The organism is Halomonas citrativorans, assembly GCF_900163645.1.
Classification (GTDB): Bacteria; Pseudomonadota; Gammaproteobacteria; order Pseudomonadales; family Halomonadaceae; genus Vreelandella; species Vreelandella citrativorans.
In genome coordinates this window covers 115,344-172,322 of the sequence record NZ_FUKM01000017.1, presented here as the reverse complement: position 1 = coordinate 172,322, position 56,979 = coordinate 115,344, and the positions used below count along the sequence as shown (strand labels likewise).

General features: G+C 53.3%; 47 protein-coding genes and 7 tRNA genes (1 of these 54 cut by a window edge). 31 read left to right on the top strand and 23 right to left on the bottom strand.

The window, feature by feature from the left end:
- Positions 1–75: 75 nt before the first annotated feature.
- Together CZ787_RS05245 and CZ787_RS05240 are read left to right on the top strand one after the other, a co-directional pair.
- Positions 76–151: transfer RNA gene (locus CZ787_RS05245), tRNA-Glu, on the top strand.
- Between the two features lie 23 nt (positions 152–174).
- Positions 175–249, top strand: a tRNA-Gly gene (locus CZ787_RS05240).
- Positions 250–520: 271 nt separating this feature from the next.
- On the opposite strand, the gene CZ787_RS05235 is transcribed toward CZ787_RS05240, so the two are convergent.
- Positions 521–2,146, bottom strand: a complete 1,626-nt coding sequence (locus CZ787_RS05235) for a methyl-accepting chemotaxis protein (protein ID WP_087106876.1) — start codon at positions 2,144–2,146, stop codon at positions 521–523.
- A 281-nt stretch (positions 2,147–2,427) separates the two neighbouring features.
- On the opposite strand from CZ787_RS05235, the gene CZ787_RS05230 reads away from it, so the two are divergent.
- The 9 genes from CZ787_RS05230 to CZ787_RS05185 all read left to right on the top strand — a co-directional run bounded on the left by CZ787_RS05230 (position 2,428) and on the right by CZ787_RS05185 (position 10,707).
- Positions 2,428–3,396: an ABC transporter ATP-binding protein gene (locus CZ787_RS05230; RefSeq protein WP_087106874.1), complete on the top strand. Its 969-nt coding sequence runs from the start codon at positions 2,428–2,430 to the stop codon at positions 3,394–3,396.
- Complete coding sequence (locus CZ787_RS05225; protein WP_087106872.1) at positions 3,393–4,166, top strand: ABC transporter permease; 774 nt, start codon at positions 3,393–3,395, stop codon at positions 4,164–4,166. Before CZ787_RS05230 ends, CZ787_RS05225 begins: the two co-directional genes overlap by 4 nt.
- A gap of 35 nt (positions 4,167–4,201) precedes the next feature.
- On the top strand, positions 4,202–5,035 hold the full coding sequence (queF, locus tag CZ787_RS05220; RefSeq protein WP_087106870.1) for an NADPH-dependent 7-cyano-7-deazaguanine reductase QueF: 834 nt from the start codon (positions 4,202–4,204) through the stop codon (positions 5,033–5,035).
- Between the two features lie 47 nt (positions 5,036–5,082).
- Entirely contained in the window at positions 5,083–5,643 is a 561-nt protein-coding gene (locus tag CZ787_RS05215) for a nitroreductase family protein (protein ID WP_087106867.1), read from the top strand.
- A 14-nt stretch (positions 5,644–5,657) separates the two neighbouring features.
- Entirely contained in the window at positions 5,658–6,161 is a 504-nt protein-coding gene (locus tag CZ787_RS05210; RefSeq protein ID WP_087106865.1) for a YiiD C-terminal domain-containing protein, read from the top strand.
- Between the two features lie 107 nt (positions 6,162–6,268).
- Positions 6,269–6,356, top strand: a tRNA-Ser gene (locus CZ787_RS05205).
- 342 nt (positions 6,357–6,698) lie between these two features.
- Complete coding sequence (locus tag CZ787_RS05200; RefSeq protein ID WP_176372172.1) at positions 6,699–7,934, top strand: DUF4365 domain-containing protein; 1,236 nt, start codon at positions 6,699–6,701, stop codon at positions 7,932–7,934.
- Positions 7,935–8,698: 764 nt separating this feature from the next.
- Positions 8,699–9,694 carry a S1 family peptidase gene (locus CZ787_RS05190; protein WP_087106859.1) on the top strand — a complete coding sequence of 332 codons (996 nt, stop codon included), beginning with the start codon at positions 8,699–8,701 and terminating at the stop codon, positions 9,692–9,694.
- A 20-nt stretch (positions 9,695–9,714) separates the two neighbouring features.
- Positions 9,715–10,707 (top strand): SH3 domain-containing protein, encoded by a 993-nt coding sequence (locus tag CZ787_RS05185; protein ID WP_087106857.1) that lies wholly within the window; start codon positions 9,715–9,717, stop codon positions 10,705–10,707.
- A 281-nt stretch (positions 10,708–10,988) separates the two neighbouring features.
- Here the strand turns inward: CZ787_RS05185 and CZ787_RS05180 are convergent, their stop codons facing one another.
- Positions 10,989–12,356: a hypothetical protein gene (locus tag CZ787_RS05180; RefSeq protein ID WP_087106855.1), complete on the bottom strand. Its 1,368-nt coding sequence runs from the start codon at positions 12,354–12,356 to the stop codon at positions 10,989–10,991.
- A gap of 404 nt (positions 12,357–12,760) precedes the next feature.
- Between CZ787_RS05180 and CZ787_RS05175 the strand changes: the two genes are divergently transcribed.
- The gene (locus CZ787_RS05175; protein WP_087106853.1) at positions 12,761–14,383 is read left to right on the top strand and encodes a BCCT family transporter; all 1,623 of its coding nucleotides are present in this window, start codon (positions 12,761–12,763) and stop codon (positions 14,381–14,383) included.
- 138 nt (positions 14,384–14,521) lie between these two features.
- Here CZ787_RS05175 and CZ787_RS05170 read toward each other — a convergent pair whose 3' ends face one another.
- A complete protein-coding gene (locus CZ787_RS05170) occupies positions 14,522–14,824 on the bottom strand; it encodes an ArsR/SmtB family transcription factor (protein WP_087106894.1) in 303 nt (100 codons plus the stop codon).
- 85 nt (positions 14,825–14,909) lie between these two features.
- On the opposite strand from CZ787_RS05170, the gene CZ787_RS05165 reads away from it, so the two are divergent.
- Positions 14,910–16,001: an NADH:flavin oxidoreductase/NADH oxidase gene (locus CZ787_RS05165; protein ID WP_087106851.1), complete on the top strand. Its 1,092-nt coding sequence runs from the start codon at positions 14,910–14,912 to the stop codon at positions 15,999–16,001.
- A gap of 128 nt (positions 16,002–16,129) precedes the next feature.
- The gene (locus CZ787_RS05160) at positions 16,130–17,149 is read left to right on the top strand and encodes a zinc-binding alcohol dehydrogenase family protein (protein ID WP_087106849.1); all 1,020 of its coding nucleotides are present in this window, start codon (positions 16,130–16,132) and stop codon (positions 17,147–17,149) included.
- 546 nt (positions 17,150–17,695) lie between these two features.
- Here the strand turns inward: CZ787_RS05160 and CZ787_RS05155 are convergent.
- Positions 17,696–17,851 (bottom strand): metallothionein, encoded by a 156-nt coding sequence (locus CZ787_RS05155; RefSeq protein ID WP_087106847.1) that lies wholly within the window; start codon positions 17,849–17,851, stop codon positions 17,696–17,698.
- Between the two features lie 69 nt (positions 17,852–17,920).
- The gene (locus CZ787_RS19055) at positions 17,921–18,208 is read right to left on the bottom strand and encodes a LysR substrate-binding domain-containing protein (RefSeq protein ID WP_254908572.1); all 288 of its coding nucleotides are present in this window, start codon (positions 18,206–18,208) and stop codon (positions 17,921–17,923) included.
- A 214-nt stretch (positions 18,209–18,422) separates the two neighbouring features.
- On the opposite strand from CZ787_RS19055, the gene CZ787_RS05145 reads away from it, so the two are divergent.
- Complete coding sequence (locus CZ787_RS05145; protein WP_254908574.1) at positions 18,423–18,647, top strand: pirin-like C-terminal cupin domain-containing protein; 225 nt, start codon at positions 18,423–18,425, stop codon at positions 18,645–18,647.
- Positions 18,648–18,763: 116 nt separating this feature from the next.
- On the opposite strand, the gene CZ787_RS05140 is transcribed toward CZ787_RS05145, so the two are convergent.
- The 5 genes from CZ787_RS05140 to CZ787_RS05120 all read right to left on the bottom strand — a co-directional run bounded on the left by CZ787_RS05140 (position 18,764) and on the right by CZ787_RS05120 (position 27,197).
- Positions 18,764–20,095, bottom strand: coding sequence for a CitMHS family transporter (locus CZ787_RS05140; protein ID WP_087106845.1), 1,332 nt, complete (start codon positions 20,093–20,095; stop codon positions 18,764–18,766).
- Between the two features lie 218 nt (positions 20,096–20,313).
- Positions 20,314–21,093, bottom strand: a complete 780-nt coding sequence (locus tag CZ787_RS05135; protein ID WP_087106843.1) for a CLCA_X family protein — start codon at positions 21,091–21,093, stop codon at positions 20,314–20,316.
- 55 nt (positions 21,094–21,148) lie between these two features.
- A complete protein-coding gene (locus CZ787_RS05130; protein WP_087106842.1) occupies positions 21,149–22,825 on the bottom strand; it encodes an alpha/beta hydrolase in 1,677 nt (558 codons plus the stop codon).
- 1,064 nt (positions 22,826–23,889) lie between these two features.
- Complete coding sequence (locus CZ787_RS05125) at positions 23,890–25,338, bottom strand: SLC13 family permease (RefSeq protein ID WP_254908571.1); 1,449 nt, start codon at positions 25,336–25,338, stop codon at positions 23,890–23,892.
- A 605-nt stretch (positions 25,339–25,943) separates the two neighbouring features.
- Positions 25,944–27,197: a M20/M25/M40 family metallo-hydrolase gene (locus CZ787_RS05120; protein WP_087106838.1), complete on the bottom strand. Its 1,254-nt coding sequence runs from the start codon at positions 27,195–27,197 to the stop codon at positions 25,944–25,946.
- 152 nt (positions 27,198–27,349) lie between these two features.
- On the opposite strand from CZ787_RS05120, the gene CZ787_RS05115 reads away from it, so the two are divergent.
- Both CZ787_RS05115 and CZ787_RS05110 read left to right on the top strand, forming a co-directional pair.
- Complete coding sequence (locus CZ787_RS05115) at positions 27,350–28,576, top strand: YbfB/YjiJ family MFS transporter (RefSeq protein ID WP_087106836.1); 1,227 nt, start codon at positions 27,350–27,352, stop codon at positions 28,574–28,576.
- 147 nt (positions 28,577–28,723) lie between these two features.
- A complete protein-coding gene (locus CZ787_RS05110) occupies positions 28,724–30,187 on the top strand; it encodes a sodium-dependent transporter (RefSeq protein WP_087106834.1) in 1,464 nt (487 codons plus the stop codon).
- A 179-nt stretch (positions 30,188–30,366) separates the two neighbouring features.
- On the opposite strand, the gene CZ787_RS05100 is transcribed toward CZ787_RS05110, so the two are convergent.
- Together CZ787_RS05100 and CZ787_RS05095 are read right to left on the bottom strand one after the other, a co-directional pair.
- The gene (locus CZ787_RS05100; protein ID WP_087106830.1) at positions 30,367–31,668 is read right to left on the bottom strand and encodes a Y-family DNA polymerase; all 1,302 of its coding nucleotides are present in this window, start codon (positions 31,666–31,668) and stop codon (positions 30,367–30,369) included.
- Positions 31,665–32,108 (bottom strand): LexA family protein, encoded by a 444-nt coding sequence (locus tag CZ787_RS05095; RefSeq protein WP_087106828.1) that lies wholly within the window; start codon positions 32,106–32,108, stop codon positions 31,665–31,667. Before CZ787_RS05095 ends, CZ787_RS05100 begins: the two co-directional genes overlap by 4 nt.
- A 356-nt stretch (positions 32,109–32,464) precedes the next feature.
- Here CZ787_RS05095 and CZ787_RS05090 point away from each other — a divergent pair, with 356 nt between their 5' ends.
- Together CZ787_RS05090 and CZ787_RS05085 are read left to right on the top strand one after the other, a co-directional pair.
- Positions 32,465–33,364, top strand: a complete 900-nt coding sequence (locus CZ787_RS05090) for an alpha/beta fold hydrolase (protein WP_087106826.1) — start codon at positions 32,465–32,467, stop codon at positions 33,362–33,364.
- Between the two features lie 41 nt (positions 33,365–33,405).
- Positions 33,406–34,428, top strand: a complete 1,023-nt coding sequence (locus tag CZ787_RS05085; protein ID WP_087106824.1) for a patatin-like phospholipase family protein — start codon at positions 33,406–33,408, stop codon at positions 34,426–34,428.
- A 57-nt stretch (positions 34,429–34,485) separates the two neighbouring features.
- Here CZ787_RS05085 and CZ787_RS05080 read toward each other — a convergent pair whose 3' ends face one another.
- A complete protein-coding gene (locus CZ787_RS05080) occupies positions 34,486–35,052 on the bottom strand; it encodes a Smr/MutS family protein (RefSeq protein WP_087106822.1) in 567 nt (188 codons plus the stop codon).
- 195 nt (positions 35,053–35,247) lie between these two features.
- Between CZ787_RS05080 and prmB the strand changes: the two genes are divergently transcribed.
- The 8 genes from prmB to CZ787_RS05040 all read left to right on the top strand — a co-directional run bounded on the left by prmB (position 35,248) and on the right by CZ787_RS05040 (position 43,541).
- A complete protein-coding gene (gene prmB, locus CZ787_RS05075; protein ID WP_087106820.1) occupies positions 35,248–36,207 on the top strand; it encodes a 50S ribosomal protein L3 N(5)-glutamine methyltransferase in 960 nt (319 codons plus the stop codon).
- A 13-nt stretch (positions 36,208–36,220) separates the two neighbouring features.
- Positions 36,221–37,312: a chorismate synthase gene (gene aroC / locus CZ787_RS05070; protein WP_087106818.1), complete on the top strand. Its 1,092-nt coding sequence runs from the start codon at positions 36,221–36,223 to the stop codon at positions 37,310–37,312.
- A gap of 60 nt (positions 37,313–37,372) precedes the next feature.
- A complete protein-coding gene (locus CZ787_RS05065; protein ID WP_087106815.1) occupies positions 37,373–37,753 on the top strand; it encodes a hypothetical protein in 381 nt (126 codons plus the stop codon).
- Between the two features lie 201 nt (positions 37,754–37,954).
- Positions 37,955–38,374 carry a phasin family protein gene (locus CZ787_RS05060; RefSeq protein ID WP_087106813.1) on the top strand — a complete coding sequence of 140 codons (420 nt, stop codon included), beginning with the start codon at positions 37,955–37,957 and terminating at the stop codon, positions 38,372–38,374.
- A 109-nt stretch (positions 38,375–38,483) separates the two neighbouring features.
- Positions 38,484–40,340, top strand: a complete 1,857-nt coding sequence (phaC, locus tag CZ787_RS05055) for a class I poly(R)-hydroxyalkanoic acid synthase (protein WP_254908570.1) — start codon at positions 38,484–38,486, stop codon at positions 40,338–40,340.
- A gap of 157 nt (positions 40,341–40,497) precedes the next feature.
- On the top strand, positions 40,498–42,000 hold the full coding sequence (locus tag CZ787_RS05050) for a metal-dependent hydrolase family protein (RefSeq protein WP_087106811.1): 1,503 nt from the start codon (positions 40,498–40,500) through the stop codon (positions 41,998–42,000).
- A 466-nt stretch (positions 42,001–42,466) separates the two neighbouring features.
- A complete protein-coding gene (locus CZ787_RS05045) occupies positions 42,467–42,940 on the top strand; it encodes a copper chaperone PCu(A)C (protein WP_087106809.1) in 474 nt (157 codons plus the stop codon).
- A 22-nt stretch (positions 42,941–42,962) separates the two neighbouring features.
- Positions 42,963–43,541, top strand: a complete 579-nt coding sequence (locus CZ787_RS05040; RefSeq protein WP_087106807.1) for an SCO family protein — start codon at positions 42,963–42,965, stop codon at positions 43,539–43,541.
- Positions 43,542–43,683: 142 nt separating this feature from the next.
- Here the strand turns inward: CZ787_RS05040 and CZ787_RS05035 are convergent, their stop codons facing one another.
- The 6 genes from CZ787_RS05035 to miaB all read right to left on the bottom strand — a co-directional run bounded on the left by CZ787_RS05035 (position 43,684) and on the right by miaB (position 49,640).
- On the bottom strand, positions 43,684–44,022 hold the full coding sequence (locus tag CZ787_RS05035) for a hypothetical protein (RefSeq protein WP_087106805.1): 339 nt from the start codon (positions 44,020–44,022) through the stop codon (positions 43,684–43,686).
- 66 nt (positions 44,023–44,088) lie between these two features.
- The gene (gene lnt, locus CZ787_RS05030; protein WP_087106803.1) at positions 44,089–45,561 is read right to left on the bottom strand and encodes an apolipoprotein N-acyltransferase; all 1,473 of its coding nucleotides are present in this window, start codon (positions 45,559–45,561) and stop codon (positions 44,089–44,091) included.
- Between the two features lie 37 nt (positions 45,562–45,598).
- A complete protein-coding gene (locus CZ787_RS05025) occupies positions 45,599–46,486 on the bottom strand; it encodes an HlyC/CorC family transporter (RefSeq protein WP_087106801.1) in 888 nt (295 codons plus the stop codon).
- 170 nt (positions 46,487–46,656) lie between these two features.
- Entirely contained in the window at positions 46,657–47,121 is a 465-nt protein-coding gene (gene ybeY / locus CZ787_RS05020; RefSeq protein ID WP_087106799.1) for an rRNA maturation RNase YbeY, read from the bottom strand.
- The gene (locus CZ787_RS05015; RefSeq protein ID WP_087106797.1) at positions 47,118–48,209 is read right to left on the bottom strand and encodes a PhoH family protein; all 1,092 of its coding nucleotides are present in this window, start codon (positions 48,207–48,209) and stop codon (positions 47,118–47,120) included. The genes ybeY and CZ787_RS05015 overlap by 4 nt, the downstream gene beginning before the upstream one ends.
- 87 nt (positions 48,210–48,296) lie before the next feature.
- Positions 48,297–49,640: a tRNA (N6-isopentenyl adenosine(37)-C2)-methylthiotransferase MiaB gene (gene miaB / locus CZ787_RS05010; protein ID WP_087106795.1), complete on the bottom strand. Its 1,344-nt coding sequence runs from the start codon at positions 49,638–49,640 to the stop codon at positions 48,297–48,299.
- 183 nt (positions 49,641–49,823) lie between these two features.
- Between miaB and CZ787_RS05005 the strand changes: the two genes are divergently transcribed.
- The 3 genes from CZ787_RS05005 to CZ787_RS04995 all read left to right on the top strand — a co-directional run bounded on the left by CZ787_RS05005 (position 49,824) and on the right by CZ787_RS04995 (position 50,143).
- Positions 49,824–49,899 (top strand) — tRNA-Asn (locus tag CZ787_RS05005).
- 46 nt (positions 49,900–49,945) lie between these two features.
- Positions 49,946–50,021 (top strand) — tRNA-Asn (locus CZ787_RS05000).
- Positions 50,022–50,067: 46 nt separating this feature from the next.
- Positions 50,068–50,143: transfer RNA gene (locus tag CZ787_RS04995), tRNA-Asn, on the top strand.
- A gap of 276 nt (positions 50,144–50,419) precedes the next feature.
- Here the strand turns inward: CZ787_RS04995 and CZ787_RS04990 are convergent.
- The gene (locus tag CZ787_RS04990) at positions 50,420–52,507 is read right to left on the bottom strand and encodes a carboxy terminal-processing peptidase (RefSeq protein WP_087106793.1); all 2,088 of its coding nucleotides are present in this window, start codon (positions 52,505–52,507) and stop codon (positions 50,420–50,422) included.
- Positions 52,508–52,644: 137 nt separating this feature from the next.
- On the opposite strand from CZ787_RS04990, the gene CZ787_RS04985 reads away from it, so the two are divergent.
- Positions 52,645–53,949, top strand: a complete 1,305-nt coding sequence (locus CZ787_RS04985; RefSeq protein WP_087106791.1) for a M18 family aminopeptidase — start codon at positions 52,645–52,647, stop codon at positions 53,947–53,949.
- Positions 53,950–54,021: 72 nt separating this feature from the next.
- Here CZ787_RS04985 and CZ787_RS04980 read toward each other — a convergent pair.
- From CZ787_RS04980 to ychF, 3 genes are all read right to left on the bottom strand, one after another.
- Positions 54,022–54,098 (bottom strand) — tRNA-Met (locus CZ787_RS04980).
- Positions 54,099–54,173: 75 nt separating this feature from the next.
- Positions 54,174–56,363 carry a cation:proton antiporter gene (locus tag CZ787_RS04975; protein ID WP_087106789.1) on the bottom strand — a complete coding sequence of 730 codons (2,190 nt, stop codon included), beginning with the start codon at positions 56,361–56,363 and terminating at the stop codon, positions 54,174–54,176.
- Positions 56,364–56,548: 185 nt separating this feature from the next.
- Positions 56,549–56,979: the 3' portion of a redox-regulated ATPase YchF gene (gene ychF, locus CZ787_RS04970; protein ID WP_087106787.1), read on the bottom strand. Its footprint extends 661 nt past the window's final position; the window shows 431 of its 1,092 coding nt (coding positions 662–1,092); its start codon lies beyond the right edge, outside the window — the gene reads right to left on this strand; the stop codon is at positions 56,549–56,551.

Below are 56,979 nucleotides of genomic sequence, written 5' to 3'. Positions count from 1 at the left end.
AGTGCAGGTCGAGAGCTGGAACGCCAGCCCGGTCGAATCTCTTTTCCCGCTCCAATCAAAGATAGATGTTTATACGTCCCATTCGTCTAGTGGCCTAGGACACCGCCCTTTCACGGCGGTAACAGGGGTTCGAACCCCCTATGGGACGCCATCTAGCAAGTGCATGTTTACGTTGCGGGAATAGCTCAGTGGTAGAGCATCGCCTTGCCAAGGCGAGGGTCGAGAGTTCGAATCTCTTTTCCCGCTCCACGTAATCAGTCTTATCTAGCATGGCAAGGGTCGAGAGCTGGAACGCCAGCCCGGCTGATGGCAGCCCCGTCGAATCTCTTTTCCCGCTCCATGTAAACAGCCTCATTCGTTACCCTTCCTGTTTTACCTTTCCTTCTTGTTATGCATATCGCTATCTATCTACCGTCCTTGTTGGCGGCGTTTTGCTGTGCGTGTGTTTTAGAAGCGCGTTTTGAGTGGCGGCTTACGTCCAGGCAGTGCTGCCTGGACGTAAGCCGGTAATACCTTGCGCTTAACTAAGGGTGAAGTGATTTACAACGCTGCTGAGCGACTGCGAGCGCTGTTTCAGGTCGTGCGCGGAGTTAGCCGTTTGCTGAACCATAGTGGCGTTATCCTGAGTTGACTGGTCAAGCTGTGCGATGGCCACGTTGATCTGCTCAATCCCCTGGGTTTGCTCATGTGTCGCGGCTGTAATGTCGGCAAATAGGTCGTTGATGCGTTGGATCTGCTGGTCAATCTGCTGCATCCGCTCTTTAGCGGTAGTCACCAGTGAGGCGCCGTTATCCACCTGTGCATTGGAGGTGTTAATCAGCGTTTTAATCTCGTGAGCGGCGGTTGCCGAACGGTTAGCCAGCTGGCGCACTTCACCGGCTACCACGGCAAAACCTCGGCCATGCTCACCCGCGCGGGCAGCTTCAACCGACGCATTGAGGGCCAAAATGTTGGTCTGGAAAGCAATGCTGTCAATCAGGGTAACAATGTCGGAAATTCTGGCGGCTTCCGCGCTAATTTCCTGCATGGAAGTAACGGTCTTGCCAATCGCTTGCTGGCCAAACTGAGAGGTTTCGCCTGCGCTGCGCACAAGCTCCTTGGCTTGTTCCACGTTTTCGGCATTTTGGCGCACCGTCGCGGTCACTTCTTCCATGCTGGCAGAGGTTTGCTGAAGGGCGGCTGCCTGCTGCTCGGTGCGTGATGAAAGCTCCTGATTGCCTGCGGCAATATCGCCAGAGTTATGGTCTACCGCGGCGCTGGTGGCGTGAATTTCCTGCATCGTTGCGTGCAGCTTGTCACGCATTTGCTGAATATCGTAAAGCAGGCTGTTGGTATCGTTGGCACCCAGGTGAACCCTTGCCGTTAAGTCGCCTTGGGCAATACGTGCTACTACATCTGCCGCGTAGTCAGGCTCGCCACCCAAGCGGCGCAGAATCAACGAGATCATGCCCCAAAAGGCCAGCGTTACCAGTATGCCGCCCACCAGGCCGACCAAAATGGTTTTGGTCAATTGGGTCATAATGGTTTGGCTGATATCGCCCATAAAAATACCGCTGGCAACATAGACATCCCACGGGGCGTAGGCTTCGGTGTAGGTATGCACCAGGGGTAATTTGTCGTTGCCGCGGGCGAAGTTGGAGTAGTAGTCGGCAAAGCCGTGGCCTGACTCGCGGGCGCTTTCCCTGATCAATTGGAAGATCAGCGTGCCCTTGGGGTCAGTCACCTGGGATAAATCCTGCCCCGTCGGACGTTTGGGGTGGGCAAGCATCTTCAGGTCGCCGCTGAGTGCAAACAGGTAGTTATCATCGACGCCAAAGCGCACGTCACGAATGGCTTCAAACGCCTGGGTTTTGGCTTCATCAAGCGAGAGCTCACCCCGCTTGGCTCTTTCATCAAAATGCTCAAGGGTAGAAATGGCAATGTCTACGGCGGTAACCATGCGCTGCTCACGCTCATGATAGAGCAGCGTTCGGCTTTGTAGGGCATTCACCGTAATCATGATGGCGAGTATCAGCCATAAAACGGCTACGCCAATCAGCCGTTGGCGGCGCAGGGGAAGCGCTGCCAGGCCGCGGCGGGCGGTGGACGTTGAATGTTCGGTAGTAGAGCCTGGTTGGGCAAAGGTAGCAGGGGGCTGGGCGATCATGGTGCTCACTATGGCTTTTTCTCGTTTATAAAATACGTATTCCCTTGTATGCCGTGCTATTAATAGCGCAAGGGAATGCGGGTAATACTAAAGTATTAGCCTGCGGGTCATGCGCGACAAAACGCCGCGAATACTAATTAAAGTGGACGGGTTGGTTAGCGGTTTAACGAGATAGCCATAGGCGCCATGTTACGCTGGCTTGAAAAAACGACCGAATGCCCCGATATCGTTGCTTCTCACGTATTTTTTGTGCCCCTATTTTTTGCTGACAGGACATCTTTATGGCCGAACCGGCATTGTCTATCCGTGGCCTTACCAAGGTGTACGGCAACGGCTTTCACGCGTTAAAAGGGATTGATCTCGACGTCCAGCAGGGCGATTTTTTTGCCTTGTTGGGCCCCAATGGCGCGGGTAAATCCACCACCCTGGGCGTGGTGTGTTCACTGGTACAGAAGTCAGAAGGCAAGGTGTCGATTTTTGGTATCGACATCGACAAGGACTTCGCCAAGGCCAAGTACCAGCTGGGCGTGGTTCCTCAGGAATTCAACTTCAACCAGTTCGAGAAGGTGCTTGATATCGTGCTGGCGCAAGCCGGCTATTACGGCATGACGCGCCGTGAAGCGCTGCCGCGTGCCGAGCAGCTACTGCGCGACTTGGGCCTGTGGGACAAGCGCAATGGCAACGCTCGCATGCTTTCTGGTGGTATGAAGCGCCGCTTGATGATTGCCCGGGCGCTGATGCACCGGCCCAAGCTACTGATTCTGGATGAGCCCACCGCGGGTGTGGATATCGAACTGCGCCGCAGCATGTGGGAATACATGCGCCGCATTAATCAGGATGAAGGCACCACGATCATTCTGACCACCCACTATCTGGAAGAAGCCGAAAGCCTGTGCCGTAATATCGCCATCATCAATCACGGTGAAATTGTGCGTAACACCAGCGTACGCGAGCTATTGGCCGAGCTGAATACCGAAACCTTCCTGCTGGATCTCGCCGAGCCTGTCACGGCACCGCCGGTGATCGAAGGGTTTGAGATCAATCAGATCGAACCTACGCAACTCTCGTTGGTGATTCATCGCGGGCAGCAGTTAAACGATGTGTTCAGTGTGTTAAGCGAGCAGGGCATGCAGGTGGTTTCCATGCGCAACCGCGCTAACCGGTTGGAAGAGATGTTTGTGTCAATGGTAGAGGCGGGCAATAAAGCCATCGATCAGCGCGCCGAACCCAACAAGGAGACGCAGGCATGAATGCAACACAAACGTTCGTCGCGCTATGGACGCTAGTACTTAAAGAGATCAAACGCTTTACGCGTATCTGGCCGCAAACGCTGCTGCCGCCTTCGATCACCATGGCGATGTACTTCATCATCTTTGGCAACCTGATCGGCTCGCGCATAGGGGATATGGATGGCTTCTCCTACATGGACTTTATCGTCCCCGGCCTGATCATGATGTCGGTAATCACCAACAGCTACTCGAACGTGGCTTCCAGCTTCTTCTCGAACAAGTTTCAGCGTTCGGTAGAAGAGCTAATGGTATCGCCCATGCCCAACTGGGTAATTCTATCCGGGTTTATCCTCGGCGGCATGGCGCGCGGTTTGGGCGTGGGCCTGATCGTTACTATTGTGTCGTTATTTTTCACGCGCTTAACCATCGAGCACCCGCTTTTAACCATCTTGGTGGTGGTGCTAACCTCGGCGCTGTTCTCTATCGGCGGCTTTATCAATGCCCTGCTGGCCAACAAGTTTGACGATATCTCCATTGTGCCGACCTTTATTTTGACGCCGCTGACCTACCTGGGCGGGGTGTTTTACTCCATTTCCATGCTGCCCAATTTCTGGCAAGGCGTGTCGATGCTCAACCCGATTCTGTATATGGTGAACGTCTTCCGCTATGGGTTTTTGGGCGTGTCGGATATTCCCGTTGGCTGGGCGCTAGCGGCTATTTTTGGGTTTATCGTAGTGCTGTTTTTCGCGGCACTGGCCATGCTGGAGCGTGGCAAAGGCATTCGTAGTTAACCGCACGACCGTTTTTATCAAGAGAGCGTTACCCTATGGCACACCGCCCCGATACCTTAGAGCACGCGCCCCTGGGGCGCGAATCCGCCTACCCTGAGCAGTACGATGCCGGGCTGCTCTTCCCCATCCCTCGCGCCGCCAACCGCGCGCCGCTGGGGATTGAAGAGGGCAAGCTGCCCTTTGTGGGTGAAGATGAGTGGCACGCATTTGAGGTTTCCTGGCTGAATGCCCGTGGCAAGCCTATCGTGGCCGTAGCCCGTTTTCGGCTGCCTGCTGAGTCGCCCAGCCTGATCGAGTCTAAATCCTGGAAGCTCTACCTCAACAGCTTTAACCAGACCCGTATGGAAAGCCGCGAGGAAGTGATTGAAACGTTGAAGCGTGACCTAAGCGCGGTAGCCGGTGCACCGGTCTGTGTGGAGCTACTCGGTGTAGAAGATGCTGAGCTTGCCCCACAGCCGCTACCCGGCGACTGCCTGGACGACCTGGATATCGAAGTAAGTGATTACACGCCCAGCGCTGCCCATTTGACGGTAAGCGATGAGCGTGTAGAAGAGACGCTGCACTCGCATCTGCTTAAATCCAACTGCCCGGTGACCGGCCAGCCCGACTGGGGCAGCGTGATGATTCGCTACAAAGGCCCGAAACTGGATCGCGAAGGGTTACTGCGTTACCTGATCGGCTATCGTCAGCATGAGGATTTTCACGAGCACTGTGTCGAGCACATCTTCACCGACCTGATGCAGCACGCCAAGCCTACCGAGCTTCTGGTGCTGGCGCGCTACGTGCGCCGCGGCGGGTTGGATATCAGCCCTTGGCGCGCCACACCGGGCCTTGCACCGCCAAGCCCGCTGCGTCTGGCAAGACAGTAAGCGACTGCGCTACAGTAGTGCCTAACTGATTGATAGGATGAAACCAAATGGATGGACTCACGCTGCTTCACAGCCGTAGCTCAATGGGCAAGCTCACCGATCCTGCGCCTACTGCCGAGCAGATGGACGCCATTTACCAGGCGGCTCTGCGTGCCCCAGACCACAAAGAGCTGCGCCCCTGGCGGTTTATTGAGTTCACTGGGGAAGGGCGTACGCGCCTGGGTGAGCTGTTTGCCGAAGCCGAGTTCCAGGAAGACCCCAGTGCCGACGACGACACGCTGAACTCAGCGCGTAAAAAGCCGCTGCGCGCGCCGATGATTATCGCCGTGATCGCCAAGGTAACGCCGGACCTGCCCAAAGTGCCCAAAATGGAGCAGGTGATTTCCGCAGGCTGCGCCGCCCACGGCATTTTGCTGGCCGCCCACGCGCAAGGGCTAGGCGCCATGTGGCGTAGCGGCAAGTATGCTTTTGACCCCGTGGTACGCAAAGGGCTCTCTCTGGAAGAAGACGACGAAGTCGTCGCGTTTATCTATCTGGGCAACCTGGGCGGGCGCCACAAGCCTTTGCCTGCGCATAACGTGGCCAACTTCGTAGAGCGCTGGGCGTAAGGAGACCAACCACCATGCGCAAACCCGGTGTGCCTCACCCACGCTTGCCGCTGCCCGAAGGCCAGGAAGACCTGGCCGCCTTTCAAAAGTGGTTAAGCGATGCAATCCCCATGGTCGGCGCTCTGGGGATTGAAGAGATGTCGCTGCACAACCAATCGCTCACTTGGCGGCTCGCCTTGGCGCCCAACCTGAATGACAAAGGCACCGGCTTTGGTGGCGCCCTAAGTGCGCAAACCACACTGCAAGGCTGGTGCTGGGTAACGCTATGGCTACGCAAGCAGGGCATGGCACGCGATGTAGTGGTCGCTGAGGCCACGCAGCGCTTTCTGGCCCCGGTAACGGGTGATTACCGCCTGGTATGCACGCCAGCAAAGCCTGACGGTGTTGAGAAGCTCACCAAGAAGCTGGCCGAGCGAGGCAAAGGCCGCATTGCGCTTACCCAGCAGCTTTACTGTGGCGATGCGCTCTGCCTGGAAGCCCACGGCAGCTATGCGGTGTTATCGAGTAGCGATGCCTGATGGCAAGCCACTGATTCTCAAAAAGGCTTGCTATTTGGTCGCTTAAACCATAGTATATGCGCCGTTCTGTCGCGAAAGGTACAGCCTAAGTGATTGAACAAAAATGTGGAGAGGTGTCCGAGTGGTCGAAGGAGCACGCCTGGAAAGTGTGTAAGTCGTAAGGCTTCGAGGGTTCGAATCCCTCCCTCTCCGCCACAGAATATAGAAAAAGCCCGCTGAGCAATCAGCGGGCTTTTTTGTGTTTGGGATTTGGCAGCCCAGACTTTGGTCAGGTTTATCACCTTTGCCTACCTTGGTCTTGTTTTCGTCAAAACGAAGGTGACAAGGCTTACTGGTTTCGCTACTGTTATCTTAAGAATCATGAGCTATCGATATGAGTCTGATAACGACCCTGAGTGGCCCTTCCGGCGAAAGCGGCATGCTGATTCAGCCGTGTTATGCAGCCGACACGATAATCTATGTTCAGTGGATTCATATGCATCCGGCCATCCAGCAACTCGACAGGCTATGTTATCCACCTCGGCAGGAGTCATACCCGTGAGAGCGCAAGAATCTGATCGCACCGAACGTCAAGGGCTTGGCTGGGTCACAGTACGTGGCGAGACTGCAGGCTTTGCCGTGCGAGAGCAGACTAGCAGTGACTACGGAATCGATGCGATTGCGGAATTGGTTGACGATGAGACGGCCACTGGGCAGTTGGTCGCGATACAGATCAAGTCTGGCAGTAGCTACCTTGGGGAAACGAAGAATGGTTGCTACATCTACCGCCCGGATGCGCAACACGTCGACTACTGGCTAGGACACACACTCCCAGTCATCGTATGCCACTGCGATCCTGAGAACGAAATTGTATATTGGGAGCGGGTTGCCAATGACACCCTCGAATCGACAGGGAAGGGCTACAAGCTAGCCGTTCCCCGAGCGCGACAATTTGGCAAGGAGGCGCGCGAGGCTCTGAAGGATCTTGTGACTCCGCGCGTCGCGTCCAGCGACTACACGCTCGTTTCGACGGAGGACGTCAGCCATGGTATGGCCAAACGTTACTCAATTAAAGTTATCCTTAACCGTCCCATGACTAAACCGGAGCTGGCGGCGGTTATCAGGGATATGACGACCAAGACTGCAAAGCGCCGATACTCCAGGAACGCGATGGTCAAAGGCAGATGGGGCGAAGCTGACGCGCATGTCGTTTGGATCTTCATATATGCCAGTGCGGCTGACGAAAAGAAGGTCAACTACACGTGTCGAAGCCTCTGGATTGACCCAAGTCTTGATGGTAAGTACACGCCGAGTCCTCTGGGTGGAGAAGACGTGGGCGATGGCATCATTGTAGATTGGACGCAAAGCCCCATGGCTGGACTCAGCGTAAATGGTCATGACGATTTCGACAAAGAGCACTATTTGGACCTAATAGATCCAATTATCGCGCTTGTAATCGGGAGCTTGGCGGACATCGGGCAATCCCTTAAGAAGTGGCAGTCGGGCGCGAGCATCGAGGCCAACTTCCTGTCGGAAACTAAACCCGCACGCCAACAGATTTCCGATGCTTACGATGCCCACGTCAGCTCCCCGGAGCCACCATACGAATGCCATGATTTGGATGAGCCGGTCGGAAGCATGCTAGCGTACGCGCAAAATATTGTTATCTACCACAATGAACGTGGTATCGAACTTTGGGTCGCTCAAATCCGTCGCCAGATGACTGGCTCGGCCTTGGAGGACGCGAACGCTTGGCTCAAGCGCATTAAGTACGAACGCGAAAAGGTCTCGTAGAGAATCCACAGAACACGTCGCTCAAGCCGACCCGCCTTCGGCTGACAACTTAGCTCAACCGTTATATCAGAGACGACTAAAAGGCAGCTTTGACCGAGTAGGAACCTTCAAATGCTAATGGGGTGGTTAAGGCAGTTGATGACCCTAAGCGGACATGTCGACAAAAGCTGCAAGCTCGTTCAGCCGTGTTATGCAGATCGGGCAAAGCAATGTCTGGTATGCGGATAAGCCGGAAAGCGCCGCAGATGTTCTCAAATATATACAATCCGGGGTGCGTACGAGCAGACTGCCCGATGTTGATACTGAATCTATAGCTAATGAGGGTAGCCCTCGATTCGTGGCCTACCTCCGACGAGAGCGCAGTCCTTCGTTAGTGGACCACTACAGAAATCTGTTCTTGATGCTATGGACAAGCTCTGTTGTGAGGCTTGTGAGTTTGATTTTGAAGCGAAGTATGGGAAGAGCGGTTACGGCTTTTGCGAGGTTCATCGCTTGAAGTCAGCCAAATGGATAAAGGTGAGCTGACAACATTAGCTGATTTGGCTGTGGTTTGTTCAAACTGCCATCGGATTGACCCGATGCCGAGTATCGAGAAATTTCGGAAAATTATTGCCCAGAAAGCTGATGCCTAACAAGCGCAGGCACTGGGGAAATAGAGGATTAACTACATTTCTATTTGCCGGGCGAACATGCTGGCATGTTCACCCATCATAGGGTAGTAGTCTAAACCATTTAGGCACTTAAAATATTTTAAGAGGAATAAAATGAGTGACAGATATTCAGTATTATCAAATTTAACAATTGACGATCAAGCGCGGTTAATACTCAGTCTTTGTGAATTCTTCCATCCTGTCAATGAAGAGAAAATAAGAGAAGAACTACAGCTACCTAAAACCCCCGGTACCATACTACCCTTAGAGACAGGTGATTTCTTTCAATACATGAATAATAAAGGCCACGATCTATGGCCTAAAGCTCAGCGAATTCAGGAATTAATTGAATTAATGAAGCAGAGAGCTATTCTTAAAAGTTGTGGTGGAAGTAGTTTAAAAGAAACCCTTTTTTTTGCTAGAGAACTTACTAAGAGGGAAGCAAAAGGTAGGCTTTGGCTTGGTCGTGTTTTGGGCTGCTCATACATAGGCAATGAAATTCAAAAGGATATTGTTTATATAGAAGGTAAAACTACTGCGGGTGATATTTCGGTAGGAACTGGAACTTTAATTGAAAATGGTATAATTCTCACCTGTGCTCACGTAGTTGATGATATGAAAGTAGACCACGTCATTATTCGGGGTGAAAAAAAAGAAATTAAAGGTAGTGCCTCCCATAAGTCAGTCGATGTTGCTTTAATCCTTCTAAAAGATCGCATCGAAGTTCAGTCAAAAGATTTAGCATTTCGTGACTCTGCACTACTCGAACCAGTCGTTATAGCAGGCTACCCTACCGTACCTAGAAGTCTTGGTCCTTGCTATACATTGCAAAAAGGAGAGATATCAGGTCATCTTCAAGAAACAATGGATAGATATCCTATGGATTTATTTTCAGCCATAGCGAGGCCTGGAAATAGTGGAGGCCCTGTACTAGGTGAAGATGGCTGCATTGTCGGAATTGTTACTAGAAGTCTTGAAAGGCAACAAGAAGAAAGTGATGCAATGTCTGTATTTCCTTTTTTTGCTTCTGTTCCTTCTCAGGTAGTACATCGCTGTGTTCTTGAACTGTCGGAAGGTAGTATTGATATAAAATGGGAAAATTATGCTTAACAAGGCCATGAGTCGAAGCTATGAATGACTATTTTAACTCCCCTGAGTTCAGGGCCATCATGCTCGCTCAAGAGTCTCCACTGATTCGTGCTGCGCGGGAACTAGGAGACTCCCCTCTCCTTAGAGCGGCTAGGGAGATGGCAGAGTCTCCACTCCTAAAGGCTGTAAAAGAGATTGAGGATTCGCCTCTGCTCCGCGCCGCCAGAGAAATTGAAGATTCTCCAATGTTGCGAATGGCTAGAATCCTAGAAGAATCCCCGCTTTTACGACTTGCCAAAGAATTAGAAGAATCACCAATTCAGCGTGCGATCAGAGAACTTCAAGAGTCTCCTTTGTTGAGGTATGCAAAAGAGATTGAACAGTCGCCTAGCATACGAATGATGCGTGAAATTAAAGATTCGTCGTCATATAGAATTTTTGAGGCAATTGAAGACAGTTCATCATTGACTGCGTTTCGAAGCATTTCCGAACAGATCACACAAGGTTACGGCGCACTTTCCTTTGTCGACGCCTTTGATCTGCTAATTAAAGAAAGTCGGATAATTAAATCAGGCAATCTTTTTGAATCGATAGATGGAATATCTGACGATATCATTGATCGGGCTAGCAAAGCGCCAAAAGGCCCACTGAGTTCAGAGTTCTATTTGAATGTTTTGTTGGCGTTCATTTTGTTCTATCTGTCGCAGGTTTCATCCAAAGAGTCGGAACAGAGATTATTGGAGAAATTCAGCGAACTAGAACAGGCGGTGGTAAGCCAAATGGAGATGGATTCTCAGGACGACAAACGCTATAAGTACTTTGCGGTATTGACACATCTGAATCTCCGCGCAGGGCCAAGCATAGAGCATGAAGTCATTGTTGTTCTGACGCCAAATTTGAAAGTAATTTTTCTAGGTAAAGAAGGCGAATGGTTCAAGATTGAGTACTTTGACCACATTGAAAACGTACGTCGGGAAGGGTGGGTCGATAGTCGGTTTGTACTATTAATTGATGAGTGGCATTCAACACGCTAACAATCCGCTCCAGAGCGACCAGCGCATGTCGTCATGCCTTTTGCTTTTCGCAAAAGCCACGCCAACATACCTTGGTGCCTGAGCAGGGGCGTTATATCAGCACTACCTAAATGACCGCTCATGGCCGAAACCAGCAAATTAAAGTATCTACTCAGTGCAATGATAAAATTGTTGGCCGGTAGGCTGTCTCTTCTGATCTCCCATAACCTACAGAATGACGCTATAACAAAACCGGCCATACGCAGTGACCGGTAAATTTACTATGGCTGGATTAAAACGGTTCAATCATTTTCAGGCGATGTAGTCTGCGCCTCGGTTTCTTCCTCGGGGTCTTCTTCAACTTGCTTAACTCGAGGTGCCGGAGCCACCCAGGCTTTTAGGTATTGGCCTGCATAGCGGTAGAAATCGGGCACTACCTTTTCAAGGTGTTCGATGAACACGCGATTACCCGAGAATTTTGCGCCTAGATCTATCGAGGTAAATACTTCGAATGCGACAGGTTGAGCGTCGGTATTTTCTACATCCAAAATATTAGGGTTTTTCCTCACTTCCTCTAAAGGCTTGTCCGTTGCCAAAGCCTGACCTTTGCGCATCGCTTTTATGCTAATGGCTGGGCTCTTTTCGTTACTGGGTAATTGCCGGGTGAGCCAGTTAATTTTTGCTGACGTGCTTTTTCTATCTTTAGGCGCGTCAAGCCGCATGCTGCAAGTAATCGATTTACGCGTAAGATCGACAGTTACTGTAAGGTCTGATGCAGCGTTGGGTATATCAATAGTGCTTATTAGAAGGTGCTCAGATGCCAGCCTTTCACAATCATCCGCTAGTCGTTGCTTTGGATCATTTCGGTGGGCTCGTGGGAGCTTAACCGCTACCTTCTCTCCGACTAAAGGCCACATTTGAAGGCACAGCTCACGTTGTTCCTGATGCCAGCTACCAACAGTTTTTAGTACTTCTTCAGAGTTTTTATTAAGCTTCGTATTGTTAAAAGCGCTCTGTACCACCGTCTTCCATTCAGAATTCATGCTGGTAAAACCAGCTTTACCACTTCCTGGATCTTCTAGATATTTAACTACTTCGTGCAGAATGAACCGCTGGTCCTGACTTTCTATTTTGTCCTGCGCTAGAAGCAGTTGGGCCATGGTCACGATGTAGGTCCACGACCAATGGAAAATTTCAACCGAGCGTAAGTGCTTCTTGGGAATGGTCACTGGGTGGTGAGTTGGAAAGGCGACAAACTGATTGGTAATGGTGATGACAGCATCAATACCGTGTTCCTTGGCTTGTTTGATATATTTTAATAGCTGGTCTTCTCCAACAGTCTCGCTGCCTACCTTGGCTTCAACCAAAGCATGCCACTTCGTTCGGCCAGTATTAAGAACGATAAGCCCATCAGGTCGGTCATCAGGGCTCTTTTTTTGGTTTATCGGGGTTTCGTTTTTGAAGACTACTTCGGTCCAAGCCTCAAGCTTTGTGCGTTCTCCAACGCGTTTGTTGATCGATTGAAGCATCGCTTTGCGAAATTCATATACCGACATTAGCGCTGCCAAGAGTATAGAAGTTGCGCGCTCCTCTTTTTTGCTGTCAGCCAGAGTAGGGATTAACCGGGCATATTTTCCCTGTGATGTGTATTCAGGACGGGCTTCGCTCATATGGATTCCATGATTATTTTTAAAATAGTTAATCCACAAAAGCGAATTCTAATTTGAATGTCAATGAAATGGTTAAGGTAATGGAAAATTAAAATTATTTGTAAGATAAAGCTTACAAATAATGTAAGAGCATATGTTAATTGAGAAATGGTTGTTTTACCTCTTGGTTGATTATTTGGTCTTTGAAGTATGTCTTTGTTTTTATTTATTTTTATGACAGAAGCTTTGCTCGTAAGGTCATCGCAAATGTGTCAATACACATGTAAGAGCTTCTCCAGGAGCTTTTAATACAACTTGGCTCTAGTAAGCGATATATCAGATGCCAGAAAGCCTGAGGTTGTCTCAGCACTTTGGCGCAATCGCCCCATAGCTCCTACCTTGTTGTAAAGACAAGAGGAAAGATTATGCTCAATAATCTCGCCAACAAGCTGGGCCTTCGGACGGATCCGACTATTTTTTTCACCTCTGCAGGCATCATGGTCCTGTTCCTGGTGGCGCTGTTGATTGCACCGGACGCGATAGGGAGTGCCTTTGGTGCGGGGCGGGAGTGGGTGGTTACTAACCTTGGCTGGTTTTTTATTTTAGGGGTGACCAGTTGGGTGGCGTTTTTGCTGTGGGTGGCAATTAGCCGTTACGGGGCAATTCGCTTGGGCGGTAACGACGCAAAGCCTGCGTATAGCAACGTTTCCTGGTTCACCATGCTGTTTGCGGGCGGTATCGGTACGGTGTTGATGTTCTGGGGGGTTGCCGAGCCTATTTCCCACTTCTCTACGCCGCCAAGGCCGGGTGTCGAACCCTTTACGGTAGAAGCCGCCGACGATGCCATGAGCTTTTCGATTTATCACCTGGGGCTGCATACCTGGGCGATTTTCGCTATGCCGGGGTTGGCGTTTGCGTACTTTATCTATCGTTACAACCTGCCGATGCGTTTTAGCTCCGTGTTCTACCCGCTGCTGGGCGAGCGCATTTACGGCCCTGTCGGCAAAACCCTTGATATCTTTGCCATTCTCGGCACGTTGTTTGGCGTGGCGGTTTCCATTGGCTTGGGCACTCAACAGATCAATGCAGGGTTAACCGAACTGTTCGGTGTGCCAGATGCGGTGTTTAGCAAGGTGGTTATTATCGCTGTGCTGACCACCGTTGCTGTGGGGTCGATTGTGGCGGGGCTGGATTCCGGTGTGAAGCGGCTTTCCAATATCAATATTGGCATGGCGGTTGGCTTGCTGGTGTTTGTGCTGCTTACCGGCTCGACCGTATTTTTGTTACGTGCCGTTGTTGAAACCTTTGGCTTGTACATCACTAATCTATTGCCGATGGCGTTCTGGAATGACACCTTGGCCCGCTATACCAGTACTGATGGCAGCGGCTGGGGGTGGCAGGGCAGTTGGACGGTATTCTATTGGGCCTGGACGGTGACATGGTCGCCTTTCATCGGCATCTTTGTGGCACGTATCTCCCGCGGGCGCACCATCCGTGAATTTGTGCTGGGTGTGCTGTTCGCGCCTTCCATCTTTACGCTGGTGTGGTTTGCGATCTTTGGTTGGTCGGCCATGGAGATTGATGGCATTGGCGCAGCGGCTCGCGAGGCAATGGGGGACCAGGCGGGTGCCTTGTCCGCCGCCGTGGCTGAAAGCATTCCGCTCGCCATGTTCGCGTTTTTTGATAACTTCCCAGCGGCTACGTTAATCCAGGGCTTGGCGGTGGTTATCGTGGCAATTTTCTTCGCTACTTCGTCAGATTCTGCGTCGTTGGTGGTCGATATGCTGTGTACCGGCAGCGCCGACCCTGGCCCTTGGCATCAGCGCGTATTCTGGGGTGTTTCGGAAGGCATGCTGGCCGCAATGCTGATTGTGCTGGCGGGTGATGCGGGGCTTACCGCACTACAAGAGGTTATTACCGTGGTCGGTTTGCCCATGTTTATCCTGGTATTTGTCATGATGTTATCGCTGCTGCGCGGCCTTTCTCATGAGGACCTTACCAAAGTGAAAGTAGGCAGCCCGCCTAGGCCCGAGAAGCTGAACGAATAACCTTACGAAATGGCCACACAGAAAAATGCCCGCTGAGAACAAAATCAGCGGGCTTTCTTGTAGGGCGTGGGAGCTCGAGTCCCCCCATCTGCCGCGTACCATTCATCGAGTAGAAGTGGCGGTCATGGCGTATAGCCACTATTCAGGCTGGGAAAGGATCGCTTCCAGTAGGCCGGGGAATCGGCTATCCACATCCTCTTTACGCAACGAATTCATGTGGGTCGTACCGGCGGTCTGGGTGTTTACTAACCCGACATCGCGCAATATCCGGAAATGATGCGACATGCTGGACTTCGGGCGGCCACCGTCCAGCTCGCCACAGCTTGCCTCACCTAATGTGGCAAGGCGCCGGATAATCTCCAGACGTACAGGATCGCTCAAGGCGTAAAGCAGACGCTCAAGAACGAACTCGCTAACGGGGGGATGTTTGAAAGGGCGCATGGATAAATCATACACGAATTTGCGCTTTGCCCATAGTTCGAATATTATCGAACTTAAGTAATAACCCTTCTTTGGAGAAACCTTAATGTCCGCGTTGTTCCAACCCTTCACGCTTAAAGACGTTACTCTTCGCAACCGGATCGCGATTCCTCCCATGTGCATGTATTCAGCGGAGGATGGCTTGATTAACGCGTGGCACCGTGTGCACTACGCCTCCCTTGCACGCGGTGGGGCGGGGCTGGTGGTGGTCGAGGCAACCGCTGTGTCGCCCGAAGGCCGTATCACCCCCGGCTGCGCCGGTATCTGGAATGACGATCTTGCCCAGGCGTTCGTGCCGGTGGTGGAGTCGATCAAGGCGGCCGGTTCAGTGCCGGGCATCCAGATTGCCCACGCCGGGCGTAAGGCCAGCGCAAACCGTCCGTGGGAAGGCGATGACCATATTAATGAGGATGATTCGCGTGGTTGGCAGACCATCGCCCCGTCGGCGGTTGCCTTTGGCGCCCACCTCGACAAACAGCCGAAAGCCATGACCTTGGAAGATATTGCTCAGGTGCGTGAGGATTTCGTGGCGGCTGCTCGCCGTGCGCGTGACGCTGGCTTCGAGTGGTTGGAGCTGCATTTCGCCCATGGCTATCTGGCCCAGTCATTCCTTTCCGAGCACTCCAACCATCGTGATGACGCCTACGGAGGCAGCTTCGATAACCGTAGCCGCTTCCTGCTGGAAACACTGGCGGCGGTTCGCGAAGTATGGCCGGAGCACCTGCCACTGACCGCGCGTCTTGGTGTCATCGAATACGATGGCCGCGACGAACAGACCCTGACCGAGGCTATCGAACTGACACGCCGCTTCAAGGACGGCGGGCTGGATCTGCTCAGCGTCAGTATCGGCTTCACCATCCCAGGCGCCAACGTTCCTTGGGGGCCGGGCTTTATGGGCGAGGTTGCCCAGCGAGTAGGGCGTGAAGCGGGAATCCCCGTGGCTTCGGCATGGGGCTTTGGTACGCCGAGTGTTGCTGAAGAAGCCGTTAAGAGTGGCCAGCTGGATCTGGCAATGATTGGCCGGGCGCACCTGGGCAATCCTAACTGGTCCTACTTCGCCGCCCAAGAGCTGGGTGTAGAACGTGCATCCTGGACCTTGCCTGCGCCCTATGCTCATTGGCTAGAACGCTACAAGTGATCTCGTCGGGTCGGGGCTCGCATGGCCTTCGATCCGGTAGCGGGACGAAGCGGCGCTGCCAGTTATCGAGCATGCTGCTGAAAAATTTTCTGTCACGAAAATGTACCGTGTCTCCTGAGGAGCTTTGAATGAAAGCCATTGCACACTTTAAATGTTTGCCTGTTGAGCATCCTGATGCCCTCGTGGACATCGACCTACCCGATCCAGTGCCGGGGCCACGCGATTTGCTCGTAGAGGTGAAGGCCGTATCGGTCAACCCTGTCGATACCAAGGTGCGGCAGGGCTACGTACCGCACGAGGATGAAAGCCAGCCGCGTATTCTCGGGTGGGACGCTGCGGGTGTAGTCAAGTCGGTTGGTTCCGGCGTGACACTGTTCAAGCCCGGTGACAGGGTCTGGTACGCCGGGTCGCTGATTCGCCCGGGCAGCAACAGCGAACTGCAGCTGGTAGACGAGCGTATCGTCGGTTCAATGCCCGAGTCGCTGGAATTCGGCCAGGCTGCGGCCCTGCCGCTGACTTCCCTGACCGCTTGGGAGCTGCTTTTCGACCGCTTGGGGGTTGCGCGCGATACCACGGACCGTGGCGAAACGCTGCTGATCACTGGCGCTGCTGGCGGGGTGGGGTCGATCTTGACTCAACTGGCGCGGCAATTCACTGGGCTGACCATCATTGGTACGGCTTCGCGCCCTGAAACCCAGGCCTGGATCGCCGAGCTTGGCGCGCATCATGTCATCGACCACACCAAGCCACTCAGTGAAGAGCTCAAGCGCATCGGCATCCCTGAGGTCAGCTATGTCGCAAGCCTGACTCAAACCGATCGTCACTACGAGCAAATCATTGAGTCACTGAAGCCCCAGGGCAGGCTGGGCCTGATTGATGATCCGGCGACGCTGGATGTCGTACCGCTGAAGCGAAAAAGCCTATCGTTACACTGGGAGCTGATGTACACCCGCTCGCTGTACGAGACAGAGGACATGCAGGAGCAGCACAACATTCTCAATGAAGTTGCGCGGCAGATTGATGCAGGTGTCTTACGCACGACCGTTGGCGATAACTACGGGCGCATCAGCGCCGGAAACCTTCGCCGTGCCCATGCGCTTCTGGAAAGCGGCAAGGCGAAAGGCAAGGTTGTGTTGGAAGGCTTCTGATTGGAAAGATGTGTTATCGGATTGCGTATGGGCCGGTAATCCGCAGCGCCAGTCACACCCAGTTATTCATTCTGGAGTGTGACAAATAAAGGCCACTGTTTTCCTGGCCCCGGCGATTTATCACCGTTATCGGAACACCGGGTTCTTCTTTATGGCCAGAAACGCACAAAAGCCCGCTGATTTTTCAGCGGGCTTTTCTTGTAGGGCGTGGAAATAGGGCGTGGAAATTTGCGTCTCCCCATCTGCCCCATAAAATTAATCCAGCTATTAATAGGTTAGAACGGAAGGTTGCCGCTGAAACCAATCCCCAGTACGGCGATAATCACAATAACAACGACAATAACGGTAGTAGAAGGCATTTTACATTCCTTGTAAGTGGCTTGGATGAACTCTTAGCTTAGTGCACCGGGCTCGTTTTAGTACGATGGCAAGGCGTTACCGTTCAAGCACCACGCAATGCCGGAGTGGAATACACTAAAACAGAAAGTGCCCGGCAGAGGCTGCCGGACACGATATCTTAACGACTACCATTGCGTTTCCAAGCGGCTACTTACCGCAACTGCAGTTGTGACCACAGCCCGTGGAGCCGTCTGTATGGGCAATAGCGCAGGCCTCGGAGCAGAATTTCTGACCATCTTTCTCAATGGATTGGGCGTCCACGGAACAATCGCATTTCGGGCAAGCACACTGTTGTTCAGCCATATTGCACCTCCTGTGTTGGTAACGTCAGCATAGACCCGGCTCCCAGTGTTATGTAATTGCGTTATTGATTTATAGTTCAAGCTCGGCGTAGCCTTCCGCCATAAAGTCCAGCAACACGCGCACTGAGGGAAGTAACTCGCGGCGAGCGAGGTAAACCGCGTGGATCACCTCTTGGCGCAGTTCCCATTCTGGTAAAACAAGCGTCAGCTGACCGGATTCAATGGCGCCCGGAAGCACCAGCTTGGGCATTTGCGCGATACCAACGCCTGCTAGCGTGGCATGGTAAAGGGCGGTCATGTCGGTGGTAATAAAGCGTGGCGTATGCCCAATAACCTCGATTTGCTCATCGCGCTGCAATCGCCAGGTGTGCTGCTCAATAGGCCTTGCGCGGCTGGTGCAGCAATAATACTCCTAGCTGTTTTTCGAGCTCCCCCAACGCGTCGGCTAAGGTTTGATTTGGCAATACCGATGGCACGACCTGCGGATGCAAAGCCTTCATGGCCCACCACTTTTACAAAGTAATAAAGGTCATTATTAGGGGTTGTCATGATCGTTCTCAAATTGAAACCCGATTACCGTTACGGCAGGCGAGCGCGGCGCGCGCTTAATGCTGTTGGGCGGCGAGACGCTTAACGGCCCGCGCTACGTCTTCTGGAACTTTGTCGCCTCTTCCAAAGAGAAGCTTGAAGCCGCCAAGGAAGCGTGGATTGAAGGCGATTTTGAACGTGGCCGCTTCCAACTGCCACCTGACGACAATAGCGAATTTGTTCCTTTCCCAGGCCAGCCGGGTAATTAAAGGCCTGACTACTTTCTACCTCGTGTGAAAATAAGCATAAAAAAAGCTCGCATGAGGGAATAACTCAGCGGGCTTTTTTCACAGCGTTTTACAAGCGGTTATCGCGCAGCTTTGGGCTACAGAGTGATGGCACCGATAAGGTAGCCAAAAAGCAGTAATACCAGGCTGAAGGCCCACATAATGCCGAAGGAGTAACGGATATGTTTACCCATTTCCAGCCCGGCAAGCTGTAACGCTAACCAAACGGCCGGGGCAAGCGGGCTAACAAAGGTGCCGATAATATTACCGATCACCATCGCGTACGCGGTTGAAACCGCCGGAACCCCTGCATTGCCGACCACTTCAATCACGATAGGCAAAAAGGCGAAGAAGTACGCATCGGTGCTAAGAATAAGATCAAACGGTACGCCAAAAATGCCGATCAATATATGCATATAGGGCACCACGGCTGCCGGTAGAATCGCCACGATATCCGCCGATAACTCGCTCAGCATATTGGAGCCATTAAGAATACCGAGGAAGGTGCCCGCAGCAATAATAATGGTGGCCATAACAAGGGCATTGGGCGCATGGCGTTTGATGCTCTGCATCTGCCCATCCATCTGGGGAATGTTAACAGGTAGTGCCAAGGCAACACCGATCATAAAGATCAGCGCGGGCGGCAAAGTATCCATGGTAAGCGCAACGACAACCGCGAATAACAACAGCGCATTAAAGGCCATTTTCCAGCCGGGCACCTTGTCGGCGGCTGGCTGTGTTCTGAAGGTTTCCTGAATATTGGCGGTAGCTGCGTCATTCAAGGCAGCGTCAGAGTCGAGTGAAGGCAGGCGCTTGATACGACGATTTTCACGCAGGCCTAATACCACTGCCAGAGCGAGTAGAAGGACCAGTGCAAATATCTGCAGGGGAATAAGTGGGCGCCATAGCTCGCTTGGGCTCATGCCGAGTACTGAACCAATTCGGGCGAGCGGGCCAGCCCATGGAAGCATATTCATAATGCTGGCGCCCAAACCGACCAGCAGTAACAGCAGGTAAGGGCTCATACGCAGACGCTGGTAGGTTGGTAGAAGTGCAGGAATGGTCAGTAGAAAAGTGGTGGCTCCGGAGCCATCCAGGTGGGCAATACTGGCAACCAGCGCGGTGGCTACGGTAATGCTAACCACATTGCCTTTGGATACCGACAGCACCTTGCGAATAACCGGTTCAAAAAGCCCCGCATCCTGAAGGATACCGAAGAACAGAATGGCAAACACAAACATGACAGCGACAGGGATAACGCGTGCGAAGCCTTGCTCATAAAACATCGCGATATCATCAATACCAAAACCGGTAACAATGGCGGCAACAATAGGTACAAGGACGAAGGCCACCAGGGGCGATACGCGTCCGCTTAACAGCATGGCTACAATAGCAGCGATAGCGGTCAGGCCCGCTAGGCTTAGCGACATTTTCAGCTCCTTGAGCGTGAATTTCAATCCAGGATACTTCACTACTTCCTAAATTAAACTAATGGTTAATAAACTAAAGTCGCGCGGATTATGGTGACTCTGTTTTGGCTGCACAACCTAGACTTTATGCTTAGTCGTCTTGTAAGCGCCGATATTTAAGCGAGCGATTTTGCACAAACAGAGAGACGATGAACGGACTGGTACCTGGTAATCAGGGTTTATAGGGAGCGGCTTAAGGCAAGGCCTAACTGGCTGAAATAGCGTTGGAAAGCAGTATTGATGTGCTGACGGGCGCTGCCCTGGGGGTAAAGACCAAGTTCAGCTTCTGGGGTGGCTTTGGTGCCCTTAACCAAAAAGTGATTCTTGATCGGCGCGTCCTGCACAAAGGCTTCAAACGCTCGGGCGCATAGCTCTTCCGGTTTGCTGTAATACACTTGTCCCAGCTTGCGGTCCATGGCTACCGAGTGCTGAAAAAGTTCGCTGGGCTGCTTGCCGCCGGGTTGTAGCAGAATGGCCGTAAAGCAATCCATGAGGCGCTGGTTAAGCGGGTGCACAATAGGCGGCGCATCAGCCAACCAAGCGGCTGATGCAAATATGTCGCGAGATAGCCCCGTGAAACACTTTTGCGCAATATAGTGATCAAAGGCATGAAACCACTCGTGGGCAATACTGCCAGGCCCCGCATTCTTGGCCAGCGCAAAGCTGCGCTGGGCAGGGTCGTAATGGGCGGCAACGCCGGGTCGCCCGCCGCTGCCATACTGCAATGCCAGTGAACCCCGTAATGACACCAGCGTTTCGGGGCCTTGTAGAATCAACATCAAATCGCACAGCGCATCATGAAACAGCTCCGCTGCACGGTCGCGCTCAGTAGGGGTTACCCAGCGGCCAATTTCGATAGAGCGAAAATCGAACTGGCGCCGAATAAGCGCAAAGCTACTGGGCTCCTGCTGGCGATGAGACGGCCCGTTGCGATAAAACGTTCGAGCGTCGATACTCACGGCGCGCTTACCTGTTGGCTATCGGTAAAAGTATTCAGGCTAGACAGCCTGAGGATTAGTGCTGAATCCTTGCCTCCCTGGCTTGAATAAAGAAGTCACGTAAACGTTTCAGGGACTCTTCATCCCAGCCGGGCGGTTCGGAAAGTGCGGCCCAGGCATCAATATAGTCTTCCGCCGCAATTTCATGGCCAAAGCCTGGCGGGGCGCTTTCGGTAGTAAGGTCTACCAATAATTGCAGCATTGTTACCACAGGATACCAGCGCAGATCGGGTGAAACATCGGGACCACGCGGTGTGTGCATCCAGTCTGGTTCACGCCAGAAGGAAGCGGGTTCAAAAAACGTAATGGGGTCGCTGGCATATTGCAGGTAGGCAATACGAAAATTTCCCCATTCTCCCGGTACTTCTTGAAGCCCCTGCGTTTGGTTCATAAAGCGCACTACCGAGCCATCGCGAAACCTGGGTAGCCAAGCTGGCGAACCAGGGTCACGGTTAGCCGTAATGCGTTTCCATGTGTCGCTTCGGAAAGGCGGGCCGGCCCATAGCGCTCCATTAAAGGGATCATCAATAATATCGTAGAGATCAAACGAAAGATCCGAGTTAAGTGCGCCCAGGCTGAGCCCAAACAGGTACAGCCGAGGGCGCTCGTCACTGGGAAGGCTGGACCAATAATCATAGACCACTGCAAATAACGCCCGGGCATTTTCGACGCCATAATCGGCTTCAGAAATTAGCGATAGATGGCTGGGCAGATAGGAGTATTGGGCCGCTATCGTGGCAATGTCGCCGCGGTGTAGGTATTCCACTGTATCCTGCGACCCCGGGTCTATCCACCCACGCCCTGTTGGTGTTGCTAATACCAAGACAGAACGCTCGAAACCGCCTACTCGGATCAGTTCTTCCAGCGCGAGTTCGGCTCGCTCGGTAGGCGTTTCAGCAGCATTAAGACCCACATAAACGCGGACAGGGTCAGGAGCTTCTTCGCCCAGAAAGTCACCGATTTGCGCGCCGCTCGGGCCTTCGGTCACAAAGCGCCGGCCACGGCTGCCTAACGCTTCCCAGCTAATTAACGACTCTGCGCTGCCGGGCTTTAGTGGGTCTTCAGGCGGAGAAAGGTCGCTTTGCATAAGCTCATCTACCTGCTGATAAGAGCGGTCGGCCACCTTTAGCGCATACGAAAAAAGAACGCCTTCGATAACGAGCCAAAACAGCGCAATAGCCGCGATCGTGCCCAGTACATAGGCCACTCGGCGGGGCAAAATATAAGCCAACTTACGTGAAAGTAGCCGGAAGGTGCGCCTAAAAAGCAGCGCCATAAGCATTAAAAACGCAAACACACCCAAGGCAATTAAGGCAATGGAGAAGGGGTGTGTGCCGCTAACGGGTTCCATCTCCATTAGTTGGCGAATACTATTTTGCCATTCGGCGGCTCGCCATAAAAAAAGAGCGGCGATGCTCAGGGATACAGCGGCGGCTAACCAGTGAAAATACGTTTCCAGCCGCGCATTGGGGGCAGGTAAATGGAGGTAACGCCAAAGCCCATGCCCCATCACTCCCAACGCATAGCCTGCGGTAAAACTTAGCCCCGACACGATACCTTGCGCGATGAGTGGGCGAGGTATAAGGCTTGGCGTTAGCGAAAACGCAAAGAAGAGCGTGCCCAGTACTAGGCCCACGCCTGAAAAACGCGCAAGGCGTGAGACGATCCACTGCTGTTGTCTGCTCAGTTCCATTGATTATCCATTGGTCTCTGTCAGGCGTATTAGGCTTTGAACGAAAACCGCTAAGGCGTTGGCGCTAAGCGAGTGGCTTTCTGCTGGCTTTATTCTATTTCAGGTGCAATGAACTTGCGAATAGATGAACTTTCGAACAGATAGACATGCGAATAGGAGTGAAGCGTCATGGGAGAGGGAGGAATAAATGCTGGCTATGGAACCAGACGAAAAGAAGCCCTCGATGTGAGGGCTTCTTTTCGTCTCCTTGACCATCCATGCCATCTTGCAGCTCATCCTGAGCGATCGCTTCCTTGCTAGCGGTTTCCTTGCCGAGAACACTACAGACACTAGCTAAAAGTTAATCGGTGTACAATTAATTATTGTAAAGATGTTGTACGAAAACGTTTCAGAACGGATTCAATGCGCAATGAGGAAGATTTCTATATAAAAAAAGGCCAATGCTTGCCTGCGGGTCGGCCTTCTACTGTGCTTAATGGCTGAATTCTGGGCTGGCTCGTTGTGGCGTATAGAGATACCAAGCTTGAGGTTGAAAGGTGCGTTGTCCGTATTCCCCATTTATCAGTAATAGTACGAAGAAATTAGTATATATCTCTGAGTTATACTTAAGTCAGTTGTTTTAATCAGTGGCTCCCAAAAACTTTTTTTGTAATTTGGTGCCGTTCTTTATTTATAGTCAGGTTGTTTAATAAAGCTTATTTGATAATTTGCTAAGATCGAAAAGTCTAAAATTTAGCTGTCATTTTATCCAATAATGATTAACCTTGGTTGGCAGATGTTTTTGCTTTGAAATAAAAGATTTGAAGGTTGTATTAAATTTTTGTAAAAAAGCGCTTGTTTTTATCTTTTCATAACCTAGGTTAGATAACTCAGGTGCTTTAAGGTTCATTGTAGCCACATGGCGCAAGGACAGCGTATTAAGGAAGAGCAAATAAGGATATTTGCGGTACACAAGGAAGCATGAACAGGATGTTCGTGGTGTAGGATTATGGAGGAACTAATCGCCCCCGGCCAGCAATGGCCGGGGTTTTTTTTAATACTCTTTTTAAAAGATAGTTCGCTAATTAAGGTGTGGGCAACAGCAGCGGCATAATAAAATAAACAAACAGCGTAATCGCAATAGCGCTTACGAGGTTCATGGCAAAGCCCGCTTTGGCCATTTGTTTAATAGAAATACGCCCTGTGGAAAATACAGCGGCGTTAGGCGGGGTGGATATCGGCAACATAAAGGCACACGTAGTGGCGAGAGCAACCGCCACCATTAATCCGAGCGGATTGCCGGTCGTGATGGCTGCAGCCATGCCCGCGGTAATGGGCAGCGCCATATTTGCCGTTGCGGTATTGGAAATGATTTCCGTCAAGAACAACATTAACAGCACCATAATTAACAGTAGCCAGAAGTAATTGACGCCATCCAGTAACTGCAGTTGCTCGCTGATCCAACCGGTCAAATCGCTGGCGATGAACGCAGCAGCGAGCGTCATACCCCCGCCCCAAAGTATAAACAAGCCCCACGGCAAGCCCTTCATATCGTCCCAAACCAGCAGGGCGCGTTTTTCGTTGTGGGCAGGAATGACAAACAGTGCAATGGCGGCGGTTACCGCAATAATCGTATCGTTAATGGGTAGGTCAAAAAACGGTGCCAGCCAGCCGCGTAACGCCCAAGCCAGTGCCGTTGCCACAAATACGCCCAAGACACGCTTCTCTTCCTGGCTCATGGGGCCAAGAGCCGCAAGTTCCTGGGCCACAAAATCAATCTCAAGCGGTGTATTGGGTATTTTTGTGTATATCCGAGTGAGATAGACGTACAAAATCGCCAGTAAGATCAGCGTGAGTGGCAGCGCGAAAATCATCCACTGCAAGAAGCTGATTTCTACCCCTTCAAAAAACTGCGGGATCATGGCCACTACGATGGCATTGGGCACCGAACCGATAATGGTTGCCAGCCCGCCAATCGAGGCTGAATAAGCAACAGTCAGCAGCAAAATACGTGCAAAGCTATCGCGATGATGACGTTCAAACTGGTCGCGCTCGTCTAATTCATTGGTTAGCGCGACGGCAATAGGGAGCATCATAAGCGCTGTGGCCGCGTTGGATATCCACATGGACAGAAACGCCGAGGCAATCAATACGCCTAATACAATGCTGCGCAGGCTGTTGCCAATGCGGTTGACGATAGACAGGGCGATGCGTCGGTGCAGGTTCCAGCGCTCAATGGCAATGGCCAGAATAAACCCACCCATATACATGTAAATAACCGGGTTGGCGTAGCCCACAACGGCTTCGTCCAACACCATCACACCGCTTAGCGGCAGTACCAGCATGGGCAGAAAAGAAGTGACAGGTATAGGAACTGGCTCTGTCACCCACCAGGCGCCCATCCATACGGTTAATGCCAGCACCGTGCGGGGGGCTGGATCAATCAGCGTATCTGGCATCAGTATCTGTATCAGTACAAAAAGAAGTGGTCCCGCTAACAGTGGTACCCAGTGGCGCCAATTTGACAATGACATTCCCATACTCGTCTCCTGACGCTATTGCATGAATTTATTGATAATTTTCTAACAATAAGAAGCGGGCATGCTACCACTTTCGTTTATACGCCGTTGGTTGTAGATTTTAGACTTTGGTATAAGGCATGAGGTGTCTGCCAGCGCTGCTTTCACTCAGCGTGGTAATAAATAGTGAATTGAGAGGATGTAAGTATTGGGCGTTATTTGGCGTGAAGCATAAAAGTCACATGTCGTATTGTTGGAATTAATGGCGTTTAATTTTTTATTTGGTTCTTATTGGGCATTATTTTTAAGTATAAGCGGCACATAATGCCGGTGCCTATGTTGGCTATTAGCAAACATCTTTTAAAGATTAGGGGGCTTTTAAAATTTTCCTGTCCCAGGTTAATGTATTTGACACATTTAAGGATCAAGATAGGCAGTGCCACACGGAAACGTGGTTAGGAAGAACAAGCAAGGAGTGCTTGTGGTCGCCAAGGATGCACGAACAGGACGTTCGCGAGGAAAGATTACGGAGGAACCGATAAAGCCCCTGGCAGTGATGCCTGGGGCTTTCTTATTGCAACGTGCTAATAAAAACGTACTAATGAAAATGAACAGCGCGGTTATTTGTCCTCGTTGTTCTCAGGTTTTGCATGCCCTTGGTGGCTAAGTGCGCTTGCTTGGTCAAGGCGCGGATGGTTATCCAAAAATTCACGCTCAAGGTTGGGCAGTTTGTCCAGCGCTTGCAAGGTATGCGTGAGCGCATGGATAGCGGCCAGCACATCTTGGGTATTTCCGGTTTCCGAAATGGTGTGCATATTGCGGATTGGAAAACCGATGGAGGTCGCGGCGCTGTCGATAGAGGCCAGCACGCCTGCCATGCCGTCGGTGCCTGTATCGACGCCCACCATATCGCGCTGCATCGGAATATCCTGCTCTTTGGCGGCGCCGGCGATGATGCGGTTTAGCTGCTCACTGGCAATCGAACCTACCGACATCGTAAAGCCTTTGCCCATTTCCAGCGGCTGCATGCGCTTATCGCCAATACCTGGGGCGGCTACGTAGTCGTGGTTAACGTCCACGCCAATCAGCGCATCGGGTTTTAGCTCACCGGCCATCACCCGGCTACCAAAGCGGCCAATCTCTTCGTAGCTTGCAATCGCAAACATAATGCGCACGTTGTCAGTGCCGCCTGCTTCGGCGATTAACCGCGCTACTTCAGCCGTTACAAAGCAGCCCAGGCCGTTGTCCAGGTAGGCGCCGTAGAAGGTATCGGGGCTGAAACCGGGACGAATAGGGCGGTCAAAAATAATCGAGTCGCCTGGGCGAACGCCTAAATTAAGCACTTGCTGCTTTTTGTTCTCGCCGTGAATTTGCAGGTCCAGGTAGATCTGCTCTTTCTTAATGCCTTTGTCACCGGTGCGCGCTGCTGGGTCGGAGAAGTGAATGGCGCCGAGTGCTTCAACGGTGCCACCCTCAATCGAGCGATAGCTGCCCGGTTTTTCGGGGTCTTCGCTGAACAGCTTCACTTCATGGCCGATAAGCACGGAAGGTAAAAATGAGTCGGTGTTGATCCAGATTTTACCGTCTTCACCGATAGAGCGTACCTGCATACGGATCTTGTCCGCATGGCCGATAATCATGACCTTGAACATATCATCGCGGTTAGGGTGCGTATCCAGCACCACGCCAGCGTTGCCCTTGAACTGGTGAAGGTGCCAGCTTTTTGGGGCAAATGTCTCAAAGTAGGGCTTTAAGACGCCGTAGGTCATGGCCCCTTCAAGGCCAACCGGGCTAGGCGCGGCTAGAATGTCGCGCATTAGCTTGAACTGCGCTTCGGGCATCGGTTGTGTCCAGGGTTTGGCGTTATCGCTCATTCAAACTCTCCATGTGGTTATCTGTGTGACTAGTCTGCCAGATTCATCAGGCTCTTCCACCATTAGACGATGTGGGCCACGCCGTGTACACGTAATATGCAGGCTAATTAACTAGAAACAACGGTTAAGCCAAAACAGCGACAGGAGAGAGCATGAGTACGGCATCGCTACGTGTTCAGCGCTATAGGGTATTGTTGGCGGGCGTTTGCAGTCAGCTTTTGTGTGTTGGCATTGCCCGCTTTGCCTATACGCCATTGCTGCCGATCATGCAGCAGCACACCTGGATGGGCGATGCGGATGGTGGCTGGCTAGCGGCGCTTAATTACGCGGGCTATATGCTGGGCGCGGTGCTGGCTGCCTCGGTTCGCAGTATTTACATCAAAGACACGCTTTACCGTATTGGCCTGGTGCTGGCGGTGCTGACAACCGTGGGCATGGCACTTACTGAGGACTTTTGGCTATGGGCGGCGCTGCGTTTTTTTGCGGGGCTTTCCAGCAGTGCGGCCATGCTTTTGGCGTCTGGGCTGATCCTTCACTGGTTGATGAACCATCACCAGCGGGGAGAGCTGGGGATTCATTTTGCGGGGCTGGGGTTAGGCATTGTACTGGCTGCTGTGGCGGTAGAGTTAATGCTGGCGTTCTCGCTTGACTGGCAAAGCCAGTGGTGGCTTTTTGGCGTATTGGGCGCGGTGCTGTTGGTGCCTGCCTGGCGATGTCTGCCACGCCCGGTAAAGCCGGTTGCAGGTGCGCATCAAAAAGAGTTGCCGGCTGCCAAGCCGCCTTCGCGTACCTTTATGTGCTTAATGTTGCCCGCCTATTTTTGTGCTGGGTACGGCTATGTGATTAATGCCACGTTTATTGTCGCCATCGTGGAGCGAGAACCGCTGCTTGCGGGCGCGGGTAACTGGACGTTTGCTGTGGTCGGTTTAGCGGCCGCACCTGCCGTTATGCTGTGGGATTTGGTGGCGCGGAGGATTGGCTATTTGGGGGCGCTGGTGGTGGCCATGTCGATCCAAACGGTGGGAATTGTATTACCTGCTATCTCCTCAAACCTGGTGGTTGTGCTGCTCAGCGCGGTGCTATACGGCGGCACTTTTCTAGGCTGCGTGAGTTTGGTGCTGACTATGGCTGGCAGGCTTTACCCGGCAAGCCCGGCGCGCTTAATGGGCCAAATGACGCTGGCGTATGGCGCCGCGCAGATCTTTGCACCCGCCTTAACCGGCGTGCTGGCTGAGGTTTCGGGCCAGTATACCGTGGGCCTTTGGCTGGCCGGTGGCTTTGTCATGTTGGGGGCGGTGCTATTGGTGTGGCTGCGATGCGTGGACCAAACTGCCCAGCGGCTGGATGCCGAGGCGAAAGCGCTGTCCGTAATGCGCTAGTTGAAGCGCTAAGTGATGAGCGAATGGGGCAGGCCGGGGAGAAGGCAGGGGCGCCGGGCGGTTGTTTTAAAAAAGAGTTAACGAGTTTTGTGCTTTTGAGCCGAAATCCTCTAGGATAAACGCTTTTTTTACACCAGAAGGATAGTCATGGCGTCTTCCGAGCAACCTCGCATCCAGTGGCTGGGCCGCTGGGGGTTCATGCTCGCCGCTACCGGTTCGGCGGTAGGGCTGGGCAACATATGGAAATTCCCGTATATCACCGGCGAGTATGGCGGTGGCGCGTTTGTTCTTGTCTATCTGGCGTGCATTTTTGCGGTGGGCGTGCCGGTAATGATGAGCGAAATCGCTTTCGGGCGCCGCGGGCGCGGCAGCCCCATTGATGCGATTCGTCGAGTGGTTAACGAGTCCGGTCGCTCATCGGCGTGGTCGCTGCTTGGCTGGATGGCCATGCTGTGCGGCTTTTTGATTCTGTCGTTCTACGTGGTCGTGGCAGGCTGGTCGTTTTCTTATCTGTGGAAGATGTTAACCGGTGGCCTGGTGGGCACCAGCGTTGACGACATGGCCGCCGTTTTTGGGGAAAACAACGCCAACCCGCTCAACCTGGGCTTCTGGAGCACGCTTGTTACGCTGGTTACCATGATTATTGTGGGCAAAGGCGTTCAGGAGGGGATCGAGAAAAACGTCAGTTGGATGATGCCTGGCCTGGTCATCATGCTGATACTGCTGATTGTGTACGGCGTGTTTTCCGGTGGCTTTGGTGATGCGGTACGTTTTTTGTTTTCCTTCAAGGCGGGGAGCCTCTCCAGTGAAGGGATGCTGGCCGCGCTTGGCCATGCGTTCTTTACCTTATCGCTTGCCTCGGGTGCCATTCTTACTTACGGAAGCTACCTGCCCAAAGGTGCCTCCATTGGGCGTACCACCATTAGCGTTGCCATTGCAGATACGGCCGTTGCCTTGATGGCGGGGCTGGCGATCTTCCCGGTAATTTTTGCCAATGGCATGGACCCAGGTGAAGGCCCGGGGCTTATCTTTATGAGCTTGCCGCTGGCGTTCCAGGCGATGCCGCTGGGCACGCTGTTTGGGATTCTATTTTTCGCCATGCTCTCCATGGCCGCGCTGACATCGTCCATTTCGATGGTTGAGGCGACCGTTTCCTGGCTCTGCGACAACAAGGGGTTCTCACGCCGCAGTGCTGCGTGGAGCACGGGGATTGTTCTTTGGCTGATTAGTACTGCTGCCATGCTCTCCTTTAACCTAGGGGCTGATTGGACGTTGGCAGGCAAGACCTTCTTTGACTGGCTGGACTACATCACTTCACGCTGGATGATGCCGTTGGGTGGGTTAGGCACCGTCATACTGGCAGGCTTTGTCCTGAAGAGTGAAACGTTCCGCGACGAGCTGGGACTCTCGCCTCTGCCCTATACGCTATGGCTTGCCATGGTGCGTTATGTCAGCCCGCTGGGTATTTTGGTTATTTTCGCTGATGCATTAGGGCTGTTTACCGTTACCTTTTCAGTTCATTGGCCGTGGTTGTTGGCTATCCTGCTGATCATGATGGCGTTGGGCGAGTGGTTGAGCCCTCGCCTGCGTCAGGCGTTAACGACACGCTAACGGTTTCTCCCGACAACCAACGCTGCTGCTGAGCAATGAGTGACGGCTCATCCAGCGGCGTTTGGCAATGTGCATAGACTTCCCTTGAATCGTTCCCGCCTGTGGTAAGCCCCGCCAGTAAGGGTGGTTTGAGTTTCTTCCTGAGATCGTAGTTGAGACAGGAGTTGAGATAGCAGTGGTTACTTGCGTAAAGCAGATTGCTTGATAGCACCAGGATGAGTGCCTGCCTTCATCAACTCATCCCAGCGTGTGGTGTAGCGGCCTGAGCGGTGCCCGCAGCGTAGCTGCCAGGCGGCATCGGCATCCGTCATGCCAAAGCTGATGGTGCCTTGCCCCATGCGCTGATTGATATTATCCAGCGTGGCCATTAAGTAAGGGTATCGGTTCCGCGGCGGTTGATGTAGCAACGAGAGCTGGTGCTGCTCGGCATCAACCAGATCCAGCAGCATCACACCTGCCTTCATAAACCGGTAGCCTGGTCGGTAAACCTGTTCAACCCCTTGGTGAACGGCCTCAAGAATTGTGCGCGTATCGTCGCTGGGTGAGGGCAGGGGCACCATGGCATGGGGGAAATACTGGGGTTGGTCTCGGCGGTGACGGTTGGTGTTTAAAAAAATCATCACGGCTCGCGTTAGGCTGCGCTGCTGACGGAGTTTTTCGGCGCTGCGCTGGGCATGTTGGCGTAACGCGTTATGTACTTCTGTTTTACTGCCGGTTGATTGGCCGAATGAGCGCGACGTCATAATGCGGTGGCGCGGTTGATCCAGCGCATTCATCTGCAGGCAGGGCGTACCGCGCAGTTCCAGTGCTGTGCGGGCCAGCACTACCGAAAAATGTTTGCGCAGTAGCCGAAGGTCAGCCTCACGCAAGTCCCAGGCGGTATTAATATTGCTGATCGCTAACCGCTCAGCAATTCGGCGCCCAACGCCCCATACGCTGCTCACCGGTGTCTGTTTAAGCAGAGCGGTCGTTGCCGCATCTTTTCCCGTCAGCAGGCACACGCCTTGATAGTGAGTCGCCTGCTTGGCCAGGTGATTGGCAAGCTTAGCCAGCGTATGCGTAGGGGCCAGCCCAACGCATACCGGCAGGCCTAAATGACGCCGGATCCGCCGACGCAGCCATTCGCCCAGGGTTTGGCACTGCTGGTTGCTGAACGCCTCCAGGTAAATAAACATTTCATCGATGGAGTACGGCGACACGGCTGGGCAGGTGTCGCGCAGCAGTTGGCACAGCCTAGCCGACATATCGCCATACAGCTCATAGTTGGATGACTTGAGGTAGATGTCACCACGCTTACGCAGGCTTTCGAGCTTAAACGATGGCATGCCCATGGGGATATCCATGGTTTTCATCTCGGCAGAGCGGGCGATGATGCAGCCGTCGTTGTTCGACATAACGCCAACCGGTTTGCCTTCCAGTGCAGGATCAAACACACGCTCACAGCTGACGTAAAAGTTGTTGGCATCGACCAGGCCGATCATCGGACATACTCATGAATAACGGCACGCACTACTCCCCATAGCTGGCACTCGGTGCCTTCCAAAGGAAGCGGCGGGTAGTGAGGATGCGCGGAGCAGAGATGCGGCGTATTTTGATAGAGGGCGTAGCGCTTGATCAGCACTTCCTCTTCAAACATGGCAACCAGGATATGCCCTAGCCGAGGCTTAATGCTGCGGTCAACGACCAGCAGGTCGCCATCAAAAATCCCCCAGCCTTCCATGCTGTCACCAGCCGCTGAAAGGTAGAACGTCTGGGTAGGGTTTTTAATTAACCGCGTATTGAGATCGAGCGTACGCGGTTCGTAATCTTGCGCTGGTGATGGAAAGCCGCTAAAGCCCGCACGGCCTTGTAATGATGAAAAAGGCAACGGCTGAGAAGTTAACGGCAAGGTGGGCACGAGCGTCGATGGAGGCAACGACATCGTCGGCATCCTCACTGAATGTAATGTGTATGTATATACAGTATTTATTCGTGAGGTTTAAATTGCAAGCGTTGAGCGGCGATTAGGCAAGCCTAGCGCGCTAGCCACAACCCCACGACGATGGCACTAACAACAGCAATAAAAAAAACAAGGTTACGGGCGCGTGTATCGCGGCGTGGTTTCATGGCAGCACCATTAGCAAGGGTTGGGGAAAAGCGGCGGAAGAATTGCGCCTGGCATGGTAACGTTTGTTACTGATACCGTCATCCAGACATTGCCTGAAAGCTGAATTCAGGAACATTAAAGGCGTCGCGTTATTTGCCAACGAGATGACCACTTCATCAGGAAAACAATGTATGCGTGAACCGACACTCCAGCACGCGTCTCGACACACTGCGCAACCGCTGGTGCTTGCGCAAGGGCGCTTGGCCGCACTGGGCTGGGGCCGCGCGGATGCACCTGTCTGGCTGGCGCTACACGGCTGGCTGGATAACGCGGCAAGCTTTAGCCGCTTGGCTCCGCTCTTGGCAGATGCACTGGATATCCGCGTGGTAGCCATTGATTTTCGCGGCCATGGGCACTCCCAGCATGCCGCTTTCGGAAGTGACTATGCGTTGTGGGATTACTGCCACGACGTGCTTGATGCGCTGGACGCGCTGGGTATTGAACAGGCTTCTTTACTGGCGCACTCCATGGGTGCGGCGGTTGCCTGCCTACTGGCCGCCGCCATGCCGGAACGCATTGCCCGGTTAACCTTGATTGACGGGCTGGGAGCATTGAATACGCCTGCGCAAGAAACTGCCAGCCAGTTGCGCAAAGGGCTTATTGCCTATCGTCGCCCGCTTTCCCGCCCGCCACGCTATACCGATATCGAAAGTGCGGTTGCCGCGCGGGTAGCCGGTGGTGTCACCACGCTGGATAGCGTAACGGCGATGCCTTTGGTCGAGCGTAATACGCAAGCAACTGCCGATGGCTATCTACAAATGCGTACGGATAGCCGACTGCTAAAACCCTCTCTGGTGCGCTTTACCCCTGAGCAGGTACTGGCTCTGTTAGCGTGTATTCAGGCGCCGGTACTGCTGATTGAAGGCGAGCAGGGTATTTTAGGCCAGCGTGCCTGGGCCGAGCAGGCGCGCTTGGCGGTTAACGATCTGACCCGCCATGTGTTGCCTGGTGGACATCATCTGCATTTGGAATCTAAAGCGGTTGCTGCTGTGGCGGAACTCGCCACCGCCCACTGGGGAGCAGCCGTGTAAGGCCGTTAGTACGGTCGGCTCAGGAGCAATAAGGATAACCAATGAATCAGCTGACGCATGCGGGTAGCGGGAAAAAAGTGGCTTTGGTATTGGGTAGCGGCGGGGCGCGCGGTTATGCCCATATTGGTGTCATTGAAGCCCTGGAAGCGCGAGGTTTTGAGATTATTTCAGTATCGGGATGCTCCATGGGGGCGCTGATAGGCGGCATCTACGCTTCTGGCAAACTGCCCGAGTATCGGGAATGGGTCTGTAATCTCGATTATCTGGACGTGCTAAAGCTGGTGGATGTGACCTGGAGCCCGATGGGCGCCATGCGTGCCAATAAGGTGATGAGCAAGTTGGAAGCGTTGGTAGGCGATGTGCTCATTGAGGATTTGCCTATTCCGGTAACAACGGTGGCGACTGACCTGGTTCGTCAGCGCGAAGTGTGGTTTCAAAATGGCCCGTTACTGCGCGCCATTCGTGCCTCTATCGCCATTCCTGGCGTCATTACGCCGGTCAATGTTGGCGACCAAGTGTTGGTCGATGGAGGATTGCTAAATCCGCTGCCTATCATGCCGGTTATTTCTGCCCACGAAGCAGACCTGGTAATTGCGATTAACGTAACGGCACATAGCCCGCAGCCGGTATCACTGGAAGAACTCCTGCCCCGTGAGCACGAGGAAAATGACAGCCGAACGGCGCTAGAGCGTGACCGTGATGAAAAAATTGGCGGCTGGATGAGTGACGTGCGCCAAGCCACCCTGCGTTTATGGGAGGGGCTTGGCAGCAGTGAAGAGAGCAGTGGCGTGGAAGCTAGCGCTGAAGAGAGCGTTGAGACGCGAGGCAAGCGCGAGTGGAGCAAGCTCGATATGATTTTAGAGTCGTTTGATATTACTCAAGCGGCCCTGGCAAAATACAAAATTGCCGGTTACCCGCCGGATATATTGATCGAGATCCCCAAGACGGTATGCAGCACGTATGAGTTTCATCGCGCCAAAGACTTGATCCGCCTGGGGCGGCACTTGGCCGATGAGGCGCTTGAGCGGCGCATGCCCAGCATTGCCTCGGATGCGACAGAGTGAGGCAGCGAGCAACTGGAAAAGTGCGCGTAGAACAGTGAATAGAGCGGTTGAGCGGCGTTACGCCCCTCGCTTACGCAGCAGTATATAGACCGCCCCGGTGCCGCCATCAATATCAATGGCCGAGCAAAAGGCCAGCACCCCCGGCCATTCGCGTAACCAGGTATTGGTGTGGCTCTTAAGCACCGGAAAATCTGAAGTGGTGCCCCACGCCTTGCCGTGAACCACCAGCACGCAGCGCAGCCCTTGGCTTGACGCATCGCGCAAGAAGCTTTCAAGCTCCGCGCGGGCTTCTTCAAGCGTGTAGCCGTGCAGGTCAAGCCCCGCCTGCCACTCGGTTTGGCCACGCTTTAACTGGCTAAAGGTACGCCAGGGTAAATCGGGCACGCTAAACTCAAGGTACTCAGACGGGCGCACGGCCTCGACCCGGCCGTCCGATGTGCGGCCGCTGGCTTGTACCGTACTGTTTTGAACCGCGGCGTTACGCCGTGCCTGTTGGGCTTCATCATTGCGCTTGGGCTTGCCGGGGTCGGCTTGATTATGTGCAATACGGCGTACGCCTGCTGCTTGCAGCGCCTGGCGAAAAGCGCTGATATCGTCATCGTTGGGCAGGTGGCGTCGCGTCATATCAAGCTCAAAGTGTGAAAAGGAAGAAAGAGTAAAACAAGAAAGCATATAAAGTGCCGACAGTATAGCGAGCTGAGCGGCGCTGTGAACCGGGCGGCGTCAAAGGTACAATCTTTAAAGGTACAATCTTTTCTTTATCAATGAGTGTAGCCGCATGTGGCTGCATGGAATGGTTTTCGTTTATCAGGAGTCGCTGTGACCACGCACCTCAATGCTGAGACCTCTCACTCAACCCTTTCGTTGCCGGATACGGCGTTGGTGAGCGATCTTTTTACACTACGCGACTATCTGCGCTGGGTATCCAGCGAGTTCTATCTGGCCGGGCTGCACTATGGCCACGGCACCGAGTCTGCCTGGGATGAGGCCGTTGCGCTCTGCCTGGGGGCACTTCACCTGCCCTGGAACGTCGACCCCGCCGTTTTGGAAGCACGGCTTTTGCCTGTTGAGCGCCAGCGTATTATCGCCCTGACCCGGAAGCGGGTAACCAGCCGCCAGCCATTGCCGTACCTGCTGGGAGAGGCCTTTTTTGCAGGCCACCCCTTCAATGTTGATGAGCGAGTGCTGATTCCGCGCTCGCCGATTGCCGAGCTGATCGAAGACGGGTTTTCGGCCTGGTTCCCGGAAGAACCACCGGAAAGCGTGCTGGATTTGTGCACCGGCTCTGGCTGTATCGGCATTGCAACCGGCCTTTATTTGCCTACTTGCGAAGTCACGCTTGCCGATATTAGCCAGGATGCGCTGGCCGTCGCTCGGGAAAATATTACCCGCCATGACGTGGGTGACCGGGTACGGGCGGTAGCCTCGGATGTGTTTGACGGGCTGGAAGGCCAGCGCTTTGACCTGATTGTTTCCAACCCGCCCTACGTCGATGCGCGCGATTTGGCTACCATGCCTGCTGAGTTCCGCCATGAGCCCGCGCTGGCACTGGGTGCCGGTAAAGATGGTTTGGATATTGTACGGCGTATTTTGCGCGAGGCGCGCAGCCATTTAAGCGATACAGGTTGGCTGATTGTAGAAGTGGGCAATTCTGACCGCCATGTGGAGGCTGCGTTTCCCGACGTACCTTTCCTGTGGCTTGACTTCGAGCGCGGCGGCCAAGGCGTATTTGCTTTGAGCGCCGATGAACTCGACGCCCATGCGGCGTCTTTTGCGTAAGGAATGAACGCCCATGTCTGGCAATAGTTTTGGCAAGCTGTTTACCGTTACCACTTTTGGAGAGAGCCACGGCATTGCGCTGGGCGCCATTGTAGATGGCTGCCCACCAGGGCTTGCGCTGTGTGAAGAGGATTTACAGCGCGACCTGGACCGTCGTCGCCCAGGTAGCTCTCGGCACACCACGCAGCGCAAAGAGCCTGATCAGGTGAGGATTTTATCGGGCGTGTTTGAGGGCAAAACCACCGGCACCTCCATTGGCCTACTGATCGAGAATACCGACCAGCGCTCCAAAGACTACTCGAAAATCAAGGACCAGTTCCGCCCCGCCCACGCGGACTACACGTACCACCATAAATATGGCCACCGTGACTATCGGGGCGGCGGCCGCTCAAGCGCCCGCGAAACGGCCATGCGGGTAGCCGCGGGTGCTATCGCCAAGAAGTACCTGGCCGCCCAGGGCGTACAAATTCGTGGCTATATGAGCCAGCTGGGCCCCATCAAGATTGAGTTTAAGCAGTGGGAGGCCGTCGAGCAGAATGCGTTTTTCTGCCCCGATCCCGCCAAAGTAGCCGAGCTTGAAGCGTATATGGATCAGCTGCGCCGTGACCAGGATTCCGTCGGTGCCGAGATTACCGTGGTCGCTGAGGGCGTTCCGGTCGGTCTGGGTGAGCCGGTGTTTGATCGCCTGGATGCTGAGCTGGCGCACGGTTTGATGAGTATTAATGCGGTAAAAGGTATTGAGATTGGCGCAGGTTTTGAATCCGTTGCCCAGCGCGGTAGCGAACACCGCGACGAGATGACACCGGAAGGCTTCTTGTCCAATCATGCCGGTGGCATATTGGGCGGTATTTCCAGCGGGCAACCGATTGTGGCCAGGTTGGCGCTTAAGCCAACCTCCAGCATTACGACGCCTGGGCGTTCCATTGATGTTAACGGCCAGCCGGTCGAGGTGATTACCAAAGGCCGCCACGACCCTTGCGTGGGGATACGCGCTACACCGATTGCCGAAGCCATGATGGCGATTACGTTGCTTGACCACTGGCTGCGCCAGCGTGGGCAGAACGGTGAGGTTAGCGTTGACACACCACGTTTAGCGCAGCGTTAAAGCGGCGTACGGCTTGGCGTAACGCTGCTACACTCAAGGAAGATGGCTGAGGAGTAACCCATGAAGATTAACATTGAGTTTGATCTGACCCCGGATGAATTTCGTCAAGCATTGGGGCTTCCTGATGTAGAGGCATTCCAGCAAAGCCTGCTGGAAAATATTCAGCGGCAAATGGAGTCGGGTGCTGAAGGGTATGACCCCATGAGTTTGATGCGCCCCTTTTTGCAGCAGCCCATGATGCAGCAGGGGCTTTCTCAAGGGTTGGCCAACTTTGGGACTTACCAGCAGATGATGCTGGATATGCTGCGCCAGGCAGGCAATGCCAGCAGTACCGCCTCTGATGATCAAGCGGCGGACAATGATGCGTCGAGCAGCGAGAGAGCGCCTAATGCCAAGGCGACGGCGTCCTCGCGTTCGCGTGGCAAGGGAAAAACCGAGTAATGCGGCGAGGTGCATAGCGGCCAGTTAATGAGCGCCGTCATCCAGGGCTCTTGAAAACAGTGTTATTGAAAACAGGGTTCTTGAAAACAGTGTTATTGCAAAGCACCCGGTCAAGGATTACTCTTTTTGCAGTGCAGCAAATCACGTTCGTAGGGGGGCGCGAAAGCGCTCATACTCTGAAACGGAAGAGGATTAGACACTATGCAAGACGATATGATGGACGCTTTTAACGCCCAGACCCGCCAAATGTTTGAGCCCATGCGCAAAATTAACTCGCTGATGCTCAACAACATGGAAAAAATGACCCAGTATCAACTGGAAGCCATGAAGCGCTATAGCCAAATGGGCACCGAGCGCATCCGCAGTGCCACCAGCATTCAAGATGCAGAAAGCCTGCGTGATTTCGGCACCCAGCAGGCTGAAATCATGAACGAGCTTTCCCAGCAAATGCAGGAAGACGCCCGTGCCATGGGCGAGATGAGTCTGCAGTTCAAAACGGAAATGGAAAAACTATTCAGTGATGCCGGGCAGCAAATGACCGAGAAGGCGACTGCCGCCGCAAAAGGTCAGCAGCCGGGTGCTTCTGGAGCTGCCTCTAGCCAGTCTTCACGGAAAAAATAAGAAGTCGGCTGACTCACGGCGCCTCTAGGCGCCGTATTCTTATATTGTTGATGACGCTTGTTATTAATGATTGAGGCGTGACGGATGGCGCCTGTTAAGGGGATTCAGTATGCAGGGGTGGAAACGACCATTTCACGACATGTCTCAGCAGGGAGTGTCTCAAGAAGACATTGAGGTATGGAATACGCAGCTGAAAGAGGCCGCTGAGCAGTACCAGGGGCTTATGCAGGATCTGCTAGCACACATGGCCCCAAGCGAGGCGGCCGACTCGGTATATAGCGATATGCGCAAAAGCTTCGAGGCGGGTGCGCAGGCATTAATGAATAACCCAACCTTGCTGTGGCAAACCCAAGCGCGCCTGCTGCAAGATCAGTGGCTGCTATGGCAGCAAAGCATACGTGCTTTATCCGGTGAGCAGGTTACACCGCTGATTACCCCCTCCAAAAGCGACCGGCGCTTTAAAGACGATGCCTGGACGCAAGACCCTCACTATGCGGCGATCATGCAGCAGTACCTGCTGTTTTCGCAGGTAGTAGAAGAACTGATCGAAAGCCTTGAAGGCATGGATGACCTCCAGAAACGAAATCTGGGGTTTTATGCCCGTCAGCTCGTCAATGCCATGTCGCCCACCAATTTTGTTTCTACTAACCCTGAGGTGATGCGGCGAACGCTGCAAACCCGTGGGCAAAATCTGGTAGAAGGGCTATCCCGGCTGCGTGAAGACCTTGCCAGCTCAGCGGAAGGCATCAATGTGTGTATGACCGAGCGCAATGCGTTTGGCATCGGGGAAAACATCGCGGTTACCCCTGGGGCTATCGTGTATGAAAACGAGTTAATTCAACTGATTCAGTACACGCCCACCACTGAGAAGACCTTTAAAACACCGCTGTTAATCGTGCCGCCCTGGATCAACAAGTATTACATCCTTGACCTGCGCCAGGATAATTCCATGGTCAAGTGGATGGTGGACCAGGGCCACACCGTATTTTTAATTTCATGGCGCAATCCTGGCCCTGAGCAGCGCGACATTACCTGGGCCGATTACATGCAAATGGGGCCGATCAGCGCGATTAGCGCCATTGAGGATGCCTGTGGTGAGAAGTCGGTCAACCTGGTGAGCTACTGCGTGGGCGGCACCCTGACGGCTTCGACCGTTGCTTATCTAACAAGTACCCGCAAGGGGCGAAAGGTGAAGTCGGTCACCTACATGGCCACGTTGCAGGATTTTCGTGACCCCGGCGATATCGGCGTTTTCCTGAACGAAGCCGTGGTGCAAGGGCTTGAGCAAACCATGCAGCTAAAGGGCTATCTGGATGGTCGCTCGATGGCTTACACCTTTAACCTGCTGCGTGAAAATGATCTTTTCTGGTCGTTTTATATCAATAACTACCTGAAAGGAGAGATGCCCGCCGCCTTTGACCTTCTCCATTGGAATACGGATGGCACGAATCTACCGGCGGGCACGCATGCCTGGTATTTACGCCACATGTACCTTGAAAACCGTTTGGTCGCGCCGGGTGGTATTGAGCTTGATGGCGTCAAAATTGATTTACGCAAAATCTCCACCCCCAGTTATTTCGTGTCGACCAAAGAGGACCATATCGCCAAGTGGAACAGCACCTATTATGGGGCGTTGCTGCCTAAAGGCCCCGTCACGTTTGTATTAGGTGGCTCGGGGCATATCGCCGGTATCGTTAATCCACCGCAAAAGAACAAGTACGGTTATTGGAGCAACGACACACTGCCAGAAAGCCATGAAGCGTGGCTGGAAACAGCGGCGTTTAATGAGGGTTCCTGGTGGCCGCACTGGCAGGAATGGATGACACAGGATGGTTATGCGGATACTCAGAAAATGGTGCCCTCGCGCACGCCCGGCGACGGTAAGCTTGAGGTGATTGAGCCAGCGCCAGGGCGCTATGTGAAAATGACCATTTCTGACGTGCTAAGCGAACAGGGCAGCCTATAAAGGCTGCCCCGATTATCCGGCATTAATCCAAACGCGGTATTCTGACATCGCTGAATATTGCATTATTTGCTTTTTGTTAATTATCATTAATTTGTAGTAATTCGCCCAGTATTATACAAAAAAACTATCCTTCTTATTTTTTAGCGAGGTGCTAACAATGCCGCCTACTACCCGTTACTCATTAGCACCCGCGTTTACCGCACAGCATCGTCCTGGAGATAGTCCTGAGAATAGCCATGGGGCTTGTTGCTGTGGTTCACCCGTTTTACAGCACTTTCATGAGCGCGTTATGGCAGAGATTGCTCGCCGCGAAATGCTGGGTGGGTCGGCAGCGGTCATGGCGCTTTTTGCAGGTGTGCATACGCCCCACGTGGTTGACCAGCCCTCAAAATCGCATGACGGCTCTGTGCTACTCACCAACTTAAAGCTTTTTGATGGAAGTGGTGGCCCGTTGCGGGATGGCGTATCCGTTAAGGTAGAGGATGGGCGGGTCAGCGCTATTCTTGAAGGTAATGCTGGCGCCGAGTCCGGGGACGTTATCGACTGTGATGGGCGCGTGTTGATGCCTGGCTTAATCGATGCGCATTGGCACTCCACGCTAGCCGCTATTACACAGATGGAAGCCATGAGCGCGGATATTGGTTACATCCATTTGGTCGCCGCAAAAGAGGCCGAGCGAACGCTGATGCGAGGGGTTACGTCTGTCAGGGATGTGGGAGGGCCGTCATTTGCACTGAAGAGAGCCATTGATGAAGGCATCGTAAACGGACCCCGGATATTTCCCGCAGGCGCCATGATTTCCCAGACATCCGGGCACGGTGATTTCAGAATGCGGCACGAATTGCCTCGCGGTAGTACAACCCCGCTAAGTTACACGGAGCAGCAAGGGGTCGCCATGATTGCTGACGGTGAAGATGAAGTGCTTAGGCGCACGCGTGAGCAGTTGATGCTGGGGGCTTCTCAAATAAAGCTGATTGCGGGTGGTGGCGTCGCGTCATTTTATGATCCGCTCGACAGTACTCAGTTTAGCGAACGCGAGCTTCGCGCAGCGGTTGAGGCAGCCGGTGACTGGGGCACTTATGTCATGGTTCATGTCTACACCTCCCGGGGTATTCAGCGTGCTCTGCGGGCAGGCGTACGCTCAATTGAACATGGTCAGTTGGCAGATGAAGAGACCGTTCGAATGATGGCCGGTGAAGATGTGTGGTGGAGCCTTCAGCCTTTTCTACAAGATGAAGATTCCAACGTTTACCCGGATGCTGCACGCCGAGAGTCTCAGCGACAAGTCGCCGAAGGAACGGTTCGCGCGTATGAAATGGCCCAGCGATTTAACGTTAAAACTGGCTGGGGAACGGATATTCTCTTTAATCCCCAAAAGACCCCCAACCAGTTGCACCACTTGGCTAAGCTAACGCGTTTCTACGACCCGTTGACCGCATTGGCCATGGCGACGGGGCGTAACGGAGAGCTACTTTCTCTCTCGGGGGCGCGTAATCCGTATCCGGGAGTGCTTGGGCGTATCGAGCCTGGCGCGCTAGCCGACCTGCTGGTCGTTGATGGGGACCCAAGCAAAAACCTTGATTTCCTCAAAGATCCAGAGCGTAACTTGCGCATGATTATGAAAGCTGGGCGTGTTTATAAAGATTGTTTGCAAAAATAGCCTGTAAAGATCGTGTGTCAATATCGATTTTAAGTGGTTGATCGGTTGTTTTTATGTGTAATAAATCGTGCACTGACCACTTTTTTGGTCATTAATAAAAGAGTTGGTTTTAGGACAACCTTGCTGGTTTAAATGTTTTTAACGCGGTAGTTGGGGTTTTAGCAGGCCCCACGTCTATTTCCGGCCTTAAGGAGATAGGCGTTGAAATCTTTTTTTTTGGGGCTATTTGCAACCGCCGTTCCCATGCTTCTGGCGCCCTCTTTGTGGTAAACACAAACCGCGATTTAGCCGTGTTCTCGCATAATATCGGCAGGTCGAGGGTGCTGTCATAATGTCGCAGGTGGGTTGTAGAACACCTGGATGGCGCTATGGTAGCCAAAGATTAATAACGATATGCGATAGGCCGGTACGTGCGAGCTTGGCGCGTGTGCCGTTTAACCGCGTTGATAAATGGAGCATCGAAGTAATGGCGAACAAGGCACTGAATGTCACGGCCCAACGAGTGACTCAGCGGCTGGCGTTAAGCGCGTTAGCACTGCTATTAACGGCGGGCGTTGCGCAGGCGCAGACGCAGACGCTTGAAGTAAGCAATGCTCGGTTAAGCCTGCTGCCTGGTAACACGCCCGGTGCGGGTTACTTTGAGCTTTATAATACGGGCGATGAAGCCGTCACGCTGGTGGGCGCTAAAAGCCCTGCTTTTGATAGTGTTGAAATACATGTTAGCTCCGAGCACGACGGTATGGCCCATATGCACGAGCTTACATCGATTGAAATTGCCTCAGGCGAGCGTTTTGAGTTTGCGCCTAAAGGTCATCATCTGATGTTTATGCGCCGCGTTGAGCCCTTAAACATAGGTGATGACGTTGACGTGGTGCTTGAGTTTAGCGATGAACAGCAACTGCCCGTTACCTTTAATGTTGTCTCTCCAGCATCGATGTAAAGGCCAGGAATAGGAACCCTATATGTACAAGTTGTTGCTCGCCGCGTTGACGTCTCTTTTACTGGCTGGTTGTAGTGACCAGAGCTGGCGTACCACCGACGTTGCCGACATTATGCCGTCGCTTGATTTTTCACTGGTGGATGATAACGGCGACAACGTCCAAGCTGATGAATATCTGGGTAAGCCAACGCTTGTCTATTTTGGCTACACGTTTTGCCCCGATGTTTGCCCAATTACCCTGGCAAGATTAGGCGATGCGATCAGACAGCTGGATGATGAGACGCGCGACGAGATTCAGGTGCTGTTTATTTCGGTCGACCCGGCGCGTGACACGCCCGAGGTGCTAAAGCGCTATACCAATGCCTTTGGCCCTGAGTTTACTGGCTTAACCGGCGATAAAGCCGACATTGATGCGATCACCAACCGTTACCGCATTGCTTACGAATACGGTGAAGAGAATGAGAATGGTGACTACCTGGTAACACACTCAAGCGCTGTTTTTGCCTTTGATCGAGAGGGGAATGCACAGTTTCTGGTGCGGGATAGCCACCCGATAACGGACGTTCAGGCTGATATCAAACGGCTGACAGAAAAAAGCTAACGCCGCTTGGAGTAGCCCCAGGGAGCTAAAGTAGGCAGTAGACGTAGGTAGAGAAAGTCTGTAGCAAAAAAGGGGCGACTGATGATCAGTCGCCCCTTTTTATATGCCGTTTATTTGGCTAATGCCTGGCAACGAAAGCGATTTAGCAGACGGCAGAGAGGCCGCAGCGCGACTTGTACAGACGAGAGTTAATATCCAGTTCGATATTCTCACTGTCTTTATCGTAGAAAAAGGAGGCATAGCCATTGTCAGAAGAGGCTGTGCGATAGAGGCCGCAGATGCCATAACCATACTGCACTTCCTGCAGCTGCGAGAGCTCAATATCATGGGATGTACCCAGCTTTTTTGCCAGTGCATGTTGAATGTCATCGCCAACATGGCTGTCAGACATAACCTGGCCACCGAAAATAGCGCCCGCCAGCACGACAGTAAGTGCCAGCGGCATCACGACAAGTAGTAAAAAAGGGCGAGATTTGAACATAGCGGTATCCCTATGCCAGCCAGAATCAAAAAAGTGTCCTATTGTAGCGTGTCATGTTGAAGGTTCCTACCGACCGCGACAACGTGTCAAGCGAAGGCCAGGTAGCAGCATTAGCCCCGCTAGTAGCCATGCAGGCCAGCTCCCGGTGCGGGTAAAAGGCGTTAACCCCTCCATCGCATAAAACTCACCCACTAACGCTGTCGTTTCAAACTGGGGCGCTTGAGCAACGATGCTTCCGTGGGCATCAATAATCGCTGTAACGCCGTTACTGGTGGCGCGTATTACATAGCGACCATTTTCAAGTGCTCTAAGCCGTGCCATTTGCAAATGCTGGAAAGGGCCAATGGAGGCGCCAAACCAGGTGTCGTTGGAAACCGTCAGCAGCACATCGCTGTCCTGAGCACGACGTGCCACAAGCTGCGGATAGATGATTTCGTAACAGATCGCGTTGCCTAGGCTAACGCCGGAGGCCTGCATGGGCGCCTGATGCGATGCGCCTTTGGTAAAGCTCGACATCGGCAGATCAAAAAAATCGATAGCACCACGCAGCACGCTTTCAAGCGGTAGGTATTCGCCAAAAGGCACCAGGTGCTCTTTTTGATAACTGCCTTCAACGTTGCCAATGCCCACCACGCTGTTGTAGTAGCGGTTAGCCTCATCCAATTGAACGATGCCTGTCACCAAGGCAACGCCTGGCGGAAGGTTGGCCTGAACGCGTTCCAGAACCGGACGTGCCTGAGTTTCCATCATGGGAAGCGCGGTTTCTGGCCAGATAATTATGTCAGCCTCATCGGCGACTTCAGCGGTCAGTCGGCTGTAGGTATTCGCTGCGATGCGTTGGCCGTCTGGCGTCCACTTTAGCAACTGCGGGAGGTTGCCCTGAAGTAAAGCAACCCGGGTAGGTGTGCTGGAAGGGGTGGTCCACTGTGCAGGCAAGGCCAGCGGTATCAGCCAGATTGCCAGTAACGGAGCCAGAGCCCACCACTGGCGGCGCAGAAGCACGTTAGCCGCCAGTGTGCCGCTAAGCACCACCAGCAGGGAAAGTAGGTAAACACCGCCAATCGGTGCCCAGCTTGCCAAGGGTGAATCGACATAGCCTGAGCCCATTAGTAGCCAAGGGAAGCCTGTGAACAGGTAGGTGCGCAGCACTTCACCCAGCACCCAGGCACCGGCAAACGTTAGCCATGCCAATCGGGGAGTGGTAAAGCGCCGGTAGAGCCAGAAGGTGCCTGCATAAAAAAGGGCCAGTACGGCGACAAAGAGTGCGGTAAGCAACGCCGCCAGCGGTACGCCGGTATAGCCGTAATCATGAATGGAGATATAGACCCATGAGGCGCCGCTGGCAAAGAGTGCAATGCCATAGAGCCAGCCTTTAAGCGCCGCCTGGGCAGGCGTTAGGGTATGGATCCCTACGTAAAGCAGGGCAATCGCTACCGGGCCAAGCCACCATAGTTCAAATGGTGAAGCGGTTAGCGTGGTAAAGCCGCCCGCAACCAGGGCCAGTAACAGTTGAAGCATAAAGGCGGGTGTTGACCCCATGAAATATCCTGTCAATACGTGGTTAATCGGTAAGCAGCTAGTCGTTTTTTTGAGGTTCGAGGCTCTCGCCATCGCTTTCACGATAGGCCTCTAATAAGCGGATGCGCCGGTTATCAGCATTCAAGATGACAAAGTGCCAGCCACCGAAGCGAGTATGCTCGCTGCGCCCGGGCAAATGACCAAATTGCTGCATCACCAGACCGCCCACGGTATCGAATTCATCATCAGAGAATTCGGTGCCAAAGCGTTCGTTAAAGTCTTCGATGGGGGTGAGGGCGCGAATAGCAAAGTGGCCGTTTTCCAGCGTGCGGATATCGTCCTCTTCGTCGGTATCGTGCTCGTCTTCAATATCACCCACGATTTGTTCAAGAATGTCTTCAATAGTAATAATGCCTGCAGTACCGCCATACTCATCTACCACAATTGCCATGTGGTTGTGTGTATCACGAAACTCTTTGAGCAGGCTGTTAAGCCGTTTCGACTCTGGGATAAACATGGCCGGACGTAGAACATCTTCCAGTTTGAAGGCGTCCCGGCTTTCCTGGGTTTGCGACAGTAAAGGAAGCAAGTCTTTTACCAGCAATATCCCTTTAACATCATCCAAATTCTCGCCAATCACAGGATAACGGGAGTGACCGGTTTCTTGGATAAGCGGTAAATAGCCATCACGCGTTTGGTCTAGCGTTATGGCCGATACCTGAGAGCGGGGTATTAATACTTCTCGGACCTGTTGATCGCTAATTTCAAGCGCACCTTCAATAATCATGATGGCGTCCTGATCCAGCTTCAGTTTCCCAGCGGTATGGCGTAAAAACGTCATCAGTTCAGCGCGTGAACTGGGTTCGTCGGTATCTCCGGTAAGGGCGCCAAAGAGTTTCTCGAGCCAGGATTTTTGATTAGGATTGCTCGATCGGTCTTCGCTCATGCGTCAAATCTCTTGTTTACGGGGCAGACAGGTGTCGTAACGTGCCTAAATCTAGTATCAACAAAAAACAGGGTGCCAACAAGGCGGTGTCCCCTGGTCCAGGGCGCTATGTTGCACTATGCGTCTCGCTTTGCATCAATGAACGGTTTCTTCCCTGCGCGTTGTAAGTGTCATGGCACATGGTAAGGGTCAGAGATGCCCAGCTCAGCAAGCAGCGTACGCTCTAGCTGCTCCATCTCTTCTGCTTCCTCATCTTCAATATGGTCATAGCCCATTAAATGAAGCGTGCCGTGAACGACCATATGCGCATAGTGATGCGCTAAAAGCTTCTGTTGCTCGCCCGCCTCTTTTACCACAACGGCATGACAAATAATCAAATCGCCGAGCAGCGGTAGTGTGAGCCCTGGCGGGTTTTCAAATGGGAACGATAGCACATTGGTGGGTTTGTCTTTGCCGCGATAATCGCGGTTTAAGGCTTGGCTTTCTTGCTCGCCCACAAAGCGGATCGTAAGCTCTTGGCGCTCATCATCCGGGTGATGAGAAAACACACAGCCCACCCAGTGGGTGAGCTGTTCAAGCGTGGGCAGCAGTGGTTCATCAATAGCGGCCTGTCGATCAATCACGATATTGTTCAACGTGATGTATCTCCCCATCGTTCCTGAGGCTGTTCACGCCCCTGAAGGCGCGCCTCGCGTTCTTGCTGGCGCGCTTCACGGAGGGCGCGTTCTTCCACTTCCTGCTGCGACTCGAAGTCGTCGTAGGCCTCGATAATGCGCTGGACCAAGGGGTGACGTACGACATCCTTGGCGGCAAAGTGGGTAACGCCGATGCCAGGTGTATCTTTAAGTACGTCAAGTACTTGGGACAAGCCAGAGCGCTGCCCACGGGGAAGGTCGACCTGGGTGATATCTCCGGTGATCACGGCCGTTGAGCCAAAACCGATCCGGGTCAGGAACATCTTCATTTGTTCAGGCGTGGTGTTTTGGCTCTCATCCAAAATGATGTACGAATTATTCAGCGTACGACCGCGCATATAGGCCAGCGGCGCTATTTCAATCACTTGGCGCTCGATGAGCTTGGCTACTTGTTCAAAGCCGATCATCTCGTAAAGCGCGTCGTACAGCGGGCGCAGGTACGGGTCGATCTTTTGGGCCAGATCACCAGGCAGGAAGCCGAGCTTTTCTCCCGCTTCAACCGCTGGGCGTACCAGCAAGATGCGACGCACTTCCTGCTGGTTAAGCGCTTCAACCGCTGCCGCCACCGCCAGATACGTTTTACCGGTACCGGCCGGCCCGATACCGAAGTTAATATCGTGCTCGCGGATGCTGGTGACGTAGCGCTGCTGGTTCAAACCGCGCGGCTTTATCATGGTGCGCGGCGTGCGCATTACCACGTCATCGGGGTTGCCTTCTCCGTCCTGCTCATCTTCTAGCGCTTCCAGGCCAGACTCTTGCAGAAACAGGTGCACGGTATCTGCCGAAAGATCATCCACTGCCGTTTCGCGATAGAGGTGCTCAAGCACGTTAGCCGCCGCTTTGATGCGGTTGGCAGCACCGGCCAGCTGAAACATATTGCCCCGGTTGCGCAAGGTCACGTCCAGGCGACTCTCAATCAGCTTTAGGTGCTCGTCCTGCTGGCCACATAGGCTGGCAAGCCGCTGTGGGTCATTGGGTTCAAGGCTTAGGGTAATAATGCGATTGGCCTGAGGTGATGGCTGGCTCAAGAGTAGGAAATCCGTCAGTTAATGTGTGTAAACACCCAGCTTACTGCCCCAACCGGGTTGGGGCAATTACCTAAGATAATATAGCGGTCAGTAACGCTCGGGGGAGGCGAGTTCGCCGCGCAGTGAATTGGGGAATGCCTCGGTAATTTCAACATCCACAAAGTAGCCGATCAGCTCGGTAGGGTTGGCGGCACGGAAGTTAACCACACGGTTGTTCTCCGTTCGCCCAGAGAGTTGGCCGGGGTCTTTTGGTGAAAAGCCGGTGACCAAAATGCGCTGGGTAGATCCCACCATGCGGCGGCTGATCTGCGCCACGTTTTGCAGAATACGCTCCTGCAAGATAGCCAAACGCTGCTTCTTGACGCTTTCTGGGGTGTCATCGGGCAGGCCAGAGGCAGGCGTGCCGGGGCGTGCTGAATAAACAAAGCTAAACGAGTGGTCAAAGCCAATGCGATGAATAAGATCCATCGTGGCTTCAAAGTCCTCCTCGGTTTCACCCGGGAAGCCGATAATAAAGTCCGATGAGAAGCTGATATCCGGACGGTTGGCGCGCACGCGCTCCATCTTCTCAATGTACTCTTCGGCCGTATGGCCACGCTTCATGGCGCTTAGAATCCGGTCGGAACCCGATTGCACCGGCAGGTGCAGGTGGCTGACCAGCTCCGGGATGTCTGCAAATGCATCAACCAGGCTATCGGTGAACTCAACCGGATGCGAGGTGGTAAAGCGTATGCGGTCAATGCCGTCTACTGCAGCGATGCAGGCAATCAGCTCGGCAAGATCAATTTCATCACCGTCGTCGTTGTCGCCTCGGTAGGCGTTAACGTTTTGGCCCAGCAGGTTGACTTCGCGCACCCCTTGATCGGCCAGATGAATAACTTCATCCATGACCTTTTCAAACGGACGAGAGACCTCTTCACCGCGGGTATAGGGCACCACGCAGAAGGTGCAGTATTTGGAGCAGCCTTCCATGATCGAGACAAAGGCCGTTGCGCCATCTGATTTAGGCTGGGGCAGGTGATCGAACTTCTCTATTTCCGGGAAGGTTACATCGACCGCGGCAATTTGATTGTTGCTGCGCGCATCCAGCATGGAGGGCACACGGTGCAGCGTCTGCGGGCCGAAAACCATATCCACGAAGGGTGCACGCTTGCGCAGCGCTTCGCCTTCCTGGCTCGCCACGCAGCCGCCTACGCCAATCACCAGGTCCGGGTTGGCGTCTTTTAGCTTTTTCCAGCGCCCCAGCTGATGAAACACTTTCTCCTGCGCCTTCTCACGAATTGAACAGGTGTTAAGAAGGATAACGTCAGCTTCCTTCTCGTTGTCGGTGAGTTCAAGCTGGTGAGATTCACCGAGCAGATCCGCCATACGGGAGGAGTCGTACTCGTTCATTTGGCAGCCGTGCGTTTTGATGAAGAGCTTCTTCGCCATCGGTACCTGTCGTCTATGGGTCGTCGGGGGACGAGGAATGAATGGGGTATCGTTTTAGCAGCGTAGGCTACTGTTGAATAATCCTATTATACGGGCACAAGAAACCGGGGGCTAGCATTCCCCAATAATCGATACTTGACCTTGGCCTCTAAATCCGTATACTACGCACCGTGTTTGAGAAGTTCCTCGATAGCTCAGTTGGTAGAGCAAATGACTGTTAATCATTGGGTCACAGGTTCGAGTCCTGTTCGAGGAGCCAACACTTTACAGGTTGGTTCTGCTTAAAACACAATAGCTTAAGATGTTCCTCGATAGCTCAGTTGGTAGAGCAAATGACTGTTAATCATTGGGTCACAGGTTCGAGTCCTGTTCGAGGAGCCAACACTTTACAGGTTGGTTCTGCTTAAAACACAATAGCTTAAGATGTTCCTCGATAGCTCAGTTGGTAGAGCAAATGACTGTTAATCATTGGGTCACAGGTTCGAGTCCTGTTCGAGGAGCCATCTACTTGCCTTTTTAGATTCACAGTGTGCTTCCGTGCCTGGTTCTGAAAAGCGTGCAGCGGTCTGTTTTCTAGCTCCCCTGATTTTTATTACCTCTTCAAACCTTTATTACCTCTTTAAGCCTTTATCGTCTCCAGGTCGTTATTAACCCCTGTAAAATTATTGGCCCCGCTGCCTAACGGTATTGGGTTGATTTCGTGTATCTGGCGGGTCAGAAGTCATGCGTAAAAAAACGCCGACCTAAAAGGTCGGCGTCATACAGCGATCAATGGTTATTTAGCGTGTCGCCATTCGCTGGGCTTGTTGAAATTGCGCGTAATCCAGCAGGATTTCTGCGGCTTCTAGTACGGGAGCGCGATCAGCGGGCATGCCTTCATCCTCTCCGTTTTCGTCAGCATCGTCACTGGGCTCGCTGCTTTCCAGGCGTGCATCCATCCACTCGTCTAGTTCTGGCAGTTTGAGTGCCCGGCGACGCTGGTTCTCTAGCGAAAGCTGCTCGGCCTCTTGGGCCTCAAGCTCACGCTGGCGCTGCTCGCGGTTCAGGCTCACGCTGGTGTGCTGCTCACGTAGCTGGCGGGCCAGCGTGGACTGACGCTCAACATAGCGGAAGTTGGGGTTCTCTTTGGCGCGCGCTGCGTGTTGGGTGCTCAGTGCGTCCATAAAGGTTTCCGGCGTTCCGTAGCGACGATACTGAACATCTTGAACCGTATCCCAGCCAAGGGCGTTATCCAGGCTGCTTTCTCCGATCCGTTCTGGGTCGATTAAGCTAGGGAAGCTAATGTCAGGCTCAACCCCACGGTTTTGCGTGCTTTTACCGGTGATGCGGTAAAACTTGGCGCGGGTCAGCTTGATCTGCCCATGGCTCAGGTCGTTCAGCGTTTGTACGGTACCTTTGCCAAAGGTTGATGAGCCTACTACCAGGCCGCGACCATAGTCCTGAATAGCGCCTGCAAAGATTTCCGAGGCAGAGGCGGAAAGACGGTTAACCAGCACGGTCAGCGGACCATCGTAAAGTGTGCCTGCGTCGGTATCGCCGTACAGCTGAATGCGCCCTTGAGCGTCACGCACCTGTACGGTGGGGCCTCGGTCAATAAACAAGCCAATCAGCGAGTTGGCCTCTTGAAGCGCGCCGCCGCCGTTATTACGCAGATCCAGCACAATGCCTTCTACGCCTTGCTCTTTTAAACGCTCGATTTCACGGGCGACATCGCGAGTGGTGCTGCGATACTCCTCTTCGCCCGCCTGCCAAGCGTCAAAATCAACGTAGAAAGTAGGAATGTTAATGACCCCAATGGGATGGGGTTCGCCGTCTCGCTCAACGTTGATCACTTCGCCATGGGCAGCCTGGTCTTCAAGGCTTACTGTATCGCGGGTGATCTCGACAATATGCGAGCGGGTCATGTCCACCGCTTGGGCGGGCACGATATCCAGGCGGACGACGGAGCCTTTGGGGCCACGAATCAAGTCAACGACATTGTCCAGGCGCATGCCCACAACGTTGACCATTTCGCCATCTTCCTGGCCGACCGCAATGATGCGGTCGGCAGGTTCCAGGACATCTGCACGGTCAGCGGGGCCGCCGGGCACCAGGCTTGCCACTTTCACGTATTCGCCATCGGCCTGAAGCAGCGCGCCAATGCCTTCCAGCGAGAGGCTCATTTGGATGTCAAAAGACTCGCTTTGGCGTGGTGAAAGGTAGCCAGTATGCGGATCAATCGTGCTGGTGACCGCTGCCATTATCAAGCCGAAGACATCTTCTGATTCGGTTTGGCGTAGTCGGCTAAGCTGGCCTTCATAGCGCTGGCGCAGATTGTCGACTATCTGCTCGTCATCCTGGTCAGTAAGCGCGAGCGTTAGCGCGTCATTTTTTAACCGCTTGCGCCATAGCTCATCAAGTTCGCTCTCGCGGGTGGCCCAGGGAGCATTTTCGCGATCAATTTCCAGGCGCTCATCGCTATCAAAGTTAAACGATAGGCCTTCATCAAGACGTGCAAGCAGCCATTCAACCCGCGCAATATTACGTTCGCTTAGCTGGTTATAAAGCGCGTAAGCATCATCCAAATCGCCGTTAAAGAGTGCTTCAGCCATATCATTTTCATAATGGCGGTAGGGCTCTATGTCGCGATTCAGTAAATAAGCGCGTTGACCATCGAGGATATCCAGGTAGCGTTGGAAGGCCTCCTGTGACCACTGCTCATCAAACGTTATGTTGGCGTAGTGGCCGTAGCGGAGCGCATCCGCAATTTCTACTGCCGCTTGGCGTTGTTCGTCGGTCGGCGCAATTTGTGCCATAACTGCCGGGCTGGTAACGACCAGCATCACGGCAAGGGCGACCGAGCGCGAAAGCGTTGCAAACAAGCTCATCAGTCAAGCTCTCCCGGATTTGTGTACACTCATTCTTCCCTAGACCTGCTTGTGACCTATGTGTTGCGTAGGCCAGGGGGCATTGTAGCAGGTCGTTTGCTCTGTGAGACTCAATCATTACTGTTATGAGGATTTCCATGTCCGAAGCTTTCAACGCCGATCGGCTAACGCGGTTATGTGATTTTCTACGCCAGTCACCCACACCTTGGCATGCAACGAAGGCAATGGCCGAACGCTTGGAGAAAGCAGGTTTTCAGCGTCTCCATGAGACGGCTAATTGGCAGCTGGCGCCTGGGCAGCGCTATTACGCTACGCGCAATGATTCTTCAATTATCGCCTTTCAGTTGCCAGGCGATACGCTGAAAAGCTTGCGTATGCTGGGCGCGCATACGGATAGCCCCGGATTGCGCTTAAAGCCCAATGCCACACAGCACTCTGCAGGTTGGTTACAGCTTGGCGTGCAGGTGTATGGGGGCGTACTGTTGGCACCCTGGTTTGACCGTGATTTAGGATTAGCCGGGCGAGTACATGTGCGCCATGCGGACGGGCGGCTGGAAAGCCTGCTGCTGAATGTTGACCGGCCTATTGCGATGGTGCCGAACCTGGCAATCCATCTGGATCGCGACGTGAATTCGGGCCGTGCTATTAATCCGCAAACGCAAATGGCGCCGGTACTGCTGCAAAGCGATAGCACCAAGCTTTCTGAATTGCTAGCCGCTTGGCTTGAGGAGCAGCACGGTGTGCGCTCCGTTGAGGTGGTGGATTTTGAACTGGGTTTTTACGATGTGCAGCCGCCTTCGCTCGTAGGTGTTAAGCAAGAGCTCATCGCCAGTGCGCGGCTGGACAATCTACTCTCCTGTTTTATTGGCATGGAGGCCTTGCTCGAAAGTGATGGTAGCCAGGGGGCGTTGTTAGTGGCGAACGACCACGAAGAGGTGGGTAGTGCGAGCGCTTGTGGTGCGCAGGGGCCGTTCTTGGGCGATGTGCTTAAGCGCATCAATGCACAGGTAGGAGAGGGCAGCGAGGAGTCGCTGATCCAGTTGATTCAGTCATCGTTGATGATTTCCTGTGACAATGCGCATGCGTTGCATCCTAACTTTCGCGATAAGCATGATGAGCAGCATGGCCCAGCCATTAACGGCGGCCCGGTTATCAAGGTGAATGCCAGTCAACGCTACGCCACCAATAGCGTAACCGGTGCGCTATTTCGTGATGTGTGTCGCGAAGCCGACGTGCCGGTACAGTCGTTTGTGACGCGGGCGGATATGGGCTGCGGTAGCACCATTGGGCCGATTACGGCGACAGAGCTTGGCGTGCCTACGCTGGATATCGGCGTGCCACAGTGGGCCATGCACTCTATCCGTGAAACGGCGGGTACGCGTGATGTGGAATACCTAACCCGAGCATTGAAAGTGTTTCTGAATCGGCCGGCGCTTGGTTGATGCGCACTAGATAACGCCCAGCAACGAAAAAGGCCCGCTGACTAAGTCAGCGGGCCTTTCGCTATTCGGTGTTGGTGGCTACGCCCTGATTTGAACAGGGGACCCCATCATTATGAGTGATGTGCTCTAACCAGCTGAGCTACGTAGCCTTTCAACGGGGGCGTATATTAACAGCTTTTTTCCGCTCGTCAATATTTTAACGTAATAAGCGCTATGCCCAGTAGTTACTCGTTGTCTTTTTGAGGTTGTTTGTCTGGTGGCATTACGTTGGGTGGGGAATGGCTCTTCCCTGGTGGCTTGTCAGTGAGTTTGTGAGGGGGCTTAGGTGAGGGCTCGTAATCGTGCCCGGAAAGGCTGGGCCGCTCTGTTGCCTTGTGCCAAATGCGATGTAAACCACGCTGTATATCGTCGAAAACCTCTTGAGAGATTAAGCGGTCTTCTACCATTTCTTCCATGCTTTCAGCACTTCGGCGCAGCGCATAAAGGCGTAACATGCGTTGCTCAAGTTGATAGGCGTGACGACCAAACTTTGCTTCCGTCTCACGTATCGCTTGGTCGACAGCGCTGATCCTTACATTGAGCACCTCATCAAGTAATTCAGCCATGCGCTGACCGAATAGCGGGGTTAGCCGCTGCGTAGTGTAATGACGCAACTCTTCTAGTACCGCCCTGTGGCAAATTAATAGCTCAAAGCGGTTAGATAGCAGACGTGTCAGCGGCCAGCGAATCCCCATATGCTGGTGAAGAAAGGTACACAGCTTAACCCCGCGAGTGTGTGAGGTTATTTTTCGTGTTTCTCTGTTATAACCAATGCGGCCCTCTGAGCGAGCCGCATCAATGGTTCTGCCGCTGGCGCGCATCATCGTATCCAGGTTATGGATACTGGTGACGCCGTTTCCGTAGCGCGGAATCAGGTCGCGCTCTCGAACAGCCAGTGTCACCAGCGCAATTGCCATACGGTCTCGTTCTGGTAGCGCTTGATCAAGCTCGAAAGGGGCCGTTTCGATGGCCATATCACGACGAAATTTAGCAATGACATCATCGGTGATGGAGGGGTCAATGTTGAAGTTCTGTGCCGTGCGCTGTACCGCGCTTTCAACCTCAATGGTCGAAAGATGAATAGCCTGTTGCTGAAGCGCTTTATCATAAGGGTTTAGCTTATCAAGCTTTAGCTTGCGAATGACCGCCTGAAGGCTGGTTCCATTAACCAATAGGCTGAATAGTACAAAGCCGGTGGCCAGGATAGCGACAAAGTGGCGAACATCTGCTGAAAGCGCTGTTTGCTCTGCAACGCCAAGCGCTAGTACGAGTGTGACTGCGCCACGTAGCCCGCCCCAGGTGATAGCCAGCTTATAGCTGGCGCTGATCGGCGTTGAAAGCTTGAGTCGATTCAACAGCGGCAGAAAGCCAAATAGAACGATGAGGCGTGCCAGTAAGGTCGCCAGAATAATCGTTACGAGTAACGGTAGCCACGCAAGAGTCATCCCTTCCAGCATTTTTGGCACTTGCAGCATGGCGAGCAAAAACACCATGGCACCCGCGACGGAGGCAATTTGCACCCAGAGAAGTTGCAGGTATTCCCAATTGGCGGGCGACGTCCGCGTTCTGCCTAAACCATTGAGTACCAGGCCTGCGGCTACGACGGCGACAACCCCCGAAACACCGAAACTTTCGCCCAGCAGGTAGGTGGGGTATGGCAGAGAAAGCGTGATGGCTATCTGCGCTTTGCCATCGTTACCGATAAGAGCGAGCGCCTCTGCACCGATACGCCCGATGATAGCGCCAAGGATCAAACCGCCACCCAAGGATAACGCTAGCATCCCGGCCACCTGTAGCGCAGTGGTAGGGACATGGTCGGTAAGTGAGGCGAGTAGCACGCTGACAATCGCGATTGCGGCCGCATCATTGAGCAGGCTCTCGCCTTCTACTAGACGGATTAGCCGTGGAGGTGCTCCAACGCTACGAAAAATGGCAATGACGGCGGATGGGTCAGTTGTCGCGATGACAGCGCCAAGTAACAGCCCAACAGGCAGCGCTGCTGCGCCTAGCAGCCATATAGACAGGCCCACCATACCTGTAGCAACGAAAACAGCCACTACCGCAAGGAGTAAAATAGGCGCTGCATCAGGCACCATTTCACGAACATCAACACTGAGTGCTGCCTGGAATAACAGCGGGGGGAGAAAGATCCACAGATATATTTCAGCAGGCAAGGATGCTGATAAGAGAGGGTCAAAGAGATCTATGGCAGGCCACAATGTCGACAGGGTAGCGTAAGAGAGCCCCAGGGTGATGCCTGTTAACGCCAGCAGCGTCGCTTCAGGAAACGCCGTACGTGCAGAGAGCCGTTGCACCAGCGCAATGATTATAAGCATCAGGCTGCCAAGTAACAGCACTTTGTACAGTGTTTCCATAGGTATCAGCTTCCGGTTGAATAAGCTCTGATGCCTCAGTATTAGTCGGCTGGTCGTAGGATGCCACTGAAAAATTAAGAAAAAAGAGGTAGGGGCGTTGCCTGAAGGCGGCAGATGAAGAGACAAATTGCCATGGGCGCAGGAGTGCGCCCATGGCAGGAGCTAGCAGGTTACGGGGTGGTCAATTAAACATTAAACCGGAAGTGCACCACATCACCATCTTTCACAATGTACTCTTTGCCTTCCAGGCGCCATTTGCCCGCATCCTTGGCACCTTGCTCACCGCCCAGTGATACAAAATCGTCATAGGCGATCACTTCTGCGCGGATAAAGCCTTTTTGGAAGTCAGTATGGATAGCGCCAGCAGACTCTGGGGCCGTAGCACCCTGTTTTACTGTCCATGCGCGGACTTCTTTTACGCCTGCAGTGAAGTAGGTTTGCAGGCCCAGTAGGGCATAACCTGCGCGAATAACGCGGTCAAGGCCGGGCTCTTCCATGCCCATCTCACCCAAGAACATGGCGCGTTCTTCATCTTCCAGCTCAGCGATTTCAGCTTCCAACTGGTTGCAGACGGGCACTACGACCGCGCCTTCTTCGGTAGCGATCTCTTCAACGA

Excerpts from the sequence above, each read along its gene's own strand:
- CZ787_RS05235 (WP_087106876.1), bottom strand. The coding sequence starts at position 2,146 with ATGATCGCCCAGCCCCCTGCTACCTTTGCCCAACCAGGCTCTACTACC.
- CZ787_RS05230 (WP_087106874.1), top strand. The coding sequence starts at position 2,428 with ATGGCCGAACCGGCATTGTCTATCCGTGGCCTTACCAAGGTGTACGGC.
- CZ787_RS05225 (WP_087106872.1), top strand. The coding sequence starts at position 3,393 with ATGAATGCAACACAAACGTTCGTCGCGCTATGGACGCTAGTACTTAAA.
- queF (WP_087106870.1), top strand. The coding sequence starts at position 4,202 with ATGGCACACCGCCCCGATACCTTAGAGCACGCGCCCCTGGGGCGCGAA.
- CZ787_RS05215 (WP_087106867.1), top strand. The coding sequence starts at position 5,083 with ATGGATGGACTCACGCTGCTTCACAGCCGTAGCTCAATGGGCAAGCTC.
- CZ787_RS05210 (WP_087106865.1), top strand. The coding sequence starts at position 5,658 with ATGCGCAAACCCGGTGTGCCTCACCCACGCTTGCCGCTGCCCGAAGGC.
- CZ787_RS05190 (WP_087106859.1), top strand. The coding sequence starts at position 8,699 with ATGAGTGACAGATATTCAGTATTATCAAATTTAACAATTGACGATCAA.
- CZ787_RS05185 (WP_087106857.1), top strand. The coding sequence starts at position 9,715 with ATGAATGACTATTTTAACTCCCCTGAGTTCAGGGCCATCATGCTCGCT.
- CZ787_RS05180 (WP_087106855.1), bottom strand. The coding sequence starts at position 12,356 with ATGAGCGAAGCCCGTCCTGAATACACATCACAGGGAAAATATGCCCGG.
- CZ787_RS05175 (WP_087106853.1), top strand. The coding sequence starts at position 12,761 with ATGCTCAATAATCTCGCCAACAAGCTGGGCCTTCGGACGGATCCGACT.
- CZ787_RS05170 (WP_087106894.1), bottom strand. The coding sequence starts at position 14,824 with ATGCGCCCTTTCAAACATCCCCCCGTTAGCGAGTTCGTTCTTGAGCGT.
- CZ787_RS05165 (WP_087106851.1), top strand. The coding sequence starts at position 14,910 with ATGTCCGCGTTGTTCCAACCCTTCACGCTTAAAGACGTTACTCTTCGC.
- CZ787_RS05160 (WP_087106849.1), top strand. The coding sequence starts at position 16,130 with ATGAAAGCCATTGCACACTTTAAATGTTTGCCTGTTGAGCATCCTGAT.
- CZ787_RS05155 (WP_087106847.1), bottom strand. The coding sequence starts at position 17,851 with ATGGCTGAACAACAGTGTGCTTGCCCGAAATGCGATTGTTCCGTGGAC.
- CZ787_RS05140 (WP_087106845.1), bottom strand. The coding sequence starts at position 20,095 with ATGTCGCTAAGCCTAGCGGGCCTGACCGCTATCGCTGCTATTGTAGCC.
- CZ787_RS05130 (WP_087106842.1), bottom strand. The coding sequence starts at position 22,825 with ATGGAACTGAGCAGACAACAGCAGTGGATCGTCTCACGCCTTGCGCGT.
- CZ787_RS05125 (WP_254908571.1), bottom strand. The coding sequence starts at position 25,338 with ATGTCATTGTCAAATTGGCGCCACTGGGTACCACTGTTAGCGGGACCA.
- CZ787_RS05120 (WP_087106838.1), bottom strand. The coding sequence starts at position 27,197 with ATGAGCGATAACGCCAAACCCTGGACACAACCGATGCCCGAAGCGCAG.
- CZ787_RS05115 (WP_087106836.1), top strand. The coding sequence starts at position 27,350 with ATGAGTACGGCATCGCTACGTGTTCAGCGCTATAGGGTATTGTTGGCG.
- CZ787_RS05110 (WP_087106834.1), top strand. The coding sequence starts at position 28,724 with ATGGCGTCTTCCGAGCAACCTCGCATCCAGTGGCTGGGCCGCTGGGGG.
- CZ787_RS05100 (WP_087106830.1), bottom strand. The coding sequence starts at position 31,668 with ATGATCGGCCTGGTCGATGCCAACAACTTTTACGTCAGCTGTGAGCGT.
- CZ787_RS05095 (WP_087106828.1), bottom strand. The coding sequence starts at position 32,108 with ATGTCGTTGCCTCCATCGACGCTCGTGCCCACCTTGCCGTTAACTTCT.
- CZ787_RS05090 (WP_087106826.1), top strand. The coding sequence starts at position 32,465 with ATGCGTGAACCGACACTCCAGCACGCGTCTCGACACACTGCGCAACCG.
- CZ787_RS05085 (WP_087106824.1), top strand. The coding sequence starts at position 33,406 with ATGAATCAGCTGACGCATGCGGGTAGCGGGAAAAAAGTGGCTTTGGTA.
- CZ787_RS05080 (WP_087106822.1), bottom strand. The coding sequence starts at position 35,052 with ATGACGCGACGCCACCTGCCCAACGATGACGATATCAGCGCTTTTCGC.
- aroC (WP_087106818.1), top strand. The coding sequence starts at position 36,221 with ATGTCTGGCAATAGTTTTGGCAAGCTGTTTACCGTTACCACTTTTGGA.
- CZ787_RS05065 (WP_087106815.1), top strand. The coding sequence starts at position 37,373 with ATGAAGATTAACATTGAGTTTGATCTGACCCCGGATGAATTTCGTCAA.
- CZ787_RS05060 (WP_087106813.1), top strand. The coding sequence starts at position 37,955 with ATGCAAGACGATATGATGGACGCTTTTAACGCCCAGACCCGCCAAATG.
- phaC (WP_254908570.1), top strand. The coding sequence starts at position 38,484 with ATGCAGGGGTGGAAACGACCATTTCACGACATGTCTCAGCAGGGAGTG.
- CZ787_RS05050 (WP_087106811.1), top strand. The coding sequence starts at position 40,498 with ATGCCGCCTACTACCCGTTACTCATTAGCACCCGCGTTTACCGCACAG.
- CZ787_RS05045 (WP_087106809.1), top strand. The coding sequence starts at position 42,467 with ATGGCGAACAAGGCACTGAATGTCACGGCCCAACGAGTGACTCAGCGG.
- CZ787_RS05040 (WP_087106807.1), top strand. The coding sequence starts at position 42,963 with ATGTACAAGTTGTTGCTCGCCGCGTTGACGTCTCTTTTACTGGCTGGT.
- CZ787_RS05035 (WP_087106805.1), bottom strand. The coding sequence starts at position 44,022 with ATGTTCAAATCTCGCCCTTTTTTACTACTTGTCGTGATGCCGCTGGCA.
- lnt (WP_087106803.1), bottom strand. The coding sequence starts at position 45,561 with ATGGGGTCAACACCCGCCTTTATGCTTCAACTGTTACTGGCCCTGGTT.
- CZ787_RS05025 (WP_087106801.1), bottom strand. The coding sequence starts at position 46,486 with ATGAGCGAAGACCGATCGAGCAATCCTAATCAAAAATCCTGGCTCGAG.
- miaB (WP_087106795.1), bottom strand. The coding sequence starts at position 49,640 with ATGGCGAAGAAGCTCTTCATCAAAACGCACGGCTGCCAAATGAACGAG.
- CZ787_RS04990 (WP_087106793.1), bottom strand. The coding sequence starts at position 52,507 with ATGAGCTTGTTTGCAACGCTTTCGCGCTCGGTCGCCCTTGCCGTGATG.
- CZ787_RS04985 (WP_087106791.1), top strand. The coding sequence starts at position 52,645 with ATGTCCGAAGCTTTCAACGCCGATCGGCTAACGCGGTTATGTGATTTT.
- CZ787_RS04975 (WP_087106789.1), bottom strand. The coding sequence starts at position 56,363 with ATGGAAACACTGTACAAAGTGCTGTTACTTGGCAGCCTGATGCTTATA.